Genomic DNA, 57,671 nt, shown 5'->3' with positions numbered 1-57,671 from the left:
CTGACGATCCGACCGTCGATCTGGGTCGTCCCAGTCCGGAAACCGGTGCGTCTCCGGCGGCTGGTCCTCAGGACCCTGCCGATCCGCGGTTGTCGAATTGGCCGGGTGGTCCGGATGCTGAACGGACGCAGCCGGTTCGACCGCAGGACACCGCGCCCGGTGACCCGGACAGCGACCCCTCGGACAACGGTGTGCCACCGGACGGCGGTGACACGAACCAGGGTTCGGGGGGTGTCGGCGACAACCCCACCATCGATCTGCGCCGCGGCGCCGAGAACGTCGAGCGCGATGCAGACGGGCGCCCGGTGGATCCGCAGGGTGAACCGCCTGCGCAGCAGGACGAAACCACGCGGCCGATCCGCCGCGACGAGCAGCGGGACGAGGCGGACAACCCCGAACAGGACGGTAACGCCGAAACCTCCGGGGACCGCTACGAGATCGACAATCCGCAGTTCGGTGCACGGCTGCGGTACGGCTTCGAGAACTGGGACGCGGTGGTCGACGTGCTCGCCCCGCACGAGCGCGCGGTGCTGGAACGCGTCGCTTCGTTGAACGCGGACGGCAGCCGATTCCGCGCCGCGATCGACGACGCCTTGCGCGGTGACGCGGAACTCACCCCCGAACTGGCTGCGGCCGTGGACATTCTCGACGACGTCCTCACCCGCCTCCGCCTTCCCGACACCGCGGTGATGACCTACGTCCGGCCCGAGAATCCGCTGGACATGACCGGCGACGTGGTTGGTTCGCTGCACCAGATCGCGGAGTTCCCGCAGGTTGCGCTCGGCGAGACACAGCCGGTCGACGGCGGCCGCTTCCACCTCGAGCTGACCGTCCCCGCGGGCACGCCCGCCCTGTTCATGAACCGCTTCCTGCCGTCCGGCATGCCGGTGCCGGTCGTGATGCTCGGCCGCGGCCTGAACTGGCGCGTCGACTCGGTGCGCAGCCTCGGCAACGACGGTCACTGGTTGATCCGTGCCACCGTTGTCCCCGAGACCGGTTCGACCGCCGAGGCCGGTGGCGGTCGGGCGCCAGGGGATACGCCTGCCGAGGTCGTTTCGCGACCGGACTCCGCCGAGCAGCCGCAGCCCGAGAACGCGCCGCCGGTGGCCTCCCCGGGACCGGACGATCCCGTCGGTGAAGACGCGGATGCTTCCGTGCCGCCGCCGCTGCGGTTGAGCCCGCCCGAGCCCGTGAGCGACGATTCCGCGCCCCTGCGGTTGACGCCCCCCGAGCCGGTGGCCGAGGTTCCGCCTTCCGCGATTCAGCTGCCGGACACGCCGCGCCAGGACGAGTGGTCGCAGCGCGACATTCCGGAGATCGCCCGGGTGCTGCGGGAACGGCACGGCGTCGATCTGCTGGGTGAGCGGCGCGCTCTGCAGGTGCTCCGGTTCGATCTGCCCCACCTCGATCCGGAGGTGATCCGGGAGTACGCCAGGGCGATCGACGACATGCTCACGAAATACCCGGGCACGCCGGTGGCGATCCTCGACATCCTCGCGGTGCACCGCCACCGCGGTGGGTTCGCGGCGGCGCAGTGGGAGGCCGAAAACGGCGGCGCCCGAGTAATTCTCGACTACCAGCTGGCCACCAGCGCCGAACTGTTCTGGGCGGTCGTGAGCACAGAAGTCACTTCCGGGCACCTGCATGCCAGCAAGGAACTGCGACCCGTGTACGGCGCCGTCGTCCACGAATTCGGCCATGTGCTCGACTATCTCTCGTCCGAGGAGACCCGCGCGACGATCGAGGGCATCCTGCGCCGTCGCTACGAAGAGGAATTCGAGGCCGGGCACCTCGCCGCGGGTGGCGAGGGGTACCACACCTGGATTCGCCAGCTCAGCGGCTACAGCTTCCACGACAACGGCGAACTCAACCTGGGCGAAGCGATCCCAGAGGGCTTCTCCGAGGTCGAACTCGCAGGCGACGCCGCAAGCGAACCCGCGCGTGTCATCCACGAGACCCTGGTGGCGAACGCGCGACGTGCCCTCGCCGAGGGGACCGTTCCGCAGCCGCCCTCCCAGCTCTCGCCCGGGCCCGACGCGGGTGGCGGCGGGAAGAAGCCGCCGCAGCGACCGCAGGTGGGGATGCCGGATCCCGGTGAGCCGACCGGTGACGGCGCGGAAAGCTCCGCGCCGCAGCCTGATCCGAATCCCGAGAACGAATCGGGTCCGGACGAGGACGGTGATGGCGCGGGCAAGTCGGCGCGGCCGGAGCCGACGCCGGATTCCGATTCCTCGGGCGGTGCCCGCCGTGTGCCCACCGAGCCGTCTGCTCCGCCCGTCCAGCAGGGCACGCGGGACGGTGCGGCGGAAGCTTCGAGAATCGTTGGGGAGCAGTCGGTTTCGGCTCGGGCTGAGCAGGCAGCGCAGTCGCGCCCCGGCACCCCATCGGAGGGTGGCAGGGATCGGTCCGCTGACGAGCCGCGCGCAATCGTCATCGAGGTGGACGGTCAGCGGATCCCACTGCAACTTGTGGCCGAGGGGCCCAACGCTTGGCGACCGGAACACCCAGCGCCGCAATCGAATCCGGATGACCCCGGCAACCTGCCCGCGGTGCAGGAGAGCTCGGAACCGCCCGCGCCCGCCGAGCCGGGATCGGCATGGCCGCGGATCAGCACCTCGGCGTTGGTCCAAGGTCACGCCGTCATTCCGAAGCATCCTTCGCTGTCGTCCCAGGACACCGCGGGGCAAGCGCTGCTCGGGCACTTCGCGGGGCTGCCGCTGACCAGTCTCGGTACACACGGCGAACAGCTCGGGATGAAGTTCAACCCGATGCGTCTGGGTCTGGTCTTCGAAGAACTGCGGCGCAACCGCGAACTGCTGCCTTTCCTGCGGCGTCTGACCAGCCGTACCCCGGACCAGACCGGTGACGTGCCGCCCGTGCGCAGGCGCACCGGCGAGGACTATCTGCCCTCGATCGACGAGGCGCTGCCTTCCCTGCTGCATCGGGAATTCGGACGCGAATTCGCCGAGGAGGTCGCGCGCCAGCAACGCGAGCGCGAACAGCAGCGGGCGGATCGGCAGGCCGAGAACGCCTCGGCCACCGCGCGACCCGAACCGTTCCCCGATGGCGTGCCGCCGCGTGTCGACGGCGTATTCGGCGATCTCTTCGGTGAGCTGATCGATGCCGCCCGCCGCCGGAGCGCGGCCTTCGACTGGCTGGTCGACTCGGCCGACCGGCTCGAGGTCGACCTGACCGACGAGAACCCGGACGCCGTGCAGGACGCGCTGCGCGTGCTGCGGTATCAGCAGGCCAGGCGCATCGGCGCGTTCGTCGGCCTCTCCATCGCCGAGGCGAACTACCAGGTCGAGAACCGGCGCATCCGGTTCGGTCGCGAGATCAGCTTCTTCGACACCGACCCGATGACCCGCCTGCTGATCGAGGTCGTGGAGGCCAACGGCGGGGACGCCAGCTGGCTGCGCGTGGTTCGCATCGCCAACGGTGACGAGTTCCAGCTGTGGGGTGAGCTCTATGACGCCGACGAGCCGGGTCGCAACGAGGGCATCGCTCGCTACTTCGCGGACGCGCTGAACCGCGATCAGATCCGCGACGAACGGGCGGTCTGGGCTCAGCTGCTCGATGTCGACATCGTCGACCTCGGTGCGCTTCCTCGGCTCACCATGATCGACGCGGCGAACCGGATCCGCGCCTACGGCACCGATGTCGCCGACTTCCAGTCCCGCGTGCGCCAATTCCTGCGCGCCGACGCCGAGGTCCAGGAACTGACCGGGCTGATGTCGGATCTGGCCCTGCGCTCGTCGGTCATCGACGACCTGGGTTTCCTGCTTCCGGACATCGATGGCGTCGCGCTGCTGCCGGGCGATCCCGGCGGTCCGCCGCGGTTGGTCGTCGTCGACGGCTTCGGTGACCACGAGGCCGTGCTCGGCCGGGCGCTGCGGGACTACGCGGATCTCGCCGAGGCGGTCAATACCGGCCTGGTCGAGCCGGTCTTCCGGACGGCCACGCTGGAGCCCGACGGCACCTTCCATCTCACCGACACCGATCCAGGACGGATCGTGCACTTCCGTCAGGAGATCGACGGCCGCCTGCTCGACCTGACCTTGATCGATGACGGCCAGGGCGGGTGGCGTCCGGTGCTGCCGGAACCCGCCGATTCCGACGCGACGTCGCAGCAGAGCCCCGCACCTAGCCGCGGTGAGATCGTCGCCGCCCGTGACGATCTCGCCGCCGCGCTCGACATCCCGGAATCCGAGCGCGGTTCCGCGGCGGAGCTCGCCGAACGGCTGCGCGTGCTGCGGCTGGACAATGCGGTGCGCGCGAGCCAGATCGAGGCGGTCATCGACTACGCGCGCACGGCCTGGGACATCGACGACTACAACAACCACACCGACGCGCGCTGGCAGCTGGCGACCCGGATCGATATCGATGTCGACGCGATGACCCCGTTGGCGATGGCACGGGCGCTGACCGATCCGGATCTGGGCTCCGCACGCAGGTACCAGGCCGTACAGGATCTGATCGAGTACTGGAAGGTGGCAAAGGCCGACGACAAAGCAGTGGCCGAGGCCGCGCGGGATAAGTTGGCCGAGCGTCTTGGGGTCGGCAGGCGCAAGGGCAGGTTCCCCAAAGATCTGTTCTCCCGCACTCGCAAGAACCCCGAGCTCGAGTACCGGCCGGACACGTCCAGTCTGGACGCGAAACGGCTGAATCGCGCGATCCGCCATTTGATGCGCCGCCCCTCCGAACGGGAGAACCTCGTCGACGCGCTCGCCGAGTTCTACCGGACCATCAACGGTTCGGATCGGTACGACCCGGTCACCCGCGGCGCCGACGCGATCGATCCCCGCGTCGGCGATACCGAATTCCCCGTGCACGAGCGTGCGGTACAGCACCTGCTCGACGTCGTCGACGATGTCGACACGCTCATCGATGTGCTGGACCGGGTCGGAGACTTCGGGCCGGACGAGGTCTCCGCGAGCGGGCATGCCGCACCGAGCCGCGACTGGGCGCTGACCGTCGGTGTCGACCTGACCGATGCCGACGCCAAGCGCTGGGCGGAGGTGTACGAGGTCTTCCGCGACGGCAGGATCGACCAAGAGGAACGGCTCACACCCGCCGAGCTCGCCGAAGTGCAGGCCGCGTTGCGCGCGGAAGTCGTTGCCCGCGCGCGTGATATCGCCGAGCTGACCGCGATGAACGACCAGCTGCTCGAACTGGCGGAAGCCGAGCAGCGACCCGCGCTGATCGACCGGTTGACCGCGCAGCGCGCCGCCGCGGCGCAGGAACTGGACGCGGCCGGGGCCGCGCACGACGCGATCGACAGCGGGCACCCGGACCGGGAGGCGGCCGCGGCCAGGCTCCGGGACGCTCGAACCGAACTGGCGCGCATCGATGGCGAGCTGGTGCGCACCAGTGCCGCGCACCGCGAGCTGAGCGCGGTGGCCGAGGAGTCAGGGCGACCGCTGCGCCGGGCCGAAGTGATCGAGCGATTGGAAGCCGATCACGCGGCCGCGGTCCAGGAGATGGACGCGGCGCGTGCGGAACGCGCCGAGGCGAATCGCCCCCACGGGTTCGGCGAGCCGGACCTCACCGACAACCTGGACGAGACCCTGCACGAGCGGCGGGGCAGGACAAGGCCGGTCGGTGCGGCCACGGAGCGCTGGGAAGCCCAGCTGAACGAGCTGGAGTCGGCGGCACGCAGATACATCGCGGCGCGCGACGAACTGGCGCGCCTTACCGCACAACTGACGGCGGCACGCAAAACCACCTTCGGTGACGAGGGCACGCGCGCCCCGCGCCCTGCGCGTCGCGACGAGATCGCCGACCTGACGGCCCGACGGGCCGCCGCTCTGGTTCGGGTCAGCGCCGCCCGTGCGGTGCTGGACGTCGTCAACGGCAGGCACGGGCGGAGCGAAGCGGAACCGACCGCGGGCGTGGCCGCCGATGTGAACGGGGTGCGCACCCCGAACGCGGATACCCAATCGCCTACCCAGCAGGGCGAATTGCAGGCCGCGGCGCACCGGTACGACGCGGCGCGTGCCGAGCTGGCGCGCATCGAGCAGCAGCTCGAGGCCGCGCGGCGGCGCGGTCGCCCGACGATGTCGCAGGCCGAGCGGTCGCGTCGCGTGGTGGAGCGGATCGAGGCGCAGCGGGAGACCGCGCGGCTCGAGCGGGACGACGCGCGGTCGCGGCGGGTCGAGGCCATGCGCGGGCTGCCGGTCGACGAGACGGAACTGACCGATGACGCGGCCATCGACGCCATGGTCGAACGGCTGGAGGGCCGGACCCTGCCGGTCACGGAACTCGCCGAGCAGTCAGCGCGGACCCGTGCGCTGCGGGACGCGGCTGTGCGCTACAACGCGGCCGAGCAGCGGTTGACCGCGGTGGATCGGGCGCTCACGAGGGCGATCCAGCGGCAGGTGCTTGCCGAGGCGGGCGCACGCCGGATCGACGACCGAGTCGGTATCGTGCCGTCCGATCCGGTGGTGATCGTGGTCGTCGGCAGGGACGTGCCGACCGATGTGCGCGCCGGGCTCGCCGCCGACCACCCCCATCTGCGGTTGGCCCTCGGGCGGCCGGACGTCGTCGTCCGCCACCTACGGATCGAAGAAGGGGCCGACGGCCGAATCGTCGTGCATCGCACCGATTCCGGAGTGGACGGCCCGGTCGTGACTGGTTCGAGCCCGTTGCGATCGGCGGACGTGGGTGCGCAGCAGGCTCCAGGTGACACCGCCGTCCGGCGCAATGCGGGTGGCGCGGCCGGGCACCCCGGCGAGAGCGGCGCACCACGACAGCCGGGCGCGGGCGACACCGCGGTGGACCGAGCACGCGCGGATCTCGAGCGGGCGCGTGCCCAGCGAGATGTGCTTGCGGACGCGCATTTCGACGCCGTGATGAGTTTCCGGGCCGAGATCGGGCAGCTGCGTATCGACTCGGCCGACCTGACCAGCCAGGCGCTGCCCGCGACGCTGCGCCGACTGCTCGACGAGGGCGTGCCCCGAGAACACGTGGATCGGCTGCGCGCGGCCGCGCACAACGTCGAGCAGCGGCGCGCCGACCTGGTCGCGGCGCAAGCGGAATTCGTCGCGGCGCAGCGCCGACTGGGGTTCGCGCGGGCCGGAATGCACGAGGTCCGATACGACCCCACTGCCGAGCCGCAGCGGGCACCCGGCGCGGCCGATGCTGTCGACCCGCGCACGGTGCACTGGCCCGGTGGAGTCGGCTCGGAATCTGGGCCGGAGATGGACCCGGGCGTCGACGGGCGAGCTTCGGAAGGTGCCGCATCCTCGGCAGCTGCGCCGGTCGATCCGCGGACGGTGCACTGGCCCGGTGGTGCGGTGGAGCCCGGGTCCGGTGTCGGCGAGTCGTCGCGGGAAGGTGTTGCGGCGCAAGGTGTTCGTCCTATCGATCCGCGGACGGTGCATTGGCCGGGTGGTCGAGCGGTCGTGTCCGAGGAGGGCGTGGGCGAGGTTTCGCGGGAGGATGCGGGGTCGTCGGCGGTCGATCCGCGAACTGTGCACTGGCCGGGTGGTGCGGTGGAGCCCGAGTCCGGCGTAAGCGAGTCGTCGCCGGAAGATGTTGCGGCGCAGGCTGTTCGTTCTAACGATCCGCGTACCGTGCACTGGCCCGGCGGTACGGCCGCGTCCGAAACGGGTGAGGAAGGGGACCCCCCGCGCCCCGAGGAGGGAGACGACTCCGGTGCGGCGGGCGCGCCGGCGCGGCCGAGTCCGCGACCCGGCACCGACCCCGCGGGAGCCGCGCGTACGGCGCCACCGGATTCGGAGCGGCAGGAGGCCGGTTCCGAGCGCGCGTCGAACAGCGAAGGGCCCGCCCAGGCGACGCCCGAATCCCACCGCGCCAGGGTCGCACCCGGCGAGGGCGATCCGGTTTCCGGCGACGCGCGTGAGCCGCAAGCCGCCGGGGGTGGTGGCGGGACGACGCCGCCGGGCCAGCAGCCGCCCGCAGCGGCCGAGCCGCCGGATCCGCACGATCCCGGAGCGTCGCGGTCGAAACCTGCGACCGGCGAAACCCGCCCGCACACCATCGATGTCGACGGTGAGCAGGTTCCGGTGCATCTGGTCGACGACGGCTCGGGTGGCTGGCGGGTCGAACCACCCGTCGTCCGTCCGGAGGCGCCCGCGCCCGAAGCGGCTCCGCTGCCCACCTCGGAACCGCCCGCCACGCCTGAGCGCCGCCCGAACCTGGTGCGCCGCATGTGGACTCAGCTGCGCAACGGATTCGCCGCGCACACACCGAAATACCCGTCCGGGTCCGGTGTGGACAGCGCCGGACAGTCGGTGGTCGCGAACGAAGCGAACGTGCCGCTGATCAAGCACACGCCGGAAGGCGATGTGCTGCAAACGAAATTCAACCCCGCGCGCATCCTCAAAGAGGGTGCGACGATGTGGCAGAACCGGGAACTCATCCCGTTCCTGAACAAGCTGACCAGCCGCATCCCGGACCATGCGGGCGACCCGCCGTCGGCCCGCACCCGCAACGGCGAGGAATACCGCCCGTGGCTGGACGAGGTGGACCCGAACCAGGTCCGCCAGGAAACCGGCGAAGATGTCGAGGAGCTGCGCAGACAGGCCGACGCCGAACAGCCGAAGCAAGAGCAGGCGCCCGCACCGGAACGGGTGCGGTACGAGCCGAACCCGAATGCCACCGGCCGGTTCGCCGACCTGTCCCGTGACCTGGCCGACGCCGCCAACCTGCGCGAGGACTTGGCCGCCGACCTGATCGCCGCCGTCCGTGACCTGGGCGCCGACCTGGGGCCGGACGTGACGCCGGAATCGGTCCGGCAGGCCTTCGAGGTACTGCGCTACCACCAGGCCCGTCGCATCGGGGCGCTGGCCGGGCTCGCCGAGGCCGCCGCCCGCTACGACGCCGAGAACCGCCGCATCCCCTACAGCACCGAAGTCAGCTTCTTCGACTCCGATCCGATGACCCGGTTCCTGCGTGAGGTCATCCACGCCAACGACCGTCCCACCACCCTGCTCGATTGGGAGGGCGTCAACAACGGTGGTGAGCCCGGCCGGGACTGGGGCGATCTCAACTACTCCGATCAGCCCGGAATCGACGAGGGCAACCCGACCTACTTCGAGAACGCGCTGCGGCGCGACCAGATTCGCGATGAACGCGCCGTCTGGGCGCAGCTGCTCGGCATCGATCTCGGGCAGCTGGACACGCATCCCCGGCGCGCGCTCGCCGCGGCGATCGATCACATCCGCGCGCAGGCCCGCGGTCTCGCGGATATCGACCAGCAGATGCGGAACTATCTGCGGGTGGACGGCGAGGTAGCCGACTTCACCCGTCAGCTCGCCGATTTGGGGCTGCGCGCGTCGGTCGAATCCGACGGTGGGTTCCTGCTGACCGGTGTGGACGGCATCGGGATCCTGCCCGGGGAAGCCGGGCAGAAGCCCGGGATGCTGGTGTTCGACGGAGACCTGGACCACGAACGGGTGCTGGCCGATGCCCTGCGGAAGCATCCCGAGCTCGCGCAGGCGGTCAACGACGGGCTGGTCGATGTCGTGTTCCGGATCGTGCATGTCGAGCCGGACGGGTCCATGCGCCTGCTGGACAGCCAACCCGTTGCGGTGCAGCACATTCGGCAGGAGATCGACGGGCGCGTCCTGGACGCCACCATGGTTCGCGACGATGACGGTGCGTGGCGTCCGGTCTACGACAACGCGTCGGCGGCGACCGATCAGCGGCCACCGCTACTCCCAGAAGGATTGTCCCGCGGCGAAGTCGAGATAGCGCGGCAGGAACTGGCACACCGCCTGGGCATTCCGGAAGGGGAGCTCGACAACCCCGAGGCGCTCAGGCAACACATCGAGCAGCTGCGTGCCGAGAACGCGCTCCGCGCGGCCCAGATCGAAGCGATTATCGATTACGGCCGCACCGCTTGGGATATCGATGATTTCCACGCGCTCAGCGATGCGCGCTCCCAGCTGGCACACCGCCTCGGGTTGGCAACCGATCAGCTGACGCCCGAGCAGGTCGCCCGGGCGCTGGTCGAGGGCGATCTGGGTAAGGCGCGCCGTCTGCAGGCCGTCGAGGATCTGGTCGACTACGCGAAACTGTTGCGCGGCACCGATTCCGGTGTGGTGGACGGTGCCCGGGATCGGCTCGCCGAGCGGCTCGGTGTCGGGCGTCGCCGGGGCCGGTTCCCGAAGGACCTGTTCCCGCGCAGCTACAAGAACTCCGAAATGAAGTACCTCCCGGACACGTCCGGCACCGACCCGAAGCGGTTGAACAAGGCGATCGCCAAGCTCGCCCGCAACGAGAGCGAGCGCGAGAACCTGATCGACGCGCTCGCCGAATACTTCCGGACCATCAACGGGCTGGACCGTTTCGATCCGGTCCGCTACGGCGAGGACGCGATCGATCCGCGCGTCACCGACGGTGAATTCCCGGTGCACGACAAGGCGATCGCCCACCTGCTCGAGGTCGTCGGCGATCTCGGCATCCTCACCGATGCGCTCGAAGGCGCCGACATCCTCGATCGCTTCGGCATTCTCGGCGAGCACACCGGACCCGCACCCGAACCCCGCGCCAACCCCGACTTCACCCGGACGGTCGGCGTCGAACTGCCCGAACCGGTGCGGCCCGGCGATACCCCGGAAGAGGTGGCCGCGAAAGCCGCACGGTGGGCGAAGGTATACGAGGTATACCGCGACGGCAAGATCGATCAGAAGGAACGCCTCACTCCTGATCAGCTGGCCACCGTTCAGGCCGACCTGCGCAACGAAATTCGAAGCCGCGCCGACGCTCTCGATCTGCTGGAGGCTCTGAACCGTCGCGCCGACGAACTCGAGGCCGAAGCGCAGCGCCCCGCCCGTATCGCCCAGCTCTTGGCCGAACGCGACGCCGCGATCGCCGAACGCGACGCCGCCCGTGGCGCCCTCGACGCCGCCACCGCCAACTTCCGCCAAAACCCCGGCGAAGCCGCGGCCGCGGAACTCGGCGCGGCAGCCAAGCGGTACACCGACGCCGAAGCCGATGTCAGCCGGGTGGACGCCGAGCTGGCCGCGACCCAACCGGCAACTCCGCCGAATGTGCCACCGGTGGGAGGGATGCCGCCGCAGGGTCGATCGGATGTGCCGCCGGTCGGTGAGGTTCCGCCGCAGGGGCCGCCGGTCGACCCACGTGTGGCGTGGGCGCAGCCGGTTGCCGGCGAGGGTGGTGTTGTTTCGGAGGCGCCGGTTGATCCACGTGTGGCGTGGTCGCAGCCAGCGGGGTCGGACGATCCGACGTTGCCGTTGGGTGTGCGGACCGATGGCGCGGATTCGGATTCTGCTGTGGCACAGCCGACGCCAGGTGCCGGAGACGGTGGCAGCGGTCGGAAGCCGCCTGCCGGACCGCCGGTGGCCACGCCGGAGCCGGACGGGCCAGGGGATCGTCCTGATGCCGATCTGGCGCGGCGGGTGACGAACCGGCTTGCTGCCGAGAACGCCGCAGCTGTGAGGGAATTGGATGCCGCGAGGGCGGCCCGTGCCGAGGCGATGGACGGGTTGCCGGTGCGCGAAGGCGATCTGACCGAGGACGCGCTGCCGGACACCATCGTGCGGCTCACCCGCGAATTCCCGGACCAGACAGCGCGTATCGAGTCCCTGCGCGATGCGGCTACCCGGTTCAACCGGGCCGAATCCGAGCTGGAGGTGCTCGACGGAGCGGTCGCGCAGGCGATGGAGCGCGAAGCGCTGGCCGAGGAAGGTGCGAACCGGATCGACAATACGGTCGGCATTGTTGCGGGCGAGCCGCCCCGTATCGTGGTCGTCGGCTGGAATTCGCCGGGTGACGTGCGCGCTCAGCTCGCCGCCGACTACCCGAGTCTGCGTCCGCTGCTGGACCGACCGGATGTCGTCGTCCGGCACATCGAGATCACCTACGGTGACGATGGCCGAATCATCAACGTGCCGACCGATTTCGGGCCGGATGGCCCCCGACCTGGCACGGCCGAGCCGGGACCTCCTCCGGGAGATTCGCCCGGGTCGCCCGAGCGGGGGCGTCGTTCGGGGGAGCAGCCTCAGCCGCCCACCCAGGATCCCCAGGTCGCAGCCGATTTCGAGGCCATGCGCCAGCGCGCCGAGGCGCGCGTGCAGGAGGCGCTCGACGCGATCGCGCGCCGTGTGCAGGCAGTGCGCCAGTCGCAGGACAGCGAATTCGAGCAGCGCATGCGGCAGCTCGATGCGGCACTGGCCGAGAACGAGCGCCGTCAGTCGGAGCTGGATGGGCGGACCGACGACACTCCAGAGCGGGCCTTCGAGGAGCGGCTTCGCCAGTTCGACGTAGCGATGGCCGAACACCAGCGCAAACTCGCAGAACAGCAACGGATGCTGGAATCCCAGCCACCACACGAAGGCGATGTCCGCGTCTGGCCTCCGGACGACGACGGCGAAGCAACCCCACCCGCCCCGAAACCGAAGTCTCCCGGTTCCGGCCCAGGCGATGCAGGCGCCGCCAAGCAGCCGGAAGCGGGTCTGGAAGGTGGGCCTGCGCAGCCGAAGCCAGCTGAGGGTGCCGGTAAGCGGGAGGGTGCCAAGCCCGAAGGTGCGGTGCCGCAGCCAGAGCCCGGTGTGGGGGTTGCGTCACAGGGCGGTGCGAAGTCGGAAAGTGCGGCGCAGCAGGCGGAATCTGGTGTAGGCGATGGTGATTCGGATGGGGCAGTGCAGCCGGATGCCGACGGGGACGGTCAGCCGGAGGTGGCGCCGCTGGTCGGGGCGGACGAGCTGACTCCGGAGGCGCGGGCCGAGCTGGAGCGGTTGCGGGGTGCCCGCGCCGCGGCGGTGGTGCGGCGGGAGGAGTTGCGGGATATCCGGCGGGTGCACGCCGAACTGCTGGCCGAGGCGGATCCCGGAGGTCCCGAGGCGGCGGTGCTTGCGCGGGCGACCGAGCGGCTCGAGGCGGCGGAAGTCGAGGTGGCGCGGCTCGATGCGGAGATCGCCGAGCAGGAGCTCGCCGGTACGCCTGAGGCTGTCCTCCAGGAGTTGCTGCGCAAGCGTGCGCAGTTGGCGGCCGAACGGGCATTCTGGCGGGCCAAGCGGGATGATCGGTTCTCCCGGTTCCGGGATATCCCACTGCCGGTCCGGAACCCGAACGAGGCGCTGAACCAGGCGAATCTGGCGAATACGCTGCAACACTTGGAGAACGGGATCGTCCGCACCCGCGATGTCGCCGGTACCGGTGAGGAAAGCGCCACGCGGGCAGAGGAATTGGTCGGTCCCGATGAGATCGCTCGCCGTCGCGAGCAGATCTTCAACTTGCAGGACGCGGCGCAGCGCTTCAACGAGTCGGATTCCGAACTGGCCGAACTGGATCGGCAGATTGCCGCACTCGGCCGGGTCGGCGTCGCGGAGCCCGAACTTTCGCAACAGGTTCAGGCCGAGCTCGATCGCCTCGCCCGCGAACGCGCGCAAGCCGTTCTCGCGTCCAAGCCGTGGAGGTTGATGCGGACCGACCTCGCGCACCGGCTCCGAGTCGACGAAAGCCGCCTGGGTCCAGAAGATTTGGGCCTCACCCTGGACGAGGTGGCGAACCGGACGATCCGCGCCGACCAGGCCGACGAGCACGTCCGCAATATCGCCCTGCTGCGGGAGGCCGCCACCCGTGTCAGCCAGGGCGAACAGCTCGTGCACCGAATCCAAGGCCAGATGGCCGAATTGGCGGGTGCGGGCCGCGACATCCTCGACGCGCTGGGTGTGCGCCCGATCGATCCCGGCGAAGGACGTCCGCGCGTCGGACTCATCGAGGGCGAGAATCCGCGCATCATCGTGGTCGCGCCGATCGGACCGTACGGCCATCCGCGCGTCGATCACGATGCCGCGCTCGCCGCGGCGATCCGTTCGGATCCCGCTGTGGCCCAGGCGATGACGCGCCGCGAGGCCCGCATCGAGTTCTGCTGGATCGTCGCCGGGCACGATGCACCGGTGCGGATCGCGCGGATGCCGGGGCCGACCCGCGAGTTCACGACGCTCCCGGCGATGGATGGGCGCCCGCCGCTGCACATGGTGCGCTGGCAGGACGGCGAAGGCAACTGGCATTCGCTGGATCCGCGCAGCGGCGACGCCGGCACCGGCGGCCCGACCGTGCCGAAATCCTATGAGGAACGCATACTGCCCGAAGGCATCAGTGGGTGGGGTATGGCGCCGGTCGAAGCGGCGATCGTCGACCCGTTCGTCGGCAACGGCCCGGGTGTCAACCAAGCGTTCCTGCCGGCCATCCCCGGTGGCACACCGATCGACAACGGCATGCCCACCTACGAGTTGCCGTTCGCCGACCTGGCCTACAACATTCTGCGGCTCACCCTGGAACCGGCGAAACTGTTCGGCTTCACCTGGTTCAGCGACAAAGCGCATCCGGGCCGGGTCAAACCGGGCTTCAAGGGGCACCCGTGGTTCCGGGCACCGATACGCGACGTGCAGCCGATGGCGCGGGAATATCAGGTGCCCGAACGTGCCCCGGACAACGGTGAACTGGGCGAACTGTTCACGCAGCGCCAACGGGAGGAGCAAGAAGCCTGGCAGCGGGTGCAGGACTGGGCCGACGCCGAGTACCGGCGGTATCTCGGTGACGACAGCGATATCGACACCATCACCGACAACCTCGCCGACCATCCGGCCGCCCAGGGCGCGGCGCGTGCGGTGCGGGCCGCCGTGCTCGTCGACGTGATCGCGAATGTCGTCGATGACTACACCGCCGGACTCGTCGAGGTAACGCACCGCAGCCCCGACGATCCCGGCCCCGACCTGAGCCGCGCCGTCGAGGCGATCACCGGGCATCTGGATCACGAAAGGCCCGGTGACGCAGCACGATTGGTCGACGACATCCGTGATGCCCTGATGGGTATCCGTCCCGATCGCGCGGCAATCGCGCGTGCGGTCGCCGAACGGCTCGACCACGCCGTTCCGGCGTTCTCCCACGAGGAGATCGCCCAGATCAAGAACCATCTGATGCGCGATCAGCATCTGCGCATCGACCCGCGCGACGGCGTGCCGCGCCGCCTCCCGCTGGACCCGGTCGCCGATGTCGCCGAAGCCTGGAACCGGCTCATCGCGGGTGGCGACAACATCCTGCCCGCCGATATCCTCCTGCTCCAGGACGCTCTGGCCGAATCCAACTACCTGCGCGCCCACCCGTACGGCGCCGCCTGGCGCGACGCCAACCAGTACGCCATCCGCATCGGCTTCGACTGGGACGCCGCCCGACCACCCCGCACCGACTGGCGCAAGGGCATCAAATACGCCCCCGCCGCCCTCGGCCCCGACAACCTTCTCCCGCCACGCCCCGAAATCGACCCCGACGACCCCAACCCCCTCCCGCCCGGCCCCCGTCCCCAACTCCCACTCAACCCCCAGGGTCCGGTCAACCACACCCCGGAACTCCCGGAAAACGCACCCAGCCAACCGAGTTCGCGACCAGATGACCCGACCGTAGAGCTGTCGTCGCCGGATAACGTTGATACTCAGCCAATTCCGCACCCAATTGGCCCGACCGTCGACCTGCCGTCCCCGGATGAAGTGGATGACCAGCCGATTCCGCATCCGGACGACCCGGCGGTCGATCCGCGGACGGTGCATTGGCCTGGTGGTGGTGTGGCGGAGTCCGATCAGGGTGGCGGAGAGTCGGTGCCGGAGGGTGTTGGCTCGTCGGGTGTTGGGCCGGTCGATCCGCGGACGGTGTATTGGCCTGGTGGTCGTGCGGCGGAGTCCGATCAAGGTAGCGACGGATCGATGCCGGAAGGCGTTGCTTCGTCGGAGGCTGGGTCGTTCGATCCACGGGCGCAGTCGCGGCCTACGGGTGGGGCGGACTCGGAAGTCGGCGAGAGTCAGCCGCGGCCGGAGAATCCAGCTCGCCTGGATAGCGGTGGTGGACAGCCGCGTACAGCGCGTGATGGCGGTTCGGCGGATGCGAGTGTGCCGCCGTCTGTGGGTGGTGAGCGGACCGCTCGGCCCGAGGGCGGTGATGGCTTGGCGCGGCCGGAGCGCGGCGAGGGGCAGTCGCGGTCTGCGGACGGGGCCAATTCGGAAGTTGGCGAGGGTCAGTCGCGGCCTGAGAGTGGGGCTGACTCGGAGGTCGGCGAAGGTCGGTCGGGGTCGGAGGGTTCGGCTCGGCCGGATGCTGAGGGCGGACAGTCGGGGGCCAATTCGGAAGTTGGCGAGGGCCAGTCGCGGCCTGAGAGTGGGCCCGGTTCGGAGATCGGCGAAGGCGAGTCTCGGCTGGAGAGTTCGGCTCGGCCGGGTAGCGAGGGCGGACAGTCGCGGCCCGAGGGTGGGGCCAATGTGGAGGTTGGCGAGGGTCGGTCGCGGCCTGAGGGTAGGGCCGACTCGGAGGTCGGCGAGAGGCAATCGCGGTGGGAGGGTTCGGCTCGGCCGGGTAGCGAGGGCGGACAGTCGCGGCCCGAGGGTGGGGCCAATGAGGAGGTTGGCCAGGGTCGGTCGCGGCCTGAGAGTGGGGCCGACTCGGAGGTCAGCGAAGGCGAGTCTCGGCCTGAGGGTTCGGCTCAGCCGGATAGCGAGCGCGGACAGCCGCGGCCTGAAGGTGGGGCTGACTCGGAGGTCGGCGGAGGTCGGTCGGGGTCGGAGGGTTCGGCTCAGCCGGATGCTGAGGGCGGACAGCCGCGGCCCGAGGGTGGGGCGCGGGCCGAAGGTGGCGAGCGGTCGGAGAGCGGCGAAGGTCGGCGGCGGACCGAGGGGGAGCAGCGTTCGGAGGGAGGCGAGAGGCGTTCGCGGCCCGACGGTGGTGCACGGGCCGGTCTCGCGGCCGGAAGTGGCGCGGAGGACGATCGCGACCCTCGGATGCCACCGCCGGTACCACCGAACCCGCCTGTGCCTCCTTTGCCGCAGCCGCCGCAGCCTCCGCAACGGCCGGTGCCTCCGGTGCCTCCGCAACCGCCGATGCCGCCCAAACCGCCGGTGTCGCCGCAACCTCCGCAGCCGCCGGTGTCGCCGATGCCGCCCAAGCCGCAGGTGTCGCCGCAACCTCCGCAGCCGCCGGTGTCGCCGATGCCGCCCAAGCCGCCGGTGTCGCCGCAACCTCCGCAGCCGCCGGAGTGGCCGATGCCGCCCAAGCCGCCGCTGCCCCCATCACCGCCGGAGTGGCCGCAGCCACCCGTGCCGCCACGGCCGCCGGAGTGGCCGCAGTGGCCAGCACCTACGCAACCTCCGGACTCCCCGGTGCCTCCGCGCCCGCCGGTGCCTCCGGTCGCGCCGGGCTGGCCGCAGCTTCCGGTGCCGCCGCACTCGCCGGAAGTACCGCAGCCGCCCGAGTTCTCGGTGCCTCCGCGCCCGCCGGTACCTCCGGTTGCGCCGGGCTGGCCGGAACTTCCGGTGCCACCGCAGCAGCCGGGAGTTCCGCGCCCGCCGGAATTCCCGGTACCGCCGCAATTCCCGGCGCCCGAGATGCCCGGGGTGCCGGGTCTTCCGCAGTTGCCGGATGGTTCGGTACCGCCGCAGCCCCCGGCCTCTGAGTGGCCGATTCAGCCTGGGTCGCCCCAGAGGCCCGGTGATCCGCCGGTGCCGGGCATGCCGACGTTGCCTGACCCGCCGCCAGGCTGGGCGCCGCCAACTGGCAATCCCGGTGCGCCGACGTTGCCCGACCCACCATCGGCCTGGGAACCGCCGGCGGGCGGGAATGGTCTGCCGGGTGGGACGAACGGGTATTCGCCGACGCCGCCTCCGGCCCCGCCTGCGTCGGCGGGCCAGTCACGATCCTCGCGGGCGTTTCCGCGAGCGGGTTTCGGCAACGGCCGGGGCCCTGCCGAGAGTGGTCGGCGTGCGGCGACAGGTCTTGTGGTGCGCTCGCATGCGGGTGTCGGTGAGTTCGCCGACTTCGATCCGGAGACCGGCGTGCTGCGCGGCGGGGCGTTGGGAGCCGGTTCGGTGTCCGGCCTGTATGGCGCTGTCGGTGACCTGTCGGTGGTCTTCTACCGGGAAGCCGGTCGGCTACTGCTGCGGGCCGGTGGCCGCGTGATCGATCTGGACACCCAGCCGATCGGTGTCTACTGGCAGCGCGTCGACGATCAGACGAACCGCTTCGTCCTCGTCAACTCCGGTGTCGTCGCCTGCGACGTGCACTACCGCGCGGTCCTTCCGGACTTCGACTTCGGGCTGCTGATCCGGGATGTTCTCTGCGATCCCGACCGGCGAGCCCGTATCTTCACCGCCTGACCCGCACGTACTCGGACGTCCCCGGCACCCTGATCACCGCCGCCCGCACCACATTCGCCGGTCACTCGACGGCGCCGACAACGCCGCCCGGAAAGCGGCCCGCCTCCGCCTGTTCCAGGCACGTGGATTCCAGTAGCCGTCAGAGACCCGGGGGCTCCATTTCCCATCGGTACCCGTAGCCGCGGATGGTGGTGATGAGGTCGGGGCGCTGGAGTTTGGCGCGCAGCGCGGCCATGTGGACGTCGAGGGCGCGGGAGATGGCGGCGAAGGCGTCGCCCCAGATGCGGTCCATGAGTTGCTGGCGGCTGACGGCGGAGCCCGGGCGTTCCAGGAGGACGCGCACCAGTTCGAATTCCTTGTGGGTGAGCGTGATCGGGGTGCCCGCGACCTCGACGGTGCGGGCTTGCAGGTCGACGCGGACGTCGCCGGTCACCACCACCAGCTGAGTGGGGGCGGTGGGGGTACCGGCGCGGCGGGTGACGGTTTCCAGGCGCGCCACCAGCTCGCCGACGCGCGGCGGCTTCGTCAGGTAGTCATCGGCTCCGGCGTGCAGACCGCGGATGACGGCGCGTTCGCCGCTGCGCGCGGTGAGGATCAGGACCGGCACCGAGCTGACCTCGCGGAGTTTGCGCAATACTTCCAGGCCGTCCATATCGGGCAGGCCGAGATCAAGGATGACGGCGTCGTAGCGGTCGTGGGTGAGCAGCAGGTCGGCGCCGCGCCGCAGATGGTCGGCCTGATAGTCCTTGGCGCGCAGCGCCGCGACCAGGGCGTCGCCGACTCCGGGGTCATCCTCGACTATCGCAAGTCTCACGCACAGATACTCGCAAACCGGAGGTTCCGTCCGCAGCGGTATTGGGTGGCAGGGGACCGGCAGGCTCGAGACCTTGACACGTTCTTAGGGAAGTCACCGCTCATGAGCGAGACGAAAACTCCCCGGGTGCGAGAGAATTCCTTCCCAGCTGCTTCCTTCGAAGGAGCCGATGACCAGCACCCCGGTCCGCCAGCAGCACCGCGGCCTCGTCCTGCCCTACGAAGGCCGGCCGAGGTCCGCCACGGCGGGTCCGCAAATCCTGCTGAGGGGTGAGGGTTTCGGCTGGCCGGGTCGCTTTTCGGCATCCTGTGCCAGGATGAAGGACAGCAAGTCGGCTCTAGTCTGGAACCGGACGCCCCGTCGGGATTCCGGTTACGGGTACGTGGATGAGGAGATAGCTACACCGTGACCAGCCCAGAAGGCCCGAACGACGAGGCCCGCGACAACCAGGTCCCCGGCGATCAGCAGCCGAATCTCACACCCGAGCAGCGCGCCGACGAAGAGTTCCGCCAAGAGTTCCAGCAGGCGTTCGAGGAGAGCAGCGACAAACCCGATGTGGAGTTCTCGCTGGGTGATTCCGAGCCAGAGCCGGAGCCCGAAACTGTAGACCCGGCCGAGCAGGCCCGCGAGATCGGCCACAATCTGGCCCGCGAACTGGCCACCGGCGCCCCGCAGGGCTGGTCCAAGCTGGACGCGGTGTTCGCTTTCACCGCGGTCGCCGAGGTCGCGCAGATCGTGTTCAGCGATGATAAGGAGCGTTCGGTCCGCATCCAGCCGTCGGAGGCGGTGCTGGAGCTGGTGCGCCGGCACCGCGAGGTGTCCGCCGCCATGGGTGACGGCCCGTGGTGGCGGCTGCTGTTGCAGCTGACGCCGGCCGGTAAGCTGGATATCGACTACGATTACGGTGACGAGCCGTTCCCGGACGATCACCTGTTCCCGGCCGAGGTGTATCAGGCCGACCTGGAAGCCAATCCGCGGGAGCGGCTGCCGGTGTGGCTGGCCGCGTACGTGAGTCACGGCAACCGCCAGTCCCGCACTCCGGCCGAGGCTGCCGCCTGGGCGCGCGCGGATCGGGAAGCCGGTGTGCGCGGGACGATCTCGGAGCGCGATTTCCCGGCGCTGCCCACGTTGTGGGCCCGCTGGGCGGTGTTGGCGGCCGCGTTCGTCGCCGTCGGTTCCGAGTGGGGTCCGCGTATTCTGCCCGCGCTGGGCTGGTTCGAAGGCGCCAAGCGGGGCGGCTCGACGCTGTACATGCTGCCCGGTGGCCGGGCCGTGCTCTCCGGTGGTGTCTGGAACGCGCCCGCCTTGGACGCGGCGTACAACCAGGACGCGCAGCTGCCCGCGTACTACGCCGGTGCTCCGGCCTGGGTGGCGAACCCGGTGCTGAATCCTCGGGCCGCCAGCGGTTTGCTGTCGTTCTGCTACTGGTGGGAGGGCGGTCGCTGGTATCGCGCCGAGTCGCCGGCGGCCGATCAGCTCGCCGAGGCCGTGCCCGGTATCTGGACCGCGCAGACGGTGACCAACGTGATCGCCAGCCTGGTCTCCGCCGAGGCCACCGACGGCCAGGTCGCCGCCGTGGCCACGCTGGTCTCGGCCGCGGAAGCCGGTGTGGTGACCAGGGATACGCTGATCAGCGTCTTCGGTGACGAGGGTGGCTACGATATCGACAGCGCCTTCTACCAGCTCACCATGGCCGGCGTGGCCACCACGCTGCCGGATCCGATGCCCGAGGACGAGGCCATCGATCAGGTGCGCCGCTACATTCTCGACCGCAATCTCGACACCACCGGCTATCCGCTGGATCAGCTGCGCGCCGACCGCATCAGCTGCGGCTGGATGGTCTACGTGCCGACCGCGCCGGGTGAGATCGCCATCGGCCGTGCGCTGTTCTACATCGCCGATGACGGTGTGCTGGAGCAGTCCTCGTCCTCGATCGCGCCCTCGCGCTACATCGTGGAGTTCGAGCAGCGCTTCCAGGAGCGCAACGGGATGGTCGACGCCTGACCCTGGTTGTCCGCCCATTGCGGGTTAACATCAGGGAACGGATCGATGGCCAATTCCTAACAGGTTCTTTAGCTTCTCGGTCCGGTGAATCGGCCCACAACGTCGGCCGAGGTGCCAGAATGGTCGGAAAGGCTCTGGTACCAGCCGCTTTTACGGTTTCGGTACGAGCCTTGCGAGATGAGAGGTGAACCGTGGACGTCGAGAGTTTTGTGGAAAAGCAGCGCATCGCGGGCACCGACACCGGCAAGGTGCGCGACCGCATGGACGGCCTCGCTGATCGAGTGCAGGCGCAGCTGGATTCGCTGATCTCGATCATCAGCTCCGACCCGGTCTTCGGCAAGAAGTTCATGGATGACCCGAAAGGTCTCAAATACCAGCTCGAGGGCGCTGTCGAGGGCACACGGACCATGGCCACATCCTGGGGCAAGCTCTCCGATGGCCAGTTCAAGGCGGCGAAGAACGCCGAACTCGAGGAGCAGAAGCGCCGAGAGCAGTTCGGGAACATCTGAGCCGGACCGGGTTGCTGGTAGTTGGCGGGCGGTCCATTCGGACCGCCATGAGAGTTTGTGGAGTGGGTGAGAACTAGATGGCCAGACGCGATGCCGAGATCGCCGGTGTGATGGAGGAATTCCGCAGCCGCATCCGCGAGATCGCCGAGATGCAGCAGCAGCGGGTCAAGCTCACCGCCACTGCGAGCACCAGGGACCGGCAGATCTCGGTGACGGTGAACGCCAACGGGGTGGTCATCCAAACCAAATTCGGCAGCGGCATCGACGAATACAGCTACGAGGACATCGCCAAATCCATCACTCGGCTGGCTCAGCAGGCCGCCGAGGATGTGTTCGATCAGAGCAAGCAAGTCATGGCGCCCTTGGCGGAGGAGCGGGCGCGGCTGCCCAAGCTCTCCGATGTGATCCCAGGAATGCCCGACTTCCAGAGTGAGATCCCCATGGCGCCGCCGGTTTCCGTCGCGCCGCCGGGTGACGCCGAGCGCGAGGACGCGGAACTGGTCTTCACCGATGTGGAGACCCTCGAGGACAAGGCCGAAACCGGAAAGGGCGTCACCGACTCGGTTTGGTGACGTGCGCGCGGTTTAGATGGGTTACTGGCATATTCCCGACGAGCTCGCCTGGGTCGGGTGGGTGGCGGGTGCGGAGATCACCCACATCGATCCCAATGACCTGGACGGGATCTCGGATGTGCTGCGTGAGGTCGGCCGGGAGATCCTCGAGCACGCCATCGGCGAGGCCGATAGCGCCAGCCAATCCGTCCGCGTGTCCTACCCGCAGGGCAGTGGCGGCGAGAAGATATTCGAATCGCTCCAGAGCGTAATCCACGGCCAAGACCCGAAGCACGGCTCCATCGAGCTGATGGGCAAGTCCTTCGACCAGCTGGCCATCGCGGTCGACGACTTCACCGGCGAGGTCCACGGCAACCATTTGAGCGCGCTCTTCGCGCTCGGCTGGCTGGTCATCGAGCTGGCCTGGGCACTGGCCGCGGGCCCGGCCGCGCCCCTCGCCGAGGCCACTGCGATCGCTGCCACCCGTGCCGCCTTCCGGGTGATCGGCGAGATTCTGGAGAGCGCGATTGCCCGAATCATCGGTCAGCGCTTCCTGTCCGAAGCGGCGCGCACCGTCATCGCCAAAGTCGTCTACGAGATGCTGCAGGAGGGTTTTGTCGAGGTCGTCCAGACCACCATCGAGGAAGCCGCTATCCACAACATCCTCACGGCAGAGAACCTGAAGTCGCAACCCTTCGACTGGGGCGGCTACATGAAGAACGTGGGTGTCTCGTTCCTTGCGGGTGCAGGGGGCGGCGGCGCCGGATATGGCATGGGTCATATTCCGGCGCTCAACCGGATGATGATGAGCGACAACCGGTGGACCCGCGCCATGGGCGGTGGGCTGGTCGGTATCGGCGCGGGTGTGTTCGGTGCGACGATCGCAGGCCTGCTGACCGGCCAGTGGACTCCGGAGGCGTTCGTCGGTGGTGGCCTGTCGGGCGCGATTCCCTCCGGTGCGTCGAGTTTCCGGGGAAATCGGCAGTACGCGGGTGCGCCCAACGTCGGCGGCGGGGACTTCGACGGCGTGAACTTCGACGGCGGGGACTTCAACGTGACCCCGCCGGACGGTACCGCGCCGCCGGGCGAGCCGACCAACGCGACCGACCCCTCCAATCCCACTGGTGCCGGGGACAATTCGGGCGCGGGAAACCAGAACGGTGCCGGAAATCAGAATGGTGCCGGGAACCAGAACGGGGCCGGGAACAACAGCCCGGGCACGAACACCGCTGGTGCTGGCAATACTTCTGCACCGCCGGCCGGGCAGGACGCGAACGCGCCGCAGGCCGGGGCGGCCGCCGACTCGGGCGCGGGCAACCAGAATGGTGCCGGAAATCAGAATGGTGCCGGGGACAACAGCCCGGGCACGAACACCGCCAGTGCCGGCAATACCTCCGCACCGCCGGCCGGGCAGGACGCGAACGCGCCGCAGGCCGGGGCCGCCGACTCGGGCGCGGGCAACCAGCAGCAGACCGGCGCTGGACCGCAGGCCGGTCAGCACGCGGGTCAGCAAAGCTCGGAAGCCGGTGCGAGCGAAAGTAGTTCGTCGAATTCCGGTGCGAACCAGAGTAATTCGGCTCCTCAGGCGGGCGATTCGAGTTCGGCCGTGGACAATCCCAGCTCGGGTGTTTCGGACCCGGGTGCGGGGGCCGCGCAGGTCAGCCCGGTCACCGATCCGGGCGCGGTCAACAACCTCGCCGGTACACCGCTGGGCGACTCCCGAATTGGCGCTGGCGCAGGCATTTCGGGCGATCCCAACTCGAGCCTGAACACCGCCGCCAACGGGGCCGGAATGACGGCGCCGGGAGCGGCCGCGCCGGGGTCGGCGGCGCCCGGTGCGAGCACGTCGGCGCCGGGAGCGCCCACGAGCACGAGTGCGTCCAGTGTCGCGCCGGGCAGCTCGTCGTCCGCGCCGGGGTCCACCTCCACGTCTCCGACAACGGGCCAGTCGAGCACCGCCACCAGTCAGCCGGGCGCCGGGCGGCCGTCGACGCCCAACCTGCCCGGTGTGCCCCGCGCCGGAGACACCTCCGTGGCCGGTTTCAACGACGGCACGTCCAACGCCGCCCCGAGCGCCGATGCCGAGTCGACACCCGCGTCGCGCGCGGGCTCGTCCGCTCAGGCCGCAACCCCCGGCGCCGCCCCGGCCAGTCCGGTGCAGACGCAGGTCTCGGATACCGAAGCACCGCAACGGAATACCACCGTGGACTCGGAGGGCGACGCCGACAGCCAGGTGCAGGTCACACCGGAGAGCGACTCGCAGGTCCAGGCGCGGACCGACAGCAGCCTGGATCCGGCGACACAAAACGACACCGACGAGGATGCACCCGCGCGTCCCGAGAGCGATCAGGACCCCGCGGCACGGCCGGACAGTGACGAGGACGCCGCGGCGCGTCCCGATAGTGACGAGGACGCGCCCGCGCGCCCGGACAGCGACGAGGATCCGGCGGCGCGTCCGGATGTCGACGAGGATTCCGCGCTGGTTCTGCCGCCGCCTATGCCGCCCACCCCGGCGGCCCCGGCTCCGGCACGCCCCAGCACCGATCCGGACACCAGCACAGACCCCGACACGGATACCGATACCGATACCGATACCGAAGAGCAGCAGGCCGCCGCGATCCTCGACAGCATGGCGGGCAAGCCGAAGCCCTCCGATTTCCAGCTCGGCCCCAAGGCCACACAGGCCGAGGCGGATGCCTTGGCGCGCAAGAACTCCGAGCGGTGGAGCGGCATCACGCGGGATCAGCAGCTGGTCCTGCTCCGAGTGCATCCGGCCAGCTTCGGCAACAATGCGCCGGGCATCCCCGCGCCGGATGTCGATATCGCCAACCGGATACAGATCGACCGGGAGTCGCAGAGTCTGATCGCCAGCAGCCGGTTGACCGAAGACCAACAGGCGCAATTGAAGAGTCTGCTGGCCGAGCAACAGCGGGCGGCGGCCGACTTGGCGCAGGCGAAAGCCGAGCAGCCGCGGGCGCGGACACAGGTGAATCCGGACAGCAGGCCGGCGGAGAGGGCGGCGGCGCGCCGTCAGGCCGCCCAAGAACGAGCCGAAGCCAAACGGCGGATCAACGAGGCTCGCACCGAGGCCGCGAAAGAGGTCAAGCGCGTCAAGAACGAGCTCGAGAGTCTGATTCGGCGGAGCAGGCTGAACTCCGCCTCGCACAAGCAGCTGGTGAACCTGCTGCGTACCCAAGAGGCGATCGCCATGGCGGAGGGGGTGGCCCGAACCGTCGCGCCGAATACGCCGGTGTACGTCATGGCCTTCGACTCCACCGCGTTCAACGGCAGCGGCCGGGCGGCCATCGCCATGGGCGACATCGACACCGCGACCCTGTTGGCCTGGCACGTCCCGGGCCGGGACGCGTCGCTGGCCAATATCGGCAGCACCGTGAACCAGATGGCCGGCCAGTACCAGGCGACCGCCGGTCGACTACGCGCGGGCGAGTCGGCGGCGTCGATCGCGTGGGTCGGCTATGGCACGCCGAACAAGGGCCAGTCCGTGACCACCTGGCATGCCCGTCAGGGCGGCAAGCTGCTCGCCCGGGATATGGCCGCCGTCAGCGCGACTCGAGCAGCGCTCAACGAGGGGCGGGTGGCGCAGGGGCAACCCGAGATCGCGGTCTCGAACAAGATCATCGCGCGCGGCTACGGCGTCGACGTCGTCGAATCATCCGGCCGTAAGGGGCGTTTGGAGCGCCTGGTCGACGATGTCGTGCTCGTCGATTTCTCCGGCCAGGAAGACACACCCTTGATCCGGAAGAAGCACTTCGGCGACGACGTCCGTGTGCACATCCAGGATCGCGCCAACGGTCTGTTCCACCAGTTCAACGCCCCGAAGGCCACCGGCGCGAAGCCGCCGAAAAACGGCGTGCCGGTCGACCGCATGTACCGGCTGGAGAACATCGCCGCCGGCACCACCGAATTCCAAGCGCCCGACAACGAGTCGTTCCTGGACACCGATCGGCCCCCGCTGCGGGACAACGGGTGTTCCGAGCAGGCGCTGTACACGGCACGCCAGCGTACCGGTAATCCGGACATCACCGTGCCGACCGATGTCGGCCCGGACGGTGTGTCCATGCGCCAGCTCGAAGAGCACGCCGATTCCCAGGTGACCGAGGTCAAGGTCCGCAAGCGCAAGTCGCCGCACAAGGCGATCGCCGAGGCGCTGGACTTCATGAAGGGCAAGGCGACGGTCGTCGTCGTCGACCAGAACCACACGGTCGATGAGCACGGTGTCGGTTCGCACGCGTACGTCATGTACTACGACGCCGCGACCGGCAAGATCATGGTCGACGACCCGTACAAGCATCCGGACGGCCCGGTCGAGTTCGACCCCGGCAATCTGCCGGACGCGAAGAAGACCTGGGTCATGGTCTACGACGCGAACGGTAACTCCGTGCGCCCGCTCGCGGTGCGCCCGCTCGCGGTGGGTGCCGCCACCCAGGGCCACGACGATGACGATCGGAACCTGCCGCGGGTCGGCGACGATCAGGGCCGTCGGGATCCGATGCGCGACCTCCGGCGCCTCCTGGACGAACAGCAGCAGGAGGAGCAGCGCAGGCGCGACGGAGAGCGCGACGCCAACCGGCCTGCGCCGGACCCGGATTCGCAGCAGAACCCGGACCCCGAGGCGCAGCCCACGCCGGACCCGGATACGCAGACCCCGGACCCGGGTGCTCAGCCCGATCCGGAAGCGCAGCCCGATCCCGCGGCACAGCAGTCTCCGGACCCTGAATCCGAATCGGCGTCGGATCCACAGCCGACCCCGGCTCGCCAGACGACGCCGACGGGCGACCTGTCCCCGCTGACCGACGCCGACCGCGACCGCCTGACCCTCCTCTCACAGGCACTCGGCCTCGGCGACTCGCTGCCGAGCTTCGCCGACCCGCGCCCGATTCTCGCGGATCTGACCCAAATGGCTTGGGCGCGCGGATTCCTCGACCCGACCCCGGTCACCGGGCACATGAACGAGCTCATGAGCTCGGACGATTTCGCTCCATTGAGCATCGACGAGCAGCATCTGGGCGAGCGGTACTGGAACTACTCGCCGGATCCGAGCAACCCGAATTTCGCCCAGCAGCGCAACGAAGCCCACGCCCTGCCGGTCGTCGATCCCGATACCCCGGCGCCCGCCATGCCGATCGCCGTGCCGGACGCGATCGCACCCGCACTGGGGCCGGCGCCGGCCCGGCCCGACTCCCGGACCCCGCATCCGCTCGCGCCGGAGTCGGCGCAGGCGGAGCTGCTGCGTCAGCTGCGCCTGAACGACGACCAGGTGACCCAGGCGAATCTCGCGGAAACCATCGCGGAGCAGCGGTATCGGACCATGCTGCGGGCGGGGGCGGTCGAGTCGCTCGCGTCCGCCCTGGCCCGGCTGGCTGCCCCCGTCGACTCGAACCAGCGGGCGGATCTCACCAAGATCGTCAACCAGTGGGCAGATCTGCTCCAGCTCTCGGAAAGCGACCTGGCCGAGGGGCAGGTCGACACGACGCTGGAGTGGCTGCGCGACAACGTGCTTGCCCGCGCCGTCGCCCTGAACGATCTGGCCGATGTCGCCCAGGCGGTGCACGCGGTCGAGGGCCGGGCCACCCAGGCGGCCGAGGGCGAGACCCGCCGGTACACGGTGGTGGTGGACGGTCAGCGGGTGCCGGTGCTGCTGACGGCCGACGGTTCCGGAGGGTGGCGGGTGCGGCCCGCCGAGCCACTGGCGCCGCCGCCGGTGCCGGTGCCGGACTCGTCGAGCGACCCCGACGCGCAACCGCAGAGCCGGGCGATGAAGTTCCTGCGCACCCACCTCGGCAGCCACGGCACCGGCCGGCCGATCCAGTACGCGCTCGGTTCGGAGAACAACAGCGATCTCTACAACGCGTTCGGCGCGGAGATCGAGTTGCTGTCCGGTGACGCGGCGGCCAATGTCAGTGGGTTCAACTGGGATCCGGCGTTCTTCGCGTTGCAGGCGTCGAAGCTGTGGAAGGGCCGCGAGGCGTTCTGGGCCCTGGTCACCCGCAACTACCCGGCCAGTCACCAGATCGGTGCTCCGCAGGCACCGGAGACGGTTGCGCCCGACGAGCGCGCCGGTATCGATGAGGACGTGGTGCCGCCGGTTCCGGATGCGGAACCGCAAGGCACGGCACCCGATCCGGATCTGGCGCGCCGAGGCGCGGAACTCGGCGACACCATCACCGCCCGCAATGCCGCCGGTATCGCGCTCTACGAGGGCGCGGACGCGCTGTCGCTATCGCTGGCCGACCTCAGCCCCGACGCGGTCCGCACCGCGGTCGGCGAGGCGAACTACCGGGCGATGCGGCAGGCCGCGGCGGCCGCGGCGTACGCGCAGGCGGCCACGCGGTTCCACAACGAGAACGAGCGCCTGCGCTATTTGCCGACCAACGACACGCGTCCCGATCCGCTCGAGCGCTATATGCGCGAGCAGTCCCGTGCGGCCGGTCTGCCCGGTGCGGACTCCGAAGCCAGTGGCGTCAACAACAATCCGACGCGGCTGAAGCTCTGGTGGGACCCGGAGGGCAACCCGAGCGCGGAGGCCCGCGAGGCGTTCCGGGAGGCGATGCAGCGCGAACAGGTGCGCGCCGAACTGGGCACCTGGGCCAACCTGCTCGATGTCGATCCGGCAAAGCACAGCCCGGCCGATGTCGCACGCGCGCTGACCGCACTGCACGACCGTGCTGCCGAATTGGCGCGAGAGGCAGCCGAATTCGCGCAACTGGCGGCCGCCTACACCGATGCCGACACCAAGTTCGCCCGGATCGCCGAGGAGATGGCGGCCGCGGCGGGGCACCGGTGGTTGCTCGACCAGGGCGGCGACCTGCTGGATCCGGACAATGCGCCGGGTATCGGCCTGCTGGACGGCAATCCGCCGCGCCTGGTGGTGATCAACGACGGCGGCGATCACGACCAGCAGCTGGCCAACGCGCTCGCCGACCCGCGTAATACCGATATCGCGCAGATGCTGACCCAGGGCGAGCTGGAGCTCGAGTACCGGGTCGCCTGGGCCGACCGCACCGGCGTCATCCATGTGGCCGAGGTAGACGCGCCGCAGGTCCGGCATTTCTCCGGTGCCGTGGACGGGCGCGGGCTCGAGCTGACCATGGTCCGCGACAACGACGACAGCCCCTGGCGGGCCATCCCCAGCGAAAGCGCGCTCACACCGCCGGACAACCGGATTCCGGTGCCCGACCCCACCACGCTGTCGACCGCCGAGCTGGTGGCCCGTGTGGAGGACGCGGCGGCCCGGCAGGACGTGAAGCTGGCCGATCTGGCCCCGGATCGCGTCGGCTCCACCCTCGACGCGGCGCGCGCCGCGAACCAGTTGCGCGCGGTGCGGATCGAGGCCATGGCCGATCTGGCCCGCCTGCACACGGACGTGGCCCGCTACAACGCCTTCGAGCGCGCGCTGCACGAGGCCGGGGTGAACCGGTCCGAGCTGCGCGGGCGCCCGCTCGACGCGCTCGAGGAGCTGAAGCAGCGGCATCCCGAACGGGCCAAGAAGCTGGATGCCCTGGCCAAGCTGCTGAACCGGTACCCCGATCTGGTCGATTTCGATCCCAACCTCTACGACGCGCAGGATCAGCTGCGGCCCGGTGGTCTGCCGATGCATCACAGCGACACCCACGACCAGGTGGGGTTGCTCGTCGACAATCTGGCGGACTTCCTCGCGCTCGCCAGGCACGGCCAGACGCTGCCCGGCAAGGTACCCGGCATCCCGGACCCGGACGCCGACTGGCTGCACCTGCTGGGCGTCGATATGGACACCGCGACACCGTCCGAGCTGGAGTCGATCTACAAGAACTTCCGGGCGGGCCGGCTCGACGCGGCCGCGCTGCGCACGCCGGAGCAGATCGCCGAGGCGCTGGCGGAGTTGCGGGCCGATGTCCGCCAGGACGCCACCGACCTCGCCGCCTTGGCCGCACTGGCCGAGACGTACTACCGTCTGCCCACCGGTGGCACTCCCATCAACCACTGTGTGCCAAGGGCTTTCGACCAGCTGGCCGTGCGGCACCCGAACGTGCTCGGCGAGTTCGCCGTCGATCCCGACCGGATCGGCGGTGTGCCGTGGGGTGAGATGTCGGACCACTTCGGCACCGCGCAGCCCGAGCCGTTCCTGCCGGGGGAGGAGGGCGGCGCACATGCCCGCCTGCTGACCACCTTGCGCGCGCAGGGCCTGGGCGCCTCGGCTGTGGTGATCGACCAGCGGACCACCGTCGACGACTACGGTATCGGCGGCCACGCCTACACCGTGACCTACCTGGGCCGCGACGTCTTCGACGTGGACGGCCAACGGGTTCTGCTCACCGATATCGATGACAACGGCCAAGAGCAGCTGTTCGACCTCGGCCCCAATGGCGGCACCGATCCGCTGTCACTGGCCGAATTGACCGGTGGCACACCGGCGGAGACCGCCGCCACCTGGGCGAGCATCTTCCAGAACGACGCGCATGTCCCGGGTCTCGGCGACGAGGGTCCGATGCCGGACGCCGGTCTGCGTTTCGGCCAGGATCCGCCCACACCGCGCAAGCCCGAGGACCCGGTGCATCAGGCGGCGCGGTTCTTCGACGAAACACCGAGTCTGCGTACGGAACCGGAATCCGGGGCCGAGCCTTCTGCCGCGCACCTGGCCTACGCACAAGCCCTGGCCGAGCGCCTCGGTCTCGCGGAAACCCTCGGGGCACTGCCGGATCCGCAGTCCGCACTCCAGGACATGTCGCAGATGGCGCTGGCCCGCCGCTTCCTGGACGCCTCGCCGGACGGCCTGGCGAACCAGCACATGCTGTTCCCGGCGAACTTCGACACGCTCACAGCGGACGAGCAGTTCCCCGGGGAGCACTACTGGCGCTACCCGTCGGATCCGTCCGACGCCGATTTCCTCGCCCAGCGCGACGCGGCCGAGGAGTTCCAGCGGTCGATCGGCAACCCGCCGGAAACGCAACCGGCGCCGCCGATTCCGCTCGCACACCCCGCTGCCGTCGCGGGGCCGTTGGTGTCGCCGCCGGACCCGTCCGACCCGCCGCGCCCGCTCGCCATGGCGCAGGCCCAGCAGTCGCTCGCCGACCAGCTCGAGCTCACGACCGAGCAGCGGGATCCGGCGAATCTCGCGACCACCGTCGCGCAGCAGCGTTATCGAATCCTGTTGCGCGCGGGCGCGATCGAAGCGCTGGCCACCGCCGTGGGGCGCCGTGACCTCGCGCTGGACCCGCAGCAGCGGACCGAGATCGACAAGATCATCGAGGTTTGGGCGAAGCTGCTCCAGATCCCGGCCGACGGCCTGGCGCCGGCGAACCTGACCGACACCCTGGAGCGACTGCGGGCGGAGACACTGGCCCGCGCCCAGGCAGTCACGGATCTGGCCGATGTCACCCAGGTGCTGCAAGCGGGCCGGACACCGGGCGGCCCGGTGCGGATCGACCTGGAGGTCGGCGGCGAACGAATCCCGGTTCAGCTGACCCCGGACGGTTCCGGCGGCTGGCGGGTCGAACCGGCCACCCGCCTGGCCGCACCGGAGGTGCCCACCGCCGCGATCGTCAAGGCTCCGGAGGCCGATCCGGGTGTGCTCCAGACCCTGCGGAACCTGCCGGGTGTGGTCAACCCGCAGCATCCGCCGTCGGAGATGGTGCCGCTCGGCCAGTCGTTCACGGTGCAGAACATCGGTCAGCTGGCCGACAGCGAGTTCTGGGGAAGCTTCGAGGGCAACCCCGCGCTCACCGCGCGCGAGGTGGTCAACCTCAAGCGCAACTGGCCGAAGATCAAGGCATTCCTGCTCAGTCAGGTCACCTCCGCGGAATCGCACGGGCCCGTCTCGCGCACCGGCGATGTCTACGACTACGCCCGCGAGGACGCCGACCCGCAGAAGATCAGCGAGAACGAGGCCGAACTCCGCCGTCTCGGGCTGGCCGACCGCTTCCTCGCGGGACCGCCGGTGCCGCAGGCACCTCCGGCGGCGCAGCCCGTGCCAGGCATCGACGCCTCGCTGGAGCCGCCGGTCCCCGCCGACGCCGAGCACAACCCTTCGGCGCCGGCCCACGACGATCTCGCCGAATGGGGCCAGGAGGTCGCGCAGGCCGCGCAGGAGCTGGATGCGCAGGCGCGGGCGCTGCTGGCACTGGCGGGCCCGCTCGGCATCGAACTACCGGACCTGAGTTCGGAATCGGTGCGTGCCGCTGTCGCACAGGCGCGGTATCTGCTGACCCGCGAAGGTGTTTCGGCCAAGGCGTTCGAGGCCGCGCTCGCCCGATACCGCGCCGAGAACGCGGACATCCCGTTCGGGACCGATATCGATCTGTCGCATCTGCTGCCTGCCGCGGTCATCAACCGCCCGAGCCCGCTGGAACGGTACGCGGCCGAGGTCGACGCGGCGACGAGAGGACGCAGACGCCCCGGCACCCTGCGCTGGACGGGCGTCAACAACAACATGCAGGGCGGGCGCATGTGGTGGGATCTGTCGCACCGCGATACCCCCGAGGCCCGCAGGTTCTTCGAGGAGGCGCTGCGCCGCCACCACATCCGCACCGAGCTGGACCAGCGCGCGCACATCCTCGGCGTCGACCACGAGAACCCGAACGTGCTGGCGGAGCTGCAGACTCGGCTCACCGACCTGCAGGACGCCGTGACCGCCTTCCAGCGGCAGGCGCAGCAGTTCCTCGACGCCGACGACAATTTCGATCAGCACGCCGACGTGATGGCGAATATCGCGGGCAGCGAATGGATCCGGGTCAGCGGCGGGTTCCTGATCGATCCGGTCGACCATCCGGGCATCGGGCTGGCGGGGTCCCCGATGAAACTCGTTGTCATCGACAACGCCATGAATCATGATGCGGCACTGGCGAAGGCGCTCGCCGATCCGGCGAATTCCGAGCTGGTGGAACTGATCGACAACGGCAGCCTCGAGGTCGAGTACCGCGTGGCCTGGCCGCGTGAGGTCGGCGGTACCTGGCGGGTGGCCACTGCGGCGGTGGATTCCCCTGCGGTACGCCATATCTCGGAAGACTTCGACGGCCGGAACCTGACCGTCACCATGGTGCGCTACGAGGGCGGCCCCTGGCAGACGGTCACCGATCTGGCGCAGGCGGAGCCGAGCGGCCCGGCGCTGGACATGTCCCGGATGTCGCGCGGCGAAATCGAGTCCGCCATCACGGAATTGGTGGGCCGCCTGCCGATCGGCCGCGTCGATCTGACCCCGAGCCAGATCGCCGCCACCGTGGAGCGGCTGCGTTTCGACGACGAGGTGCGCGCCGCCCAGATCGAGGCGCTGGTCGAGTACGCGCGCACCCTGCACGCCCTCGACGCCTACCACCAGCTCGACACCGCGCTGAACAAGCTGGAGCTGAGCCGGGCCGACCTTGCGACCGACCCCAAGGCCACGCTGGAGGCGCTGAAGACCGCGAAACCCAAGCTGGCCAAGGAGATCGACGCGCTCCTGACGAAGCTGGAAGCCGACCCGGAACTGTTCACCCGGGATCCGCGGGTGGCCGACGACATCGCCCCGATCAACCTGGCCGACGCCCCCGCGCACCTGGCCTCGCTCATCGCGGACGTCGATCTGCTGCTCGTACAGCTGCAACTGGCCGGTCCCACCACCGTGCCGGGAGTGCCGGTGCCGGACCAGGATTGGGTGCGCCTGCACGGCGCCGACATCTACAACACCACCGACGCGCAGTACAAGGCGGCCTTCGGCAAGTTCAAGACCGAGAAGTTCGCCGACCTGTTCGTCCGCAACCCCGACACATTGACCGCGCTGCACCAGCAGCTGCGCGCCGAGGTCCGCCAGACCGCCGCGGAGATCGAGGCCCTGTCTGCGTTGGTGACCTACTACACCAGCGAGATCGATCCCGCAGGCCCGGCGGCGATCAACACCTGTGTCTCCGACTCGCTCAGCCGCGTCCTGGCCGATCAAGGCAATATTGTCGGTGTCCCGATTCCGGTGACGGGCAACCTGTCCGGCCTCGAGTGGAAAGACGTGCGGCCGATGCTGCGCGGCGCTCAGCCGGGCGCGTTCGACAACAGTGACGCCCGCAGCCACGTGCGGCTGATCCAGGCGCTGCGTGAGCAGGGTGGCCCCGGTGCGATCGCCTGGGTGCTGGACCAGCGCTGGACCGTCGATCAGCGAGGTGTCGGCGCGCACGCTTACACCGTGAAGTACTTGGGCGGCAACCAGTTCGAGATCGATGGCCGCCGCGTGACCTACGACGAGATCGGCTCCAAGCGCAGCAACCTGGAATGGTTCGTCGCGCCGGACGGGACCCGGCTCTCGCTGGCCGAGCTGACCGGCGGCAACCGCTACGAGACCGCTGCCACCTGGGCGGTGGCTTGGAAGGGCGGACAGCAGGTGGCGAACTTCGGCGACCTCAACGCCGCACCGCCCGCCGACGATCTCGTCATCGGCCAGACCCCCGGCCAGAACGCCCCGGTGCCCGCACATCGGCAGCCACCGGCCAACGCGCCGCCCAGCCCGGCGGCCCAGGTGGCCCGGTTGCGCGCCGAGATGGCCGCCGCGGTGGCGGGCGAAGCCGACCTGCGTGCCGAGATCGCGGATCTGCGGCAGCAGGCCATGGCCGCGCAGAACGCCGGGGATCGCGAGCTGGCCGGTAGCTTGGCGGCCGACATCGAGCAGCGCGTGGCGGAAACCGGTGCCGCGGAGGTCGCGCGCGCCGCGGCGGTCGAGGTGTGGCAAACCTCGATCACGCAGCAGGACAACGACCTGCAAGCCCGGATCGACGCGCTCGAGGCGCAGCTGGCCGCCCACTTGGGCGGCGACACCGAGATCGCGCAGTTCCGCTCCGATATCGACCTCGTGGACAACCTCGAGGCCGCGTTCCAGCTGCGGGACCGCATGGAGACCGCCGAGCGGGTCCAGCAGAGACTGGAAGCGCAGATCGAACGCGGTAAAGCGTTGCAGCACAAGCTGCGTGCGGGCATCGCGCTGCTCGAGGCCGACACGGTCGACACTCCGGAAGCGGAGCGTGCCCGGAACCAGGATCTGGCCGCGGCCCGCGCCAAATTGCGGCAGGCCACACACGCACTCAGCGAGGTGGAGAGCTCGCTGGAACTGCTGCGGCGGAAGCTGCCGCCGGGTGATCTGACCCTGCTGAAGTCCGCGCTGACGACGGAGATCATCTCCGCCACCAATGCGCGGGCCGCGCTCGCCCAGGTCTTCCAGATCAGCGATACGGATCACCTCAACCCGCGGTACCCCGGACCGCGGGAACCCGGCGCCGAGCTGGTGCAGCAGCTACGCGAGGCCGCCAAGCAACTCGAAGACGCCGAAACGCAACGGAGCAAGCTCGCCGAGCGGCAGGCCGCGCTGGACGCGATGAACGACCTCGGCCTGCTGCCGATCTCGGAGCGGGTCGGCGTGCGGCCTGCCGCGCAGCCCACCGGGCTGTTCGGGGACAGCGAGATCGTGGTCGTCGGCACCGACACCGACGTCAACAACTACCGGCAGGCGCTGCAAGCGACGCTGTCGGCGCGGACCGACCTGAATCTGCTGCTGGGCATGGCCAAGTCGGACACCACGCCGCTGACCGTGCGGTTCACTCAGGTACAGCTCGACGCGCAGGGCCACTACGAGAGCACCGTCGATCTGCCGTCCACCGATGCCGAACTGTCCCAGCGCGCGGGCGCCTGGGCGCCGGGCAAGCATCCGCGTAAGTGGGAGAAGGAGAAGTGGACCGACCCGCAGCCGCCGTTCCTGTTGAAGGTGTCGGTGGTGCCGAGCTTCGACAAGATCATGGCGGGGTTGCACGAGTTCGAGGCCGGTGAGGTTCCAGGGTTCCTGTTCCCGCAGAATCCGCCGTTCTCGCCGACGATCTACAACGTGCCCGAGGGCGTGAACGCGTGGAGCTCCGACGTCGGCCTCAACCTGTTCCACCTGCGCATCCTCGCGCTCGGTATCCTGGAACGGATCCCGGGACATTCGTGGACGAAGAACCTGATCCAGAACCGGCCCTGGATCGGCAAGTTCGTCCTCTCTGCCACCCGGTGGTTGCCCGCGAACACCGCGCACGGCAAGTCGATCGAGCTGCCGCTCTCGGCCGACTTCGCCAAGCGGCATCCGGCGTTGGCCTGGGCCATGGCCGATGTGGCGCAATGGATTCCGGCGGTGCGCAACGGGCACTGGATCCAGCTTGTTCCGATGGTGCGCGGCACCCGCACCTACGGCTGGCTGGACGACAGCCAGCCCGACCCGCAGCCGCTGCACAACCCGGAACTGGCGCCGCCGCAACTCAATTCGGAACAAGCGCGCCTGGACGGTGCGCACACGCTGCCCTACACCGGCGAGAGCGTCGCGATCCCGGAGTCGCTGCGGCAGCGCTGGGCCGACAACGAAGCCGAGCGGGCCGAGCTCAGGGAGCGGACCGAGGCCGCCTACGACGGATTCGAGCACAACCGGGCCTTCGAGGCGGACAGCAACCTGGCGCAGATCGCCGATCATGCCCTCGCCGATCCGGACCGCTACTCCGGCGGCGACCCGAAGCGGCCGGTGCGCGGCAAGGGCAAAGCCTGGGTGCGCGACCCCAACGGTTCGACCATGGCCAAGCACAGCGACGGCTCGACCTGGCTGAAAGACCACGCGGGCAACCTGCGTTCCCGCGATGACCTCATCGAGACGCTGCGCCAGGTGCGCGACTACCTGATGCGCAACACCGAGATCCCGCAGAACGCCGACATCGCCGCCATGTGGCAGCGGCTTTTGTCCAAGCAGGCGGTGCGCGAGGACATCGTCGGGATCGAGGCCGCGCTCGCCTCGATCGAGTTCATCGCGCAGCACCAGGGCGCATCCGTGCAGCAGGCGACGGCGGCGGCGAAAGCCGCGGGCTACGACTGGGATCAGCGCCCGCGCCATCCGCGCGAGCGCACCCTGTGGCAGCGCCTGACCGGTGCGCGCCCGACACCGCTCGGGATGACCTCCGAGATCGACCCGAACGTCAACGATCCGGCCCGGACCCGCCGCCTGAGCCTGACCCCCCACCCAGGCTGGCAGGGCTTCGATCAGCTCAACGATGACATCGAGACAGTGCTGCGCGGCTGGCCCGCCGCGAAAGTCGCCGAGGCGCAAAGCCAGATCACCGCGCTGATGAAAACGGCGACCACTTCGTATCGCGGTGATGTCGGCAACATGCGTGGCGGCGTCCACATCTCGGCGTTCGTCATCGGCGAACCCGGCGCCGAGACCCTGGTGGTCGATATCGAGGGCATCGGCAGCGATGTCCGCGTTCCGCGCAGCCAGCACCGCATCGACCAGCACGACAACAACTGTGTGCCGGTGGCGGCGCGGCACGTCAATACGGCGCAGGGTGGGACGGTCATCGGTGCGCACACCTTGCAGCCGGGGCTGGCCGGTGTGCGGTGGGGCGATCTCGTGCCGACGCTCAACGGTGCTCCGGTGCAGGGTTTCGTCGCGGCCGACGGCCGTAGCGCGCAGGCCCGGCTGGTGCAGGGCATGATCGACGCCGGACCCGGCACCACCGCCTATGTGGTGGAACAGCGCGGCAACCCGGACCGGCACGGCGCCATCGGCCACGCCCTGGCGCTGCACTACGTCGGCGAGATCGACGGCAAGCACGTCTTCGAGCTCAACGGTGAGCGGGTCACGCTGAACCGGGTCGAGAACGGCCGGGAATGGTTCGACGCCCCGGTCGCGGCGCTGCCCAGCGGCCAGCAGACGCCGCCAACGCAGGTATCGCTGGCCGAGCTCGCGGGTGGCACCCGCGAGGGCGCGGTCGCCCTGTGGGCCACCGCCTACCAGAACCAGCAGGCGATCGTCCTGGACACCGGCGACGTGAACGCGCCCCAGCCCGGCGACAACGCCTTCATCGGCTCGAACCCGGCCGACCGATCCGGTGATTCGCGGGACGCGGAGCAGTCCGACTCCGAGCAGGACAGCGACGAGGCTACGGCTGAACCCGAGCAGCAGGCGCCACCGGAGGGGTGGATTCTGTCTTCGGAGATGCCCCGTACCGCGATAACGGTGACGCGTGAGCTGATGATCGAGGGACAGTCGGCGGTGCTGGCGGATCCGAGCCGGGCGCGGGAAATCATCGCCGAGATCGGCGAGCGGTTCCTGGTGTCGAACGCGCCGGAGAAGGTCAACGGGCCGGAGCGACTTATCCAGGACATCTTCCCGCCGCAAGAGCTTGCTTACCTGCGGTATTCGCTGGAGCGGTCGATCGCCTCCGGGGTGCTGCAATACAAGCTGACCCAGACAGCGTTGCAGCAGATGATGGCGCATCCGGAGCGAATCGCCGTCGCGGTGCGTAGCAACTACACGACCACCGAGCCGGACTACTACGCCTCCACCCTGCGCGAGGACTACGTGATGGTCGGCCACGACGGCTACCCGCGCGATTCCGGAATGCATGCCTTCATGCAGGCCGCGGTCGAGCATCTGACCGCGACCTGGCCGCTGATGTCCGACCCGGTGTGGGCAGAACTCGCCGCGATCAAGGAAGAACGGTCCGCCGACCGCAAACCGCTGCTGGAGGCGATCCCGGCGAGTCGGCGCGAAGAGCTGGATCTGCCCGCGCATTCGGTCGGTGTGTACAACGCGCAGGGCGACAAGACGGTGCTCAGCGCGGCGACCAATATGGAGAGCATCGCGCTGGTGCTGCGCGGGTTCCTGACGAGTCTGTCCGAGCACGCGGATGTGATCGCGGGTTGGTCGTGGGCGAGCATTCAGCACGCCTTGTTCCAGTTCACCAGCCAGTTCAGCGTGATGGCCGGTGTCACCTTCAGCACTCTGGGCAAGTTCACCGCGCCGCGGAACCCACCGCAGTTCGCCATCGAGTTCGATATCCCGAACCAGAAGATCACCAAGGTGCGAATTACCGGCGAAACCATGAAGACTCGCCGCGACACCCGCAACGGCGTGTGCCCGGGCTTCGTCGGGATCAAGCCGGACGGCCAGGCCGTCGAACCGATCGAGCAGCTCCAGCAGTCCTTCGACGAGCGCGAGATTCCGACGAAGGGCCACAGCTCGGGCTCCAATATCGCGATGCGCCTCGGCGGTTTCCTGCTGCCGCTGCTCGGCCGGGACTACCCCGCGCTGCGGGTGCTCATGAACCCGGCGCTCAGCGAGTACAACACCGGCATCAACACCTGCTTCGTGGATTCGATGACGCGGGTGGCCGACGACCAGAACACATCGGAACGGCCGAACGTCGTCACCGTGCCCGCCCTGGATACCCGCAACCTGTCGGGCATCTCGTGGTCCGATGCGCAGCCGAGCTTGCACGGCGCCGTGGCCGAGGGCTTCGATCATCCCGGCATGTCGGCGCACGCCAACCTGATCGACGGTCTGATGCATCGCGCCGGGCCCGGGTCGATCGCCTGGGTGCTCGATCAGCGCACGACCGAGGATCGCCACGGCGTGGGCGCGCACTCGTACGCGGTGAAGTACCTGGGCGAGAACAACTTCGAGGTCGACGGCGTTCCGGTCACCTACCAGCACACCGACGATCACGGCGTGGCCTGGTTCACCACTCCGGCCGGTGACAGCGTCACGCTGCTGGACCTGACCCATGCCACCCCCGAGGAAACCGGGAGCACCTGGGCGGTGGTCTGGCGCGACGGCGAAGTCGTCGAGAACGTCGGCGATCGCACTGCCGCGCAGCCCGACGCCGATCTGCGAATCGGTCAGACGCCGGACCAGAACTCGCCGGTCCCCGCGCACCGGCAGCCGCCTGCGCACGCGCCGCCGCCCGCGCAGATTGCCGCGTTGCGTGCCGAGATGTCCGACGCCCTGGCTCGCGAGACCGCGGCCCGCGCGGAATCGATGCGGTTGGTGGTGCAGTCGCTGGAGGCGATCGAGGCTGGTCGTTCTGGGGACGCGCACGTCCTGTCGACGCGGGCCGAAGAGCTCACCGAGACAGCGGAACTCCTGAAGGCGGAGGCCGAAGCGGCCCGCGTCGCCGCGGTGCAGGCGCACGAGGACGCGCTGAACCGGACCGAGGCGCAGACACGCGCGCGGCTGGCGGAACTGGGGACACAGACCGCCGCCTTGCAGGCGCAGCTGGACGGTGAACTCGGCGGCGAGGCCGAAAGTGCCCAGTTCCGTACGGATCTGGAGCTGGTCGACAACCTGACCGCGGCGTTCGCGCTGCGCGATCGGGTGGACCTGGCCCAGCAGCTCGAGCGCACCCTCGAAGAGCAGATCACCCGCGGCCAGGGCGCGGTGCAGAAGCTGCGCGAGGCCATCCGCGATCTCGAAGCGGAACCCGTTGACACGCGGGCGTCCTCGCGCGCCAAGCAGGCCGATCTGGCCGTGCTGCGGCTGAAGTTGCGGGACGCGCTGCACGCGCTGACACAGCTGGAAACCACGCAGACGGTGCTGCACGACAAGACCCCGCCCGGTCCGCTGATCGAGCTGCGCGCCGCGCTCACCCAGGAGATCCTGGCCGGTACCAGGTCGCGCAACGCCCTGGCCGAGGTCTTCCAGATCGTCGACGACAACCAGCTGAACCCGGAGTACCAGGGTCCGCTGGAGCCGGGCACCCAGCAGGTCCAGCAGCTGCGCGCGCTGATCGACCAGATCCAGCAACTGGAAGCCGAACAGAGCCAGCTCACCGAGTACCTCGACAAGCAGATCGCCGAGCGGCGGGCCGCCCTTGCCGCGCTGGACGAGCTCGGCATGCTGCCGATTTCCGATCGGGTGGGTGTGCGGCCATCGCTCAGCCCCACGGCCATGAACTCGCAAACGGTGGTCGTCGGCACCGACACCGATGTCAACGGCTACCGCCAGGCCCTGTCTGCGGCGCTGCCGCCGCAGACCGACATGAGCCAGTTGCTGGGCATGGCCAAATCGTCGGTGATTCCGGTCAGCGTGCAGTTCCGACAGGTCGAAGTCGACGCCGACGGCGCCTATCAGCAGTCGGTGGCGTTGCCGTCCACCGACGCCGAACTCACCGCGCGGGCCGGTTCGTGGGATCCGGCCAAGCATCCGCGTAAGTGGGAGAAGGAGAAGTGGACCGACCCGCAGCCGCCGTTCCTGTTCAAGGTGTCGATGGTGCCCACCTTCGACAAGATCATGGCGGGGTTGCACGAGTTCGAGGCCGGTGAGGTTCCAGGGTTCCTGTTCCCGCAGAATCCGCCGTTCTCGCCGACGATCTACAACGTGCCCGAGGGCGTGAACGCCTGGAGCTCGGACGTCGGCCTCAACCTGTTCCACGCCCGCATCCTGGTCATCGGCATCCTCCAGCGGATACCGACCCATCCGTGGGCGAAGAACCTGATTCAGAACCGTCCGTGGATCGGCCGGACCATCCTGCGCGCAACCCAGTGGCTGCCCGCGAACACCGCACACGGGCAGTCGATCCCATTGCCGCTGTCGGTGGACTTCGTGAACCGGCATCCGCACGTCGCCCAGGCGATGGCCGATGTGACACAATGGATTCCGGCCGTGCGCGACGGCAAGTGGATCCATCTGATCCCGGTGGTGCGCGGCACCCGTACCTACGCCTGGTTCAACGACGGCCAGCCCGACCCGCAGTCGTTGCACCGCGAGGAGCTGGCGCCGGTCGCGCTGAACCCCGAGCAGCGGCGGCTGGACGGCACGGTGGTCTATCCGTTCACCGGCGAGAGCGTCGACATCCCGGAGAGCCTGGCCGAGAACTGGCGTGCCAATGACCTTGCGCGCCAGCGGATTCAGCAGGAGGCCGACGCCGCCTACGCGGACTTCGAACACAATCGCGTGCACGAGCACGACAGCCTGCTCGCCCAGATCGTCGACAACGCGCTCTCAGACCCCGACACCTACTCCGGCGGCGACCCCAAGCGCTGGGTGCGCGGCCCGGGCAAGGCCTGGGTGCGCGACCCCAAGGGCACGCACATGCCCAAGCGGTCCGACGGCTCGACCTGGCTGCGTGATCACGCGGGTAACACCCGCACCCCCGACGAGGTGGTGCGGAACCTGAACCGGGCGCGCGACTACCTGCTGCGCAATTCCGAAATCAACCAGATCGCCGACGTCGTCGCGATGTGGAACCGGTTGATCGCCGGACACCCGGTGCGCGAGGACATCATCGCGCTCGAGGGCGCGCTGTTCGAAGCGGAGTTCCAGGCGCGCAATCCGAAGGCGACCGGGCATCAGGCGCATGCGGCCGCCAAGGCCGCAGGCTACGACTGGGACGCCAACCGCCCGCATCTGCCCGGCAAGCGCACGCTGTGGCAGCGGCTCACCGGCCGCCGCGCCGACCCGCTCGACTTCACCTCCGGGCTGGACCCGGACGTCAACGACCCGGCGCGTACCCGCCAGTTCGCACTCCCGCTGTACTACGGCGTGCAGGGCCTGGACGGCGTGGACAGCAGGCTGCGTGCGGTAATGGGCGGTTGGCCCGCGGCCAAGGTCGACCAGGCGCTCGCCGAGGTGAAGGACATCGTCCACCGGGCCACCCGGTCCTTCACGACCAACGATCACGATCTGGCCCGCGGCGGCGTGCACGTCTCGGCGCGTGTCACCGGCAGGCCCGGCGAGCAGGTGCTCGCGGTCACCGTCGAGGTGGACGGTGACGGCGCCTTCCCGCCCACCCGGTACTACCTCGACCAGCACGACAACGACTGCGTGCCGGTCGCCGCGCGATTCGTCAACCAGGCGCAAGGCACGACCGTCACCGACGCCGATCTGCTCGAGCCCTCGCTGGCGGGTGTGCTGTGGAGCGATATCGTCCCCGAGCTCAACAGCGCACCGGTGCAGGGTTTCGTCGCCGACGCCGACTCCACCGCCCACGCCCGCCTGGTGCGCGGCCTGCTCGACTCGGGCCCCGGCACCACCGCCTACCTCTTCGAACAGCGCGCGACCGCCGACCGCCACGGCGCCATGGGCCACGCCGTCGCCCTCACCTACATCGGTGAAAACGCCGACGGCACAAACACTTTCGAGCTCAACGGGCAAACAGTCATCCTGAACCAGGTCGACCCCGACGGCCGCGAATGGTTCCAGCGGCCTGCACCCGCCGACACCCGTGAACTCACCAGCGGCACCACCACGACCGAGGTCTCGCTCGCCGACCTCGCCGGCGGCCGCACCGACCAAACCGTCGCCCTCTGGGCCACGGTGTACAAGGACGGCCAGGCCATCCTGCTGGCCTCCGAGTTCGCCGACCCGAACGCGGCACCGCCCGCCGATGATGTCTCCTTCGGCATGAACACGCCGAGTTCCCCCGAAGGCGATGCCGCGGCGGCCGGACGGGCAGACGCGCAGCTGCCAACGGCGCTGCGGAGCGTGCTGGCGCAGATCGATGCCACCGCAACGGATCCCCGAGTTGCCGAACGAGCCAAGGATTTCGTGCGCCGGCAATACCAGGTGCACCGCCAGCAAGTCGAAGCGGCCGCGCGGCAGGCGGGCGAGCCCGTCGAGGGCATGCGAGCGGAGCGCGGCATCAGCCGGCAAGCCGCGAACAACACTGCCCACTGGGTCGACCAGATCCGAGCTGGCGCGCAACGAGCGGGCGGCGACTTCTGCGCTCGGCTCATCCGGATCGACCTGGCACTGCGAGGGATCGATTCCGATATCGATCCGGAGTTGCCCGCCGAGCAGCGCGTGTTCATCGACCGGATCGAAGCCCTGCTCGACCGCGTGGCCCAGGCGCAGCAAGCCCTCGATGCGCTGCTGGCAGCCAAACCCGACCTGCGTGACCAGGGTGCCGACCACTGGCAGACAACCATCACGGGGATGCACAACCAGCTGGCCGAGTGGGCCGCCCACTACTTCGAGGGCAAGACGCTGACCGGCCGACTGGTCACTCGTATGGACGACTCGTCGTTCCTGCACGGCTTCGATGTCGGGGTGCGCGGGCTCCTCGGTGAATTCACGATGGCGTCGCGGCTGGACGGCGTGGTCCGCGTCGGAATGCTGATCGACGCGAACCTGCCGATGGGGGGTGCGATCGATGGCGAGGTCGATATCGTCACCGACCGCGGCGCCACCTGGAACGAGGTGAAGACACGTCAGCGAACGGTCACTCAGGACCGGCGGATGAAGCCGGAAACCCAAGCGCAGGTGCGCCGGCAATTGCAGATCGCGTACCTGAATCGGGCCCTGTGGGTCGACGGGAAGCCACCCAGGGTGGTGTGGCATTTCGTGGACGGCATCGCGCCGACGGAGAAGGCCGGAATCGAAGCCATTCGCATCGAGGACGAGAACGGCCGCGTGCTCGAGGACCATCGCGTCGACGTCGTCGATCACGCGAACACCCAGATCGGGCCGGATTCGAGCAGCGCCGAGCAGCCCTCGATTCCGCCGCTGCCGGATACTGAACTGCCCGACGCGCTGTATGCGATCCTGGACCGGATCGACGCCACCGCCACCGACCCGGATTTCGCCGACAGTGTGAAAGACGCTGTGCTCGAGCGCTATCGGGAGTTCCGGCAGGAGCGGGCGGTACGCGCCCATCGAGAGTTCGTGAACAACAAGGCGAACCAGCTCCAGGCGAAGGACCCGGAAGCCGAGGTGGAGTCGGAGGCTCGGCGGTTCGCCGACGAGCAGCTCGTCGGCGAGCGGTCGCTGGACCGCATCGGCCGGGACGCCGCGGACCGGACCAAGCAGTGGGTCGAAAAGGAACTCGCCCAGTTCCTTGCCGATTCGCAAACGACCCCGCCCGAGCTCGAGCTGCCGAAGGCCCTTCGCAAACTACTGGACGAAATCGCCCAGCACGGCGATCCGGTGGCCGCCGAGCAGGCGAAAGCGCTTGTTCTGCAACGGTATCGCGAATACCAGGAAACGCCCTCGGCAAGTGTCCGGCGCGATACCCTGGCCTCGAAGATCGAGGAATTCACCCGGCTCGGCATGTCACGGGCCGACGCCGAGCGGCTGGCCGGTCCGGAAGTCGATGCCTTCCTGCAAACCAAGGCCGGGCGGAAGATGATCGACGGCCCAGCCGCCAACAATGCCGTCCAGTGGGTGGAGAAGACTCGCCGCGGCGTGGACCGGTCGGGTGCGAATCTCGTCGAGCGACTTGCGGAGATCTTCCGCGAAACCGGCGCGGTCCAGGCCGTTGCCGCCGTCGAGCCTCCGGCCACCGATACGCCTGTCGACACCGATCCCGCGGATACCGAGACGCCCGAACCCGTCTCACCCGACCTGGATACCACGCCGAGCAAGCCGAAGTACGAGGTCACCAGCCCAGACAACGACGCACGCATCGACTACGGGCAGGTCGGCGTGAAGGGCGCGCCACCAGCCGCGCCGACGGATAGCCAGCAGCAACTGGACACGAATCCGTCGGACCAGCACGCGGATCCGGCATCCGCAGCGCCGACCGCGGAACTGGCGGCAATGCTCGGGGTGGACCCGGAGCTGATGCAGCGTCCCGGGCTGCTGCGGCAGGCCGTGGATGTGGTGCAGGGACAGCTGCGGGCCATGGATGCGGCGGCGTGGCAGCGGGCGGTGGAGGCCGGGCGGCTGCCGGAGTTGCGGCGGTGGATCGGCCTGCGCATGCAGTGGGACAACGCGACTCAGGAACTCCAGGTCGAGTCGCTTCGGACCGGGGTCCTCGACCCGGCGGCCGCGCAGCGCCTGCAGGACACCAATACCCATTTGCAGCAGGAACTGGCGGAACTGCTCGCGGTCGCCGACCTGGTCGACTTCTCGGCGCAGAGCTCCGGCGATTCCGTGGTCGAGCTGCGGCGCGCCGCCGCGGCGACCGGATCGCCCGACCTGGCCGCGTTCGTCGACCTGTGTGCCGACGCGCTCCCGCCGATTCCGGCGGCGGAACCGGACTCGAACTCCCAGCTGGAGGCGGCCCGCGAGAACCTGGCCGAGATGGCAGCTCTGCTGGAAGTGGATCCGGCCGAGCTGACCGCGGACTCTCCGCGGCTGCGCCAGCTGCGCACCGACTGCGCCCGCCTCGCCACCGCACTGGCGCTGGAGCTGGAAACCTCGGTCGCCAATCTGGAAACCGTACTGGAACAGAAGGATCTGTCCGGCGACCCGGATACCGATCCCGAAGTGCTCGGCCGGTACACCGACTGGCTGACCCACACCGGGGCTCTGGAGGCCGCGGAGCACTACAGCAGTTTGCTCGCGAACGCCGCACCCGCCCCGACCGCCGCCGAGGTGAACACCGCCCGCGACAACCTCGCGGAGGTCGCCGCGGAGCAGAACGGTCCCGAGCCCAACGGCGATACCGGTGCCGACGGCGACGACGGGCCCGAGGGCGGGTCTCCTGTCGATCCCGGCACAGGTCCCGGCGGTCCAGACGTCGGCCCGCAAGCCGTGGATCCCTCGGTGGGCGAGGGCTTGTCCGGTCCGACCACTGTCACGCCTGTGCGGTCGGATGCGGGAGTATCGAGGACGGGCGCTACTGATCCGGCGACGCCGAGCGCCGACCCCGAGAGCGGCGGCGCGGCGCGGTATCGTCGCGATCCGGGCACGGTGTTCGCCTTCGATCCCGAAAGCGGCCCGGATACGCATGCGCACCGCGCGCCGGGCGGCGGCGGAAAGCCCAGGGGCACAGGCAATGTCGTGCGCGACGTGCTGCGCGCTTTCGTCCCGGATTTCGAACCGGGCCGCGACTTCGACGCCGCCACCCGAATCCAGCGCGCCGCGCACGGCGTGGTGGACTACCTCGCGGGCTTCTGGGAGAGCTCGGATTTCGTCGCGTCCTCGCTGTTCCGGCCCATCGACGCGGCGGTGTTGGAGCAGGTCGCGGCGATCGAGCCGCAGGGCCTGCGTCAGCTGCTCGAACAGGGTGGGCTCAGCGCGACCCAGATCGAGGGAGTGCTGAACCGGCTCGACGAGATTCGCACCAACGGACGCATCCACGGCGATCACGTCGGCGACGCCGACTCCGAAACGGACGCGGAGGCCGAAACCGATTCCGATCAGGCCAGTTTCGAGTCCGCCGACCCGCGCACCCTCGGACCGGCTCGCGAATCCGCCTTCACCGATACCGAACTCAGCTCGCACGGACTCATCCGGGTCACCTTCGAGGGCAGCGACACCGTCTGGGTGTACAAGCCGTTCCACGGCGACGCCGACACCGCGCACATCCCGCCTTCGGGCCGCGCGCTGCGCGAGGTCAAGACCTACCTGCTCTACCGGCTGCTGACGTTCCACCTCAAGCCGCCCACCTATCTGTGGGAAGGCAGCAAGGGCACGGGCATCCTCCAGGAGTACGTGCCGGGCGCGGAGAGCGGACGTGCGGTACGCGGCTACGACCGGCTGATCCGCGACATGATCGCGATCGTCGACTACATCGCGGGCAACCGCGACCGCCACGTGGGCGACATCATGACCACCCCGTCCGGTCGTGTCGTATCGACCGACGACGAAACCACCTTCCCGGTGGACGAGAACTCCTTCGCCCAGTTCGATATCCAGTCGGTCTTCGTGGCCGACGCGCTGGGCCGAGACCTCCACCCCGACGCGATGGCGCTGGTCGCGTCGGTCACCGAGGCGGACGTGCGCGCGATCCTGGACGGCCTCGAACCCGAAGCCATTCAGGGCGCGGTGGACAGGTTCACCGAGATCAAGGACAACGGCAAGATCACCGGCGACACCTGGCCGTACCGTGGCGGACTGCCGGACATGGTGCGGGACGGGCTCGATTCCGACCCGGCCGGAGGACAGCCGGATGCGTCGAACGAGACCGACGACGGTCCGGAGGGCGGATCGCCGGTTGATCCAAGCCCCGGCCCGGTCGGGCCGAAGCAAGCTTTGGCCACCACGGACCAAACAAAGGTGGCCGAGGAACGCTGGTTCGACAGCTTCCGGCAGCGGCTACGCGACCAATTGCACGCGGTCGCGCCGCACCTGTCTGAGAACGGTCCGGAGAGTGAGGCGTTGGCTGCGGCGAGCCGTTCCGACGTACAGGCAGGGCTGAAGGGGCTGCGGCAGGACCAGCGCCGGTGGTTGATGCTGCGAGTACGCGACACGATGTCCTTCGAGGACGCATGCGCCGCCCTGAACCTGAATTCCGAGCAGGCAAGGGCGGACGCCCGGGTCGCGGAGAAGCGGGCGATCCGGGATCTTGCCCAGTCCATTGCCGCCGCGCTCGAGGAGCGGAACAATCCGGAATCGCGCTTGATGCGCGCCGCGCAGGAGCCGCGGAATCGGCGGACGTTGGAGCGAGCGATCGCGAAACTATCCCCGGCGCAACGGCAGTTCGCCGAGCTGCGGATCCTCCGATCCCGCGAATGGCCCGCGGTAGCAGCCGAGATGGGCCGGGAACCGGCACAGCTCTCGCGCATCAGGAAGCGGGCCGTGGAGCGGTTGTCGGATGCGCTCACCGGCGTCCCGCGTCCGGACGCCGACCCGAACTGGGAGGCCGTCGAGGACGCGTACCACGAGCGCAACGACGAGTTCGCTCGGCACCTGGCCAGAATTCCGGTCGCGCGTCGTGCGGTGATCGAATTGGCTCTGCGGGGCAAAACGACGGAACAGATTGCCGCCGAACTGCATCGCAGCGAAAACGCGGTGCGCAAAGCACGCAAACGAGCTGCCGACCAGCTGGCCAACCTACTGTCGGACAGCGCGGTACCGCTGACCGTGGACGAGGCTTTGGCGGCGGTGCGAGAGGCAGACCACGCCGCACTGGAGCCGTTGCTCGGATATCTCACCGCGAATCGTCGGCATGTCATCGAGGGTGTGCTGCACGGTGACACGCTCGCGGAGATCGCCGCTCGGATCGACAGCACCGAGAACGGCATACGCCAGCAGCGCAACCACGCCGCGCGGCAACTGGCGGACTGGCTCGTCAACGGCGCACCGGAAGGTGTCACAGCAGCCGATTCGGCCGTCGACGTGGCGGAAGCCGACGAACGACCCGAGAGTGCGACGACCGCGGAGCCGGACTCCGTCGACAGCAGCCCCGCGATGCTGTTGGTCAGAGACCCGGCCAACCGAGATGCCGTGCTGGCAGCCGCGGCGAAGCTGTCGCCCGCGGCGAAGGAATTCGTCGAGCTGCGGTTCGGACAGGGCCTGAGTATCCCTGAGATCGCCGCGCTGACCGGGCGCAAACAGAGCGCGTTGTGGACTACGCAGTACCGGGCCGTTCCGAAGCTGGCCAGAATGCTGTCTGGCGGCCCCGACCCGATACCGTCCGGAAAACCAGGCAACGCTTTGAAGCTGGTACAGGAGACCCAGCGGACGAACAAGAAAGCACTGTCCCGGGCGATGCAGGTGCTCAATGGCAACGAAAAGCGCATTGTTCGAATGCGGATAGTCCGGGGCATGACGCGTGCTGAAGCGGCTGAGGCCATGCACCCGCTCGCCGTGAAGTCCGTCGACAGGATCTTCGGCGAAGCCGTGCGGAAATTGGCTGGCGAGTTGACCGGGCGTCCTGTTCTGACCGATCCGGAATCCGCCGCGCTGGTTTCGGCCGCTCCGCGGGAGGCGCTGCGGCGCAACCTGTCCGGGCTCACCGAGCTGGAGCAGCGGTTCATCACACTGCGTATCTTCGAGGGTCGCAAACACGTGGCCATCGGCGCTGCGCTCGGGAAGCCCGAGTCCGCGATCCAGAGTCTGCAACGTCGCGCCTACGCGCGAATGGCGACGCTGCTCATCGGTGATCTCGGCACCGAATGGAGCACCTCGATCCGTGGCGCCATACAGCAGTCGAACGTCGAAGACGACCAGTCTGCTTCGCGACCCACTACCGCTGGGCCCGGCGACGGCGCTGTCTCACCGATATTCGTCGCGGCGCAACGCAGCGGCACTCTGTCCAACGCGATGGCTCAGCTGGCCGAGGACGAAAGGCAGTGTCTGGACCTGCGTTTTGTCCAGGGCAAGTCGATCGAGGCGGTCGCGCAGCAGATGGGGCGCACCGAACGCGCCATCACCAATCTGGAGCGCCGAGCTCTCGGCGCCCTCACGCAGCACCTGCCACAGCATCTGAGCGACCTGCATCTTCCGAAGACCACGGGCCGCCGGGCCACCCTGGGGGACGTCGCGAGCGCTACCGGGCTGAGTGTGAGCACGGTGAGGCGTGCGTTGGCGAATGATCCAGCGATACGTCCCGAAACGGCGCGGCGCATCATCGATGCCGCCGAGCGACTCGGTGTTCGGTCCGAGACGCAGCGGAATGTCGCCGCCGACACCACATCCGCAGGCGCCCGCCCAGCGGAGAACCGTTCGCTTCCGGATACGGCGTCGCGCGGGGTCGCCGAGCCCGGCGCGAACACCGGGACGACGGGTTTCGTATTGCGGATCGAGGGTGCCGTGCACGGCTCCGCCGCCGACCTCGCGGATCCGAAGGCGCCGCCGCCCACCGTCGTGGCAGGCGAACAAGCGACGCGGCCCGCGGCCATGGGCGTGCCGCGCGGCGCGGCGGACCCGACGGTCACCGATGGCGAACACGGCTTCGCGGAGCCGGAAATTGTTGCTCCACGGGGTGTTACGGATCAGACGGCCGAGCCGGAAACCCAGCAGCGGTGTGCGGACGACGCCGTCGACACGGTGATCTCGGAAACAGGCAGCACTGTCGCGCAGTCATTCACCGATGAGCCCGGGATGCGTGGGCGGACCGGTGCGCAGCTGGAAGAGCAGGCGAAGGGACGGTTGCAGCGCTTCGAGAGCCGGGGTGAGGTGGCCGCGCGCCTGCTGGATCCGAAGGATCCGCTGTCGATCGCGATCATGGTCGACCACTACGCGTCCGCCGTGAACGGTATCGGCGCGCACGCCTACGTGATGGCCAACCGAGGCGGCCGGATCATGGTGCGGGACCTGAACGACAACAACGGCGCGTGGCGGCCGTTCGTGCGGGGTGAGGCTGGGGCGGACGCGGTGGCGATGTCGGGCATCGCCTTCGACCGTGCCGGAAATCCGTTGCGCCCCATCAGCGAGTTCCCCGCCGACCCGGCCGCGCATCCGGAGTTCGCGATCGGCACCACGAATCCGGACTCGAACGGAGATCGCGCGCCGCCCACCCTCTGGGCGCCGCCCGAGGGCACACCCGACGAACAGGCGCTGGTGCGGAATGCATTGTCCCGCTTGGGCGCCGACGCCGATGCGAGCATTCTGTTGCACGCCGAGCACTACACCGATCTGCTCGGCGAATCCGGCGACCTCGCGACTCGCAACCGGCAGTGGTGGGACGCACTGGATCCGGCCGAGCAGGCAGCGCTGATCAAGCTGGCGCCGCGCGAGATCGGGCAGGCCGACGGCATTCCCGAGCCGGTGCGCGATCAGGTCAACCAGGAGCTGCTCGACAACGACCGGCGCGCGTTGCTGGCCATGGGCGAGAATCTGTCGCCCAGTGCCCGCGCACTGAAGAAGGCCCTGTCGGAGCTCCATTTCGACCTGCTGGAGATGGTGGCGAACAGCGAGGACATCCCCGGCTGGCCCGCGGTGAACCTGCGGACCTACATGCCGTCGCTGGACGGACAGGTGCGTAGCGTCGTCACCTTCGGCAACCTCGAGACCGCCGATTCGGTATCCACCATGGTGTCGGCTCCGGACACCGTGCAGGTGACGGCTACCACGGTGCCGGACAATCTGATTCACGCGACGCAGCTGTTCGACTCCGCGGTCCTGGCGGATGCCGACCGTGAGTACGCGGTCATCGCCTGGCGCGGCTACGGCGACTCCGTGACCGCCGACGCCCAGCTGCTCGCCCGGGACCTCGCCGCGATCAATGCCGCCCGCGCACAGGCGAGCACGCCCGCACCCGAGATGCACGTCTTCGCACTGGACAGCGCGGGTTCCCTGATCGCCGCCACGGCCTGGTCGACGCTCCCGGGTGCGGACTCCCAGGTCACCGATCTCGTGATCGTCGGCTCGTCGGGCCTGCCGCTCGCACACGCCTCCGAGACCGGCATCAATCCCGAGAACGTCTATGTCGCGGCCACTTCCAAGGATCAGCAGACCTGGTTGGGCTCCGACGAACCCGGGGCTCAGGGCCGATACCACGGGTACGGCACCGGCCTGGATCCGGCGACGGCGGCCTTCGGGGCCAAGCGGGTGGCCGCGGAGATCTCCTCGTCCGAGGGCTACCGCCATCCGGAGGCCGTGCGCAGCAGCTACTTCGACTACGACCCCCGCACCGGGAGTCCGACCGAGGCGCTGCGCAATTTCGGCCGGATCGCCGCGGGCAGGATCGACGAGGTCACCTTCGACGAGCACCGGCCCGGCCTGTCGGATCCGACGGCGCAGGATTCCACGAACGTGCAGATGCCTATCGATCCGGCGAGCGGCCGGATCGTCGAGCTCGAGGAGGACCTGGGCCGCGACAACGCGGAGCTGATCTCGAATGAGCTGAACCCGCAGGAGCTGTACCGCCTGGATCCGTCACTGGCCCAGCCGTGGAGCGGCACCTGGTACGACGGGCATATCGGCAACTGCGTCGACGTGTCGCTGCGCACCGGACACGACGACCTGGGCCTGGATGTCGACCCGCCCGACGACGGCGCCGGACTGGCCGGGCGCAGTGCCGACGAGGCGGAGTTCTACGGGCGCGGCCGCCTGCGGGTACAGACCGACCGGGACTCGATTGCCCATCAGCTCGGCGATCCGGCGAACCCGATGACCGCGTCGCTGGTGGTCGTCAACTACGGGTACGACAACGCGGCGCACATGTTCCTGCTGGCCAATGTGGACGAGAACGGGAACATGGTCCGCCACGGCGGCCGGGTCATGATGAGCGACCCGAACGTCGACAACGGCGCGTTGCGGCCGTACCGGTTCAACGAGTCCACCCTGGACGTGGTGCTCACCACCGCGATCGGCTACGACGTCGACGGAAAACCGTTGCAGCCCAACACCGATCACCCCGTCGACCCGGAAACCCGGACCGGCGCGCTCATCGCCCAGATGGATCCGGCACCCGCGGTCGCCCTGGACGACCGTCGCGTGTTCCCGAAGGACCCCGGCTTCACCGAGGCCGACCGGCAACGCGCCGCCGAACTGCTCGCCATGCACCCGTCCGGGCGCGGCACGGATCCAGCGGTGCTGCTGCATCCGGAACAGATGCCGCCGGATCCGGTGACCGAAGCGCGCCTGCTGACCGCCGTGAACTTCGCCTACTGGACCTCGCTGTCGCCGACCGATCAGGACGTGCTGATGCGGGTGTACCCGGAGGTGATCGGCAACACCGACGGTGTGTCCACCGACGTGCCGGTGACGCACGACGAACTGCGAAACAGCCTGCGCGACTATGCCAACCGGATCGCGCTGGCCCGAGAGATCCGCCAGCTCAGTGCGATTGCCGATGGCGAGCTGACTCCGCCGCAGCGCGCGCGGCTCGCCGACCTGCACGGCACCGCCCGATCCCTGCTGCGCGCCGAGGCTTTGGCACGCACCGTGCACCGCTCGCTGCGACCGCCGCAGGTCCAATTGCTGTCCTACGGTGCGGGCCGTGCCCTGATCGGCTACGGCAAGCTCGCCACCGCCCGGTCGGTGAGTTGGATCGTGCCCGATGCGGGAACGGGCCTGGGCGACCTCGATCCGGTCCTGCTCGCGGCGCGCAACCACTACGACGTGACCGCTCGGACGCTGCGCAACCAGGTGCGGGCGGACAAGGACGCGGTCGCGGTGATCGCCTGGGTCGGAACCGACCAGGATCTCGGCATCCGCCCGGAGACCGTGGCCGCGCGCACCGCGCAGGTGGGCAACCTCCTGCTGCGCGATGTCACCGCCTTCCACGCGGGCCGGGAAATGAACGACGCGCTGGCCGACATCGAGACGGACGACGAGTCGGATGGCATCGACATGCCGTCGAACTACCTGTTCGGGCACGGCACCGGCGGGCTCGTCGTCAATGCCGCCGGAGCCGGTGGCGATTTCGTCGCGGGCCGACTCGGCAGCATCGACCCCGCGGCCCGGCTTGTCGAAGCCGTCGTCCTGATCGACCCGGCCGGCACCGGACCGATCCAGACCACCGCGGAATTCGGTTTCGCCGACGCGGTCGCCGCCGAACTCGACATCGCGACCGAGAAGGCCGAACGTTTCGGCGCTCCGGTCTACGTCGTCTCGCGTTCCGGCGAGCTGGTGGCCTGGGCGGACGGCCGCCCACCTGGCGTGAGCCGAACCCTGTTCAGCCGCTTGGGCATCGGCGTTTCGGTGGAGGAGTTCGCCGCACAGCGCATCGCGGGCGGCCCGATCGGTCCGCAACCCATCGATGTGCGCCACGGCTTCGCCGACACGGCTACTCACGCCCCGAACACCGTCCAGCGCAAGCTCGCGCTGATCGCCGCCGGTCTCGGCATCGCCGCGACCGAGACACCGGCGGGCTGGCAGGCAAACACCGAACACCACACGCCGGATGTCGTTTTCACCGACAAGACCGCCCCGAGCTACCCCGACGGCCCGGCTGGCAATCGCCACCGGCCGCTGGAAGCGCCCGACAACGCCCCGTGGGATGCCACCTCCACCCTGCGGGAGCTCGACGGACCGATCCCGGACGCGGAAGAGGGCGCCGAGGCGGTGCGCCTGCTTCAGCGCGCGCACAATGTTTTCGGGGCTTTCGGGGAGAGTTTCGAGATTTCGACCCTGCTGATCGGAGATCAAAGCCCGCAGCACGCGCTGCGGCTGGCCCGGTGGTGGGCGGGGCTGACCCAGAGCCAGCGGCTGCGGATGCTGTACGACTACCCGAGGTCTATGGCCAATGCCGAGGGGCTGCCTGCCAGCGTGCGCGACCGTGCACACCAGCATGTGCTGCGCGGCATCGTCGCCCGGCTCGGCGATCAGCTCGACCTGGGGCCTCGGGATGCGGTGCTGCTCAACGACGCCGAGTCGATTTGGAAAGGGTTGTATCGCGGTGTGCAGGTGGCCGCGCAGGTCCGTGCGCCGCTGACCCCGCCGCAGGTGCTGATCCGGTTGGCCCAGTCGAATTTCGCGAACGGCCGCGGTATGGCCGAATTCTCGGTCGGCCCGGTGGATTCCGCCGACCACGTGTTCTGGGTGGAGTTCGGCCAGAACACCGACCCGGCCGAGGCCGACAAGTACCTGTACTCGATGGTGAACCTCTACGAGGCTGTCGCCGCCGAGGCCGGTGGCGGCTCGGTCGCGGTGATCGGACGCCTCGGCGACTCCGGATCGCATGCGCAACAGGCGCTGCGCAACCGCATCGGCACCTACAACGCGGTGCGCGCCCACCACAACCTGATGGCGGGCGAGACCGACGCGGTGATGCCGCAGAACCATCTCATCGCCATGGGCACCGATGTCGACGTCGCGGCCCAGGCGAACGAGAACCACGGACTGTCCGGCCAGCTCGCCACCGTGATCTCGCTGAACCCGGACTCGCTGGATCGCGTGCCGTCGCCCGCGCGGCTCGGGCTGCCGCCCGGGTCGGTGTTCCTGGCGCCCGCCACACCCGCCCAGTGGACGACCATGCGGGTCCGTCAGCTCCTGTCCGGGCTCGACGTCCGGATGCTCGCCGGGCAGACCCGAACCGCGCGATTCCTGCGGAATGGCGTGCGAGCGCTCACGGGCCCCAAGAGCCAGTTGCTCTCGGCCACCGATCTGCCCGCGCAGGCGTTGCCCGCGGCCGCCGTCGACAACCCCGCCGAACAGGCCCACCTGCGCTGGTTCGGTTTCGCCGACCCCGAAACTCGCACGCCCACCGAGGGTCTGGCGACCCTCGCGCACATCACCGCGGCCCGCGACGCGGCGGCCGTCCCCGGTGTGCTGGCGCCGGACGGCACGCAGGCCCACGCACCGGCCGACCAGACCGAGATCACCGACAACGACTGCCTGGACGAGTCGCTGAACGTGATCGGCCGCGGCAAGCCGGACCGCAACATCCTGCCGTTCACGGAACCGCCGGGGCTCGCGGGGCGCACCGCCGACGAGGCCGAAGTGCACGCCGGTGGCCGTCTGGAACGCCTGACCTCCCGCGACGCGATCGCCCTCCGCCTGCTCGACAGCCGCGATCCGGCGTCGGAGATCCTGGTCGTCGAGCACTACGCCGGTCCCGACGCCAACGGCATCGGCGCGCACGCCTACGCCATGGCCATGCGCAACGGCATTGTCATGGAGTTCGACCCGCGCACCAAGACCTGGCGCGCCTACCGGTGGGGTTCGACCCGACCGGGCGTTGTGGCGCTGTCCGGCATCGTCTTCGACCGCGTGGGCAAACCGGTCCGCCCCCTCGACTCCTTCCCGTCCGATCCGGCGGCGCGGCCCGCCTACAACATCGGTGCCGACGAGGCCGTCGCGCAAGGATCGCCGAACGTCGATCCGACCGCCGCCGATGCCCTGGCCCGGGTATCCGAAGTGCTGGACGCCCGCGGCGACACCGACTCCGTGCCGGTGGTCGCCGCGGTGTTGATGGATGTCCTGCGCGCGGGCGGACAGGTCGAGATCGAGACCTCCGATTCGCCGACGGGCGGACGCGTCCGCGTGGCGATGACACCCGAGGGCAGTGACAGCGCCATCGTCCTCACCATCAACGGCGCACCCGGCAACCCCGCCGTTGCACTGGAAATGCCGGTGCGGCAGGAGAATCCGGCCGACGTCGAGCTGGCGGGCCGGTTGACGCCGCTGCTGATGCCCGGCTGGCGGGTGTCGGAGGACGTGGTCTCCTCCAGCCGGCTGGCCGAGGAACTGGCACGCAACGCCCGGGTGCACACCGACGGGGACGGGACGTTCGAGGTGCGGGTGTCCGGCCCGGTCGGCGAACGCTTGGTCAGTGTCGAAATGACCGATGGCAGTTCACGATTCCCGGTCGCACCCGCGGGTGACGTCGGTGGCGTGACGCTGCTGAAATCGCTGGCGCAGCGCGCGGGCTGGCATACGGTCGAGGACGGTGACGTCGCGCCGGACGCCGGTAACGCCAAGACCGTGTGGTTCGAGTTCGACGAGAACCCGCCCGGCGCAGTAAATCCCGAGACTCCGAGCCTGTGGCTCGACGGCACCCCGACCATCTCGGTCGGCGATCTCCTCGATGGCGAGGGCGGGCACGCGGCCCAGTTGGCGGGCTCCGGAACGCATTTCGCGACGCGGGTCGAGAGCGTGGACATGCAGCACCTGGAGACCGCCGGCGGGCCGGTCGACACGCTGTCGGTGACGTTGGCGCTCGACCTCACACGCGGTGGCTCGGGCCGGGTTACGCTGGAATTCACCCGTGACGCGAACGGCATCACGATGCGGTACCGGGACCTCGATCTGGGTTACGCCGGTGTGGACACGAAGGATCCGGCCTTCCAGCCGGGTTCGGACCCGATCCGGCTCGCCGACGCGTTCGTCGAAATGCACGAATCGGTGATCCTGCCGTGGCTCGCCCAGTCCGGTGCGGTGTTGGAGGGGCACCCCGGGCACTATGCGGAAACGACCGTGGGCGAGGAGGTTACGGATACCGAACGTCCCGACGACCTCTACGAGCACGACCACGCCAAGCGCGAGCGCGTCCGTCCTGCCGGAATCGCGAGGCGCTGGCTGCGGGATCAGCTCGCGGACATCGGCTGGAGCGCCGACGCGCCCGTGCACCTCCAAATGGTGTGGCTGGCGACCAGCGAGGCGGTCGCGAACTCCCTGGAGCACAGCACCGGCCCGGTGCGGGTCACGCTGCGCGTACTGCCCGGTGCCGGTCAACTCGTGGTGCAAAGCATCGACAATGTCGCGAGCCACCCGCCGAGCGGCCCGATCCGCGAGAACGCCAACCTGATGGAGGAACGGGTGGCGGCGGCGGAGGAGCGCCGCCTTGCGGAGGAGCGCCGCCTTGCGGAGGAGGCCGCCGCGAAGCAGGCCGCCGAGCCGGAGTTGTTGCAGGGTGATGACCTC

General features: G+C 69.4%; 6 protein-coding genes (1 of these 6 running past the window's edge). 5 read left to right on the top strand and 1 reads right to left on the bottom strand.

Annotated features, from left to right (window positions below; translation table 11 throughout):
• Positions 1-18,128 carry the 3' portion of a hypothetical protein gene (locus tag NL1_RS38045; RefSeq protein WP_067833281.1) on the top strand. The gene continues 6,106 nt to the left of window position 1, outside the view, so only the last 18,128 of its 24,234 coding nucleotides appear in the window; its start codon lies beyond the left edge, outside the window; the stop codon is at positions 18,126-18,128.
• A gap of 139 nt (positions 18,129-18,267) precedes the next feature.
• On the opposite strand, the gene NL1_RS01500 is transcribed toward NL1_RS38045, so the two are convergent.
• Complete coding sequence (locus NL1_RS01500) at positions 18,268-18,942, bottom strand: response regulator transcription factor (protein WP_067833279.1); 675 nt, start codon at positions 18,940-18,942, stop codon at positions 18,268-18,270.
• A gap of 405 nt (positions 18,943-19,347) precedes the next feature.
• On the opposite strand from NL1_RS01500, the gene NL1_RS01490 reads away from it, so the two are divergent.
• From NL1_RS01490 to NL1_RS01475, 4 genes are all read left to right on the top strand, one after another.
• The gene (locus NL1_RS01490) at positions 19,348-20,946 is read left to right on the top strand and encodes a hypothetical protein (RefSeq protein ID WP_307621609.1); all 1,599 of its coding nucleotides are present in this window, start codon (positions 19,348-19,350) and stop codon (positions 20,944-20,946) included.
• Between the two features lie 191 nt (positions 20,947-21,137).
• The gene (locus NL1_RS01485) at positions 21,138-21,455 is read left to right on the top strand and encodes a hypothetical protein (RefSeq protein ID WP_067833273.1); all 318 of its coding nucleotides are present in this window, start codon (positions 21,138-21,140) and stop codon (positions 21,453-21,455) included.
• A 77-nt stretch (positions 21,456-21,532) separates the two neighbouring features.
• Complete coding sequence (locus tag NL1_RS01480; RefSeq protein ID WP_067833270.1) at positions 21,533-22,027, top strand: YbaB/EbfC family nucleoid-associated protein; 495 nt, start codon at positions 21,533-21,535, stop codon at positions 22,025-22,027.
• A gap of 16 nt (positions 22,028-22,043) precedes the next feature.
• Positions 22,044-57,671 (top strand): alpha/beta hydrolase (locus NL1_RS01475; RefSeq protein ID WP_156094593.1); only part of this gene is annotated, 35,628 nt, incomplete at its 3' end.

Origin of the sequence: Nocardia lijiangensis NBRC 108240 (genome assembly GCF_001613045.1) — a bacterium.
Lineage (GTDB): Bacteria > Actinomycetota > Actinomycetes > Mycobacteriales > Mycobacteriaceae > Nocardia > Nocardia lijiangensis.
This window is presented reverse-complemented; position numbering and strand designations above follow the sequence as displayed.

Bases quoted from the DNA above. Each gene is read 5' to 3' on its own strand.
- NL1_RS01480 (WP_067833270.1), top strand. From the start codon at position 21,533: ATGGCCAGACGCGATGCCGAGATCGCCGGTGTGATGGAGGAATTCCGC.